36 protein-coding genes and 1 pseudogene are annotated in these 57671 nt (G+C 43.1%); 19 read left to right on the top strand and 18 right to left on the bottom strand.

Annotated features, from left to right (window positions below):
* Nucleotides 1–57 precede the first annotated feature (57 nt).
* Complete coding sequence (locus DRB05_RS22815; RefSeq protein WP_205125715.1) at nt 58–198, bottom strand: hypothetical protein; 141 nt, start codon at nt 196–198, stop codon at nt 58–60.
* Nucleotides 199–465: 267 nt separating this feature from the next.
* Here DRB05_RS22815 and DRB05_RS03920 point away from each other — a divergent pair, with 267 nt between their 5' ends.
* The 5 genes from DRB05_RS03920 (at nt 466) to DRB05_RS03900 (ending at nt 7934) form a co-directional block, all read left to right on the top strand.
* On the top strand, nt 466–939 hold the full coding sequence (locus tag DRB05_RS03920; protein ID WP_128725775.1) for a DUF411 domain-containing protein: 474 nt from the start codon (nt 466–468) through the stop codon (nt 937–939).
* A complete protein-coding gene (locus DRB05_RS03915) occupies nt 939–2261 on the top strand; it encodes a TolC family protein (protein ID WP_128725774.1) in 1323 nt (440 codons plus the stop codon). Before DRB05_RS03920 ends, DRB05_RS03915 begins: the two co-directional genes overlap by 1 nt.
* Entirely contained in the window at nt 2254–3966 is a 1713-nt protein-coding gene (locus DRB05_RS03910; protein WP_128725773.1) for an efflux RND transporter periplasmic adaptor subunit, read from the top strand. Before DRB05_RS03915 ends, DRB05_RS03910 begins: the two co-directional genes overlap by 8 nt.
* Before the next feature lie 12 nt (nt 3967–3978).
* Complete coding sequence (locus tag DRB05_RS03905; RefSeq protein ID WP_128725772.1) at nt 3979–7095, top strand: CusA/CzcA family heavy metal efflux RND transporter; 3117 nt, start codon at nt 3979–3981, stop codon at nt 7093–7095.
* 176 nt (nt 7096–7271) lie between these two features.
* Nucleotides 7272–7934, top strand: coding sequence for a hypothetical protein (locus DRB05_RS03900; RefSeq protein ID WP_128725771.1), 663 nt, complete (start codon nt 7272–7274; stop codon nt 7932–7934).
* A gap of 218 nt (nt 7935–8152) precedes the next feature.
* On the opposite strand, the gene DRB05_RS03895 is transcribed toward DRB05_RS03900, so the two are convergent.
* Nucleotides 8153–9061, bottom strand: a complete 909-nt coding sequence (locus DRB05_RS03895; RefSeq protein ID WP_128725770.1) for a phytanoyl-CoA dioxygenase family protein — start codon at nt 9059–9061, stop codon at nt 8153–8155.
* A 280-nt stretch (nt 9062–9341) separates the two neighbouring features.
* On the opposite strand from DRB05_RS03895, the gene DRB05_RS03890 reads away from it, so the two are divergent.
* Nucleotides 9342–11525: an OsmC domain/YcaO domain-containing protein gene (locus DRB05_RS03890; RefSeq protein WP_128725769.1), complete on the top strand. Its 2184-nt coding sequence runs from the start codon at nt 9342–9344 to the stop codon at nt 11523–11525.
* Between the two features lie 357 nt (nt 11526–11882).
* Here the strand turns inward: DRB05_RS03890 and DRB05_RS03885 are convergent, their stop codons facing one another.
* The 4 genes from DRB05_RS03885 to DRB05_RS03870 all read right to left on the bottom strand — a co-directional run bounded on the left by DRB05_RS03885 (nt 11883) and on the right by DRB05_RS03870 (nt 18690).
* A complete protein-coding gene (locus tag DRB05_RS03885) occupies nt 11883–13472 on the bottom strand; it encodes a hypothetical protein (RefSeq protein WP_128725768.1) in 1590 nt (529 codons plus the stop codon).
* 2 nt (nt 13473–13474) lie between these two features.
* On the bottom strand, nt 13475–14413 hold the full coding sequence (locus DRB05_RS03880; protein ID WP_128725767.1) for a hypothetical protein: 939 nt from the start codon (nt 14411–14413) through the stop codon (nt 13475–13477).
* A gap of 181 nt (nt 14414–14594) precedes the next feature.
* The gene (locus DRB05_RS03875) at nt 14595–14843 is read right to left on the bottom strand and encodes a hypothetical protein (protein ID WP_128725766.1); all 249 of its coding nucleotides are present in this window, start codon (nt 14841–14843) and stop codon (nt 14595–14597) included.
* 10 nt (nt 14844–14853) lie between these two features.
* Complete coding sequence (locus DRB05_RS03870; protein WP_128725765.1) at nt 14854–18690, bottom strand: TOMM system kinase/cyclase fusion protein; 3837 nt, start codon at nt 18688–18690, stop codon at nt 14854–14856.
* A 399-nt stretch (nt 18691–19089) separates the two neighbouring features.
* On the opposite strand from DRB05_RS03870, the gene DRB05_RS03865 reads away from it, so the two are divergent.
* From DRB05_RS03865 to DRB05_RS03840, 6 genes are all read left to right on the top strand, one after another.
* A complete protein-coding gene (locus DRB05_RS03865) occupies nt 19090–19317 on the top strand; it encodes a hypothetical protein (RefSeq protein ID WP_128725764.1) in 228 nt (75 codons plus the stop codon).
* A 96-nt stretch (nt 19318–19413) separates the two neighbouring features.
* Nucleotides 19414–20652: a hypothetical protein gene (locus tag DRB05_RS03860; protein ID WP_128725763.1), complete on the top strand. Its 1239-nt coding sequence runs from the start codon at nt 19414–19416 to the stop codon at nt 20650–20652.
* A 10-nt stretch (nt 20653–20662) separates the two neighbouring features.
* Nucleotides 20663–21610 (top strand): formyltransferase family protein, encoded by a 948-nt coding sequence (locus DRB05_RS03855; protein WP_128725762.1) that lies wholly within the window; start codon nt 20663–20665, stop codon nt 21608–21610.
* A 186-nt stretch (nt 21611–21796) separates the two neighbouring features.
* Nucleotides 21797–22276, top strand: a complete 480-nt coding sequence (locus tag DRB05_RS03850; RefSeq protein ID WP_128725761.1) for a hypothetical protein — start codon at nt 21797–21799, stop codon at nt 22274–22276.
* Between the two features lie 168 nt (nt 22277–22444).
* Nucleotides 22445–23059 (top strand): tail fiber protein, encoded by a 615-nt coding sequence (locus DRB05_RS03845; protein ID WP_128725760.1) that lies wholly within the window; start codon nt 22445–22447, stop codon nt 23057–23059.
* A 131-nt stretch (nt 23060–23190) separates the two neighbouring features.
* Nucleotides 23191–35742 carry an Ig-like domain-containing protein gene (locus DRB05_RS03840; RefSeq protein ID WP_240036198.1) on the top strand — a complete coding sequence of 4184 codons (12552 nt, stop codon included), beginning with the start codon at nt 23191–23193 and terminating at the stop codon, nt 35740–35742.
* Between the two features lie 414 nt (nt 35743–36156).
* On the opposite strand, the gene DRB05_RS03835 is transcribed toward DRB05_RS03840, so the two are convergent.
* The 8 genes from DRB05_RS03835 to DRB05_RS03800 form a co-directional block, all read right to left on the bottom strand.
* Nucleotides 36157–36912, bottom strand: coding sequence for a hypothetical protein (locus DRB05_RS03835; protein ID WP_128725759.1), 756 nt, complete (start codon nt 36910–36912; stop codon nt 36157–36159).
* A gap of 207 nt (nt 36913–37119) precedes the next feature.
* On the bottom strand, nt 37120–38199 hold the full coding sequence (locus tag DRB05_RS03830; RefSeq protein WP_128725758.1) for an alkaline phosphatase D family protein: 1080 nt from the start codon (nt 38197–38199) through the stop codon (nt 37120–37122).
* Complete coding sequence (locus DRB05_RS03825; protein WP_128725757.1) at nt 38196–39323, bottom strand: alkaline phosphatase family protein; 1128 nt, start codon at nt 39321–39323, stop codon at nt 38196–38198. Before DRB05_RS03825 ends, DRB05_RS03830 begins: the two co-directional genes overlap by 4 nt.
* Before the next feature lie 76 nt (nt 39324–39399).
* Nucleotides 39400–41736, bottom strand: a complete 2337-nt coding sequence (locus tag DRB05_RS03820; RefSeq protein ID WP_128725756.1) for a TonB-dependent receptor — start codon at nt 41734–41736, stop codon at nt 39400–39402.
* Between the two features lie 244 nt (nt 41737–41980).
* Nucleotides 41981–42331, bottom strand: coding sequence for a gamma-glutamylcyclotransferase family protein (locus DRB05_RS03815; protein ID WP_193554555.1), 351 nt, complete (start codon nt 42329–42331; stop codon nt 41981–41983).
* 62 nt (nt 42332–42393) lie between these two features.
* Nucleotides 42394–44541: a DUF6351 family protein gene (locus tag DRB05_RS03810; RefSeq protein ID WP_128725754.1), complete on the bottom strand. Its 2148-nt coding sequence runs from the start codon at nt 44539–44541 to the stop codon at nt 42394–42396.
* Nucleotides 44542–44641: 100 nt separating this feature from the next.
* The gene (locus tag DRB05_RS03805; protein ID WP_128725753.1) at nt 44642–45406 is read right to left on the bottom strand and encodes a transporter substrate-binding domain-containing protein; all 765 of its coding nucleotides are present in this window, start codon (nt 45404–45406) and stop codon (nt 44642–44644) included.
* A gap of 309 nt (nt 45407–45715) precedes the next feature.
* Nucleotides 45716–47764 (bottom strand): TonB-dependent receptor, encoded by a 2049-nt coding sequence (locus DRB05_RS03800; RefSeq protein ID WP_128725752.1) that lies wholly within the window; start codon nt 47762–47764, stop codon nt 45716–45718.
* 437 nt (nt 47765–48201) lie between these two features.
* Between DRB05_RS03800 and DRB05_RS03790 the strand changes: the two genes are divergently transcribed.
* The 3 genes from DRB05_RS03790 to DRB05_RS03780 all read left to right on the top strand — a co-directional run bounded on the left by DRB05_RS03790 (nt 48202) and on the right by DRB05_RS03780 (nt 50856).
* Nucleotides 48202–48522 carry a hypothetical protein gene (locus DRB05_RS03790; RefSeq protein ID WP_128725750.1) on the top strand — a complete coding sequence of 107 codons (321 nt, stop codon included), beginning with the start codon at nt 48202–48204 and terminating at the stop codon, nt 48520–48522.
* Nucleotides 48519–50132 (top strand): PepSY-associated TM helix domain-containing protein, encoded by a 1614-nt coding sequence (locus DRB05_RS03785; RefSeq protein ID WP_128725749.1) that lies wholly within the window; start codon nt 48519–48521, stop codon nt 50130–50132. The genes DRB05_RS03790 and DRB05_RS03785 overlap by 4 nt, the downstream gene beginning before the upstream one ends.
* 103 nt (nt 50133–50235) lie before the next feature.
* Nucleotides 50236–50856: a LysE family translocator gene (locus DRB05_RS03780; protein ID WP_128725748.1), complete on the top strand. Its 621-nt coding sequence runs from the start codon at nt 50236–50238 to the stop codon at nt 50854–50856.
* Here the strand turns inward: DRB05_RS03780 and DRB05_RS03775 are convergent.
* Nucleotides 50818–51744, bottom strand: a complete 927-nt coding sequence (locus tag DRB05_RS03775; RefSeq protein WP_128725747.1) for a LysR substrate-binding domain-containing protein — start codon at nt 51742–51744, stop codon at nt 50818–50820. The genes DRB05_RS03780 and DRB05_RS03775 overlap by 39 nt on opposite strands.
* 107 nt (nt 51745–51851) lie before the next feature.
* On the opposite strand from DRB05_RS03775, the gene DRB05_RS03770 reads away from it, so the two are divergent.
* On the top strand, nt 51852–52658 hold the full coding sequence (locus tag DRB05_RS03770; RefSeq protein ID WP_128725746.1) for an aminotransferase class IV: 807 nt from the start codon (nt 51852–51854) through the stop codon (nt 52656–52658).
* Here DRB05_RS03770 and DRB05_RS03765 read toward each other — a convergent pair whose 3' ends face one another.
* Nucleotides 52659–53267, bottom strand: coding sequence for a hypothetical protein (locus DRB05_RS03765; protein ID WP_128725745.1), 609 nt, complete (start codon nt 53265–53267; stop codon nt 52659–52661).
* 329 nt (nt 53268–53596) lie between these two features.
* Between DRB05_RS03765 and DRB05_RS03760 the strand changes: the two genes are divergently transcribed.
* Nucleotides 53597–54295 carry a hypothetical protein gene (locus DRB05_RS03760; RefSeq protein WP_128725744.1) on the top strand — a complete coding sequence of 233 codons (699 nt, stop codon included), beginning with the start codon at nt 53597–53599 and terminating at the stop codon, nt 54293–54295.
* 203 nt (nt 54296–54498) lie between these two features.
* Here the strand turns inward: DRB05_RS03760 and DRB05_RS03755 are convergent, their stop codons facing one another.
* Nucleotides 54499–55470 (bottom strand): integron integrase, encoded by a 972-nt coding sequence (locus DRB05_RS03755; RefSeq protein ID WP_128725743.1) that lies wholly within the window; start codon nt 55468–55470, stop codon nt 54499–54501.
* Nucleotides 55471–55715: 245 nt separating this feature from the next.
* Here DRB05_RS03755 and DRB05_RS03750 point away from each other — a divergent pair, with 245 nt between their 5' ends.
* The gene (locus DRB05_RS03750; RefSeq protein WP_128725742.1) at nt 55716–56096 is read left to right on the top strand and encodes a hypothetical protein; all 381 of its coding nucleotides are present in this window, start codon (nt 55716–55718) and stop codon (nt 56094–56096) included.
* Between the two features lie 210 nt (nt 56097–56306).
* A complete protein-coding gene (locus DRB05_RS03745; protein ID WP_128725741.1) occupies nt 56307–56687 on the top strand; it encodes a hypothetical protein in 381 nt (126 codons plus the stop codon).
* A 411-nt stretch (nt 56688–57098) separates the two neighbouring features.
* Here DRB05_RS03745 and DRB05_RS03740 read toward each other — a convergent pair.
* Nucleotides 57099–57671 (bottom strand): annotated as a pseudogene (locus DRB05_RS03740) (transposase); the annotation flags it as partial.

The following is a 57671-nucleotide window of genomic DNA, read 5'->3' as shown; positions in this document are numbered from 1 at the left end:
CTACACTTAGTGGTCAAAACGAGGCTGCCTCTATGGTTGGATGTGAAATGCATGGTGCTACCAGTCATGAAACAAGTCATCAAATGCTTCAAAGTAGCGTGCAATCGGCAGAGCCTCATCATCATGAAATGGTGATGGAGATGGATTGTTGTGACCCTCAGAGCGCAGCACAATGCAGCGATTGTACTTGCCCCACACATATGTGCTCCACAAATCTTGCAGCGTTTTCTCCAAGAGAATGGATAGCGCCTATTGTACTGAATAATGATAAATTGAGTTTCATAAGCGGTCAGCTTAGTGACTACCCTCGTTCTCTTTATAAACCCCCAATACTTGCTTAACCTCAGGGCAGATCTGCCTTAATTTTAAGATTTTGTACGATTAATCGTCTATTTTGACGTGATTTTCAACGAATTGATTGATACCAGCTGCAGTAATTCAATTGGTATTACATGCGAGGTTAGCATGAGAAAGTTTTATTTAGTGGTGACGCTATGGCTAATGAGCGCCATGGCATACGGTAAATCCGGTATAAAATTGGAAGTCTTTAAATCCCCAACCTGTGGCTGTTGTGAGCTGTGGTTAAACCATTTAACCGCACAAGGTATTGCGCACAAAGCCACCGACTTAAATTATCTTGGCTCACTTAAGAGTAAGTTTGGTATTAAGCAAAATTATCAATCTTGTCACACTGGGGTTTCTAAAAATGGTTTTATTTTTGAAGGGCATGTTCCTGCCAAGTTTATTAAACAGTTTTTGCAAAACGAGACGTTAACTCAAGATAAGCAAAATATCGGCTTGAGTGTGCCGGCAATGCCACTTGGATCGCCGGGTATGGAGGTTGGCGAGCGTTTTATGCCTTATCAAGTATTGCTACTCAAAAAAGATGGGAGCTATGAGGTTTTTGCTGAAATCGACAATTATGAGGAGCAATTCTAATGACAATCAAAGTTTCCCTGTTTATCGCAACTCTGATACTGCCACAGATAGCACAGGCCAATATTGCAACGTTAGAGCAAGCTATAGATGTCGCCATCAGCAACGATCCTTGGCTTAAATCTAGCCAATACAAGCGTTCTGCGATGCAATCTATGAGCCGCGAAGCGCTAAGCTATCCTGATCCTCAGGTGTCCATCGGTATGATGAATCTGCCTGTTGATAGTTGGGAGTTTAATCAAGAGGGGATGACTCAGCTTAAAGTTGGCGTGATGCAGATGTTGCCGCGAGGAGATAGCCTCGAAATTAAGAGCCAGCAATTGGCACTTGACGCTAAAAAGCAACCGATTTTACAAGCGGATAGAAAAGCGCAAGTGCGCCGTGACGTTTCTCAGGTTTGGCTTGATATTGTACAAGCCAAAAAGACGTTAGAGCTGATTGAACGCGATAGTGTGTTGTTTGACCAAATGGTAGAAATAGCCAATGCTAGCTACTCCAATGCGCTGGGTGCAACACGCCAGCAAGATGTGATCCGTGCTCAGCTTGAGGTGATGCAATTAGACGATAAGCGTTCCGCGGCTTATCAGCAGCTTAACACCGCTAAGGCAAAGCTTTCGCAATGGCTATTAAATGATGCATTCACTAATTCAAATGCACTGAGTGTCCTTGACCAAAATGAAGTGACACTGCCGTTGATCCGCTCAATTGCGCCAAAGTTGATGCAGCAACGCCCAGTTGATAGCCAAGCTGTAGTACAACATTTGACTCATCACCCGTTGGTTGTTGCAGCCGACGTTGATATATACCGTGCCAATCAAGGGGTTAAGTTAGCTGAGCAGGCATATAAACCACAGTTTTCCGTCAACGCAAGTTATGCATATCGGGATGATGCTCCGGATCAGATGTCTCGCACTGACTTTTTTAGCGTTGGTGTATCATTCGACGTTCCGTTATTCACAGATGGAAAACAAGATCAGCAAAAAGCGGCAGCGACTGCACAAGTTGAGGCGAGTAAAACCGACCGATTACTTGTGTTAAAGCGGCTGTTTTCAAACTTAAATGGTGAAATTCAAACTATCCAAAGATTGCAAGAGAGGCAATCGCTATACGCAAAATCAATTGTGGCACAAAGCGCTGAACAGGCCGAAGCTGCATTGACCGCTTATACCAATGATGATGGCGACTTTTCCGAGGTAGTGAGGGCACGCATTGCGAAACTGAATGCCCAGTTATCAGCGCTTTCTATTGATATTGCATTGTTAAAAGCGGTAGTACGCAGTAACTATTATTTGGCTCAAATTGAAGAGGATGCAAGCTATGAATAATAACTTAAAAATGACGCTTGTTGCCGTCACGACATTAACGGTCGGCGTGCTAGTTGGGATAAATTTCTCTTCAAGTAACGAGCCTGCGGTAGCGCCAAGCACTGAGAAAGCACCACTTTATTGGGTTGCGCCTATGGATCCGAACTATCGTCGTGATAAGCCAGGTAAGTCTCCTATGGGAATGGACCTTGTACCTGTGTACGAAGAAGAGTCTGCGAATGCAAAATTTGGTGAGGGGGTTGTGGAGATAGCGCCTCACGTTGAAAACAACTTGGGCGTTCGTACCGCGGTGGCTATGCGTCAAGCGATGTCTCACCAAATCCGCACTGTTGGGTATGTTCAGTACAACGAAGATAGCTTAGTTCACATTCACCCTCGCGTTGAGGGTTGGATTGAAAAGCTCTACGTGAAAGCAGCAGGTGAACCGGTCAAGCAAGGCGAACCTCTGTATACCTTGTATTCGCCGCAACTGGTCAATGCGCAAGAAGAATACCTTATTGCTAGAAAGCGTAATAATCAGGCGCTCATCAACGCAGCGCACGAACGGCTCAAGGCATTACACCTGAGCGATGACTTTATCAATACGCTGAAAAAAACGGCTGAAGTGCACCAAAGCATTACCTTTTATGCACGTCAATCTGGGGTGTTGGATGGACTCCAGATCCGAGAAGGGTTTTACGTAAAGCCAGGCACAACCCTCATGAGTATCGCCAAACTTGACGAGATTTGGGTCGAAGCTGACGTATTTGAACGTGATGCTATGTTGGTCGCTCAGGGACAAGCCGTTTCCATGAGATTAGACTTTTTACCCGGCAGAACGTGGCGTGGGCAAGTCGATTACGTCTATCCCTCACTCAATGAAAAAACACGCACACTCAGAGTAAGGCTTAGATTTGACAACAGTGATGCGCTATTAAAGCCAAATATGTTTGCGCAAGTGAACATTCAAGCCGACTCTCGTGACGATGTACTTCAAGTGCCGAGTGAGTCAGTGATCCGCACTGCCAAACAAAATCGTGTTGTCGTTGAAGTTGCACCCGGTAGCTTTAAATCGGTTGCCGTTGAACTGGGTCAAATTGGGGATGAAAACATTGAAATCCTCAATGGCCTTAACGAAGGAGACAAGATAGTTACGTCAGCCCATTTCCTTATTGATTCTCAATCGAGTATTACCTCTGACTTTATGCGTATGGCGCCAGTTGCAGAAGCTAAGTCCGTTTGGATTGAAGGAGAAATTCAAAGCGTGAACGACCAAAGCCGAGTGGTGAATATTGATCATCAACCCGTACCCGAGTGGGAATGGCCTGAAATGGTGATGGATTTTACAGTGGCTGAAAGTGTTGATATTGACGCACTAAATGCGGGACAGGTTTTGCACTTTGAAGCGACAAAACAAGATGATGGCAGCGTATTACTGACAGGTATTCACATTATGCGTGAAAATATACTGCCTACAGCAACAGTGGGCGGTGTGATAAACGCCATCAACCCTGACACCCGAGTGCTTAATATTTCTCGCGACGCCATTGAAAAATGGGACCGCCCTGCAACAACAATGGACTTTGTTGCAGCTGAGCACATTGATTTAAGCCAGCTTATGACAGGAATGAAGGTGACTTTCACCTTTGAAGTGGGTGACGAATTTGTGGTGACTGATATCAAACCTGCAGGTGAGATGTCGATGAATATGCACTCTGGCCACTAAGGAGCGTTTACAATGATCCAAGCAATAATTCGCTGGTCAGTATACAACCGTTTTTTTGTGGTACTGCTGACACTGATGCTGGTGGGGGCTGGGCTATTTACCCTTAAAAACACACCTGTCGACGCCATTCCGGATTTGTCTGATGTACAAGTTATTGTCAAAACACCTTATCCAGGACAGGCACCACAAGTGGTTCAAGATCAGGTGACATTTCCGCTGACCACTGCAATGCTTTCCGTCCCAGGCGCAAAAACCGTACGTGGTTATTCCTTCTTTGGGGATTCCTATGTTTACGTTATTTTTGACGATAAAACGGATCTTTACTGGGCGCGCAGTCGGGTGCTCGAGTATCTAAGTCAAGTTGCACCACAATTACCTGATGCAGCAAAACCGCAGCTGGGGCCTGATGCCACAGGGGTGGGTTGGGTGTATCTTTATGCATTAGTTGATAAAACCGGTAAACACGATATTAGCCAACTACGCAGCCTACAAGATTGGTTTTTAAAGTTTGAGTTGCAATCGGTTGCCGGTGTGTCAGAAGTCGCGCCGATTGGCGGTATGGTGAAACAGTATCAAGTACAGGTTGATCCCAATAAACTGCGCGCTTACGGTATTCCGCTTACGCATGTGCAGCAGGCGTTGCAACTCGGTAACCAAGAATCGGGCGCTTCTGTGATTGAGATGGCTGAAGCTGAATATATGGTGACAAGTACGGGATATATTCAAAGCGTTAAAGATATTGAGGCTATACCACTTGGGCAAGCTGTCAAAGGCACACCATTAACGATAGCAGATGTTGCGTCTGTCAATATTGGACCGCAAATGCGTCGTGGCATTGCCGAGCTTAACGGCGAAGGAGAAGTTGTTGGCGGTATTGTAGTCATGCGCTTTGGAGAAAACGCGCAAAAAACCATCGACGGCGTAAAGCAAAAACTTGCTGAGCTACAACAAGGCTTACCTGAAGGGGTGGAAGTGGTGACGGTTTACGATCGCTCCGAGCTTATCACCAAAGCCATTGATAATCTTTGGTCTAAACTGCTCGAAGAGCTGGTGGTGGTGGCCTTAGTGTGTGTGGTGTTCTTATTTCATATTCGCTCTTCCGTGGTTGCCGTGATCACTTTGCCACTTGGCATTTTGGTTGCTTTTATCGTGATGTATTTTCAAGGGGTGAATGCAAATATCATGTCCCTTGGTGGCATAGCCATAGCTATTGGGGCGATGACCGACGGTGCAATCGTGATGATTGAAAACATGCACAAACACATGGAAAGAACGCCACTCAATGATGAAAACCGCTGGGAAATCGTCGCTAAGTCGGCTTCTGAGGTTGGTCCTGCACTGTTCTTTAGTTTGTTGATTATTACCGTAAGCTTCTTACCTGTGTTTATTCTTGAGGCGCAGGAAGGGCGCATGTTTGCACCACTGGCATACACTAAAACGTATGCGATGGCCGCATCTGCGGGACTTGCTATTACACTTATTCCGGTGCTGATGGGGTACTTTATTCGCGGTAAAGTTGTGCCCGAGCATAAAAACCCAATCAATCGAATGTTGGTTGGCGCGTATACGCCCTTGTTGAAACAAGTATTACACTTTCCCAAGCTGACGTTGTTAGCCGCTGCAGTTATTACAGTCGTTGGCTTTTATCCAATGGATAAAATCGGCAGTGAGTTTATTCCGCCTTTGGATGAAGGGGATTTGATGTATATGCCGACTACATATCCAAGTATTTCGATTGGTAAAGCCAGAGAAATCTTACAGCAAACCGACAAGTTGATAGCGACGGTGCCTGAGGTAAAAAATGTCTTTGGTAAAATCGGTCGCGCGGAAACGGCAACCGATCCTGCCCCGTTGACGATGATTGAGACCTTTATTCAATTAAAACCTAAAGATCAGTGGCGTGAGGGAATGACCACTGAAAAGCTCAAAGCAGAGCTCGATAAGCTAGTGCAGTTTCCGGGCTTAACCAACGCTTGGGTGATGCCCATCAAAACGCGTATTGATATGCTCGCGACGGGGATTAAAACGCCTGTTGGAATTAAAGTCGCAGGTCCAGATTTAGATACTATCCAAAAGATTGGTCAAGATCTTGAACGTATTCTGAGTCAGGTAGAGGGTACAGCTTCGGTCTATTCAGAGCGGGTAGCTGGGGGGCGCTATATTAAGGTCGATATTCAACGTGATAAAGCCGCGCGATTTGGGCTCAATATTGCTGATGTCCAGCAAGTGGTCGCAACTGCAATTGGTGGAATGGACGTCACGCAAACCATTGAAGGACAAGAGCGCTATCCGGTTAGTTTGCGCTACCCGCAAGACTTACGCGATTCTCCCGAAGCGCTGCGGAAGCTTCCTATAGTCACCGCCGAGGGATTAAATATTGCCCTAGGTGATGTGGCAACTATCTATATTGAAAACGGGCCACCGGGCATTAAAAGCGAGAACGCTCGCATTAATGGTTGGACGTTTATCGATTTAGACGGAGTTGATGTTGGCAGTTATGTGGCTACCGCTAAACAAGTGCTGAGTGAGCAGCTGGAGTTACCTGCAGGTTATTCCATCAGTTGGGCTGGTCAATACGAGTATATGGAGCGTGCTAAAGCTAAATTGACTTATGTGGTGCCGCTTACGCTTGGGATCATTATTGTTTTACTCTATTTGAACTTTAGAAGCTTTAGCGAAGTGGCAATTATCATGGCGACGTTACCTATGGCGATGATTGGTGGACTGTGGTTACTATACCTTGAGGGGTTTAACTTTTCGGTCGCGGTAGGCGTTGGTTTTATAGCGCTTGCAGGTGTTGCTGTTGAAATAGGTGTGATCATGCTCGTGTATCTCAACCAAGCCATTAGTGAGCTTAAAGGTAAACCGCAAACATTGACTGTTGAGGCCATTAACAATGCCATTTTAGAAGGCGCGGGCAAGCGTATTCGTCCAGTCATGATGACGGTGGCAACGATTGTTATTGGGTTGTTGCCAATCCTTTATGGCTCGGGCACAGGTTCTGAGGTGATGAGCCGCATAGCCGCGCCTATGGTGGGCGGTATGGCAAGCGCGCTATTACTTACCTTAGTGGTGTTACCCGTAGTATATATGTTGATGATCCGTTGGCGTGAAAACGTTAATAATTAATCGATAGCGGAAAAAGTTTGCCTCAAGCGCAGTAATATTAAGCGCTTGAACGGCAAACTTTGGTTTGAAAAAACGCAATTACAACCAAAAAGCGTTTAAGACCCCGTCGTTCTCAATCAGACTTGCTTGGCGCACTTATTGCTGTATCAGAGCAGCTAATGCAACAAGGAGCGGGTATGTTCATTCAAAATTCTTCTTATAAACAAATGTACGGTTCGAGCGATCTCTACGGTGGCACGAACAATAATGCTGTGAGTGACCAAGACATTTCTAATTCGGCGACAAAAAATTCAGGAACTCAGTCATTTATGGAAGCCGCAAAAGCCATTCAAGAGAAAGCGCCGAATAACACTCAATCGACTTACCTTGCCAAACATTTTGACAAGGCTGAAGAAATAGCCCATGAATCATTGGTGAGTTCGAGTCACAAGAGAGGCAGTCGTGAATATAACATCGAGATGTATCGTGAAATGATGACAAACATTGTTGAGATGCCAATTGAAGTGGAAATTGCACCTGAGGAAATGAACCAAGCGTTGTTATTTAATCATTTGGGATTAGACTTTAATGAGTATAAAACCGTTTCTGTGCGTTCAGAGTTGTTAACTATGCTTGAGCAAAAAGTCGAGCAGGACAGTATGTTGATCAGATCAGACAAAGCCAAATTAACAGCAATCATAGCTGATACACAAGATAGGCTAAAAGCCGCTCAAGCGGCGTTGCTTGAAGGTGAAGATATTACTGAGCGACTACAAGATAGTAAAAGGGCGATTTATGATTCGTATGAACAGCTTAAGCTTGGCAAGGTTAGTCAGCGAGATCTGCTTTCGGTTTTATAGTTGACTTGTATGTCGAACAATAAGGGCCCGTGATTTTGCGGTAAATTTAAAATAAGCTCAATGGACAACAATGAACCGCTTAATGTTCTAAGAAGTGTTTTATGACATGAAGTAAATCGTGGCTTTTGGGTTTATAGCGTGTTTCAAGGACTAGAGGTCAAGGTTGTTATAATTACCCAGTCATTCGCTGCAGTAGCTAGCGAATGACTGGTGTGAGATCAGCGAAGATCAGCTGGTGTAGGATAATCTGGGTGCTCAACATTTTGGTTGGACCAAACCGCAGGGATAGGTGGTTCCCATTTTTGCTCGATTTGTGAAACAAGAGTTTTTAAATCACAGTTGGGCTCACCGTAAAACTCAGCCCATTTCTGTGGCACATCTTCTGGGTTTGCTGCTTGAATGATGTGAGCCATCCATTGTTTCCTTAACTCAGCCCACTCAGGGCTTTGTTTTTGGCTCTCTTCAATACCGGCAAGTGGTCTAAGTTCTACGTAGATTGTTCTTCTCGGACCATCACTGCGTTTAGGTTCAGAGCTATGCAAAATCATCATATCCTGAACGAGAATATCTCCAGCTTTAGCAGGTTGCTGCAAGACGCCCGGAATATTCCAGCCATATTCGCTAGAAAGTGAATAAATGTCTACAAGCTCGTGTTGTGAATCAGGTAGATAGCGTAAGCAACCATCGTCGATATCGGCATCATCTAGATAAATTCCTACGTTTAAATAAGCATAATTACGTGGATGAGGTGCTCCTTGATGCCAAGCTATGTGTGGGTGAGGATGTGGATATTTGTAGACTAAATCGCACTGCATTGGCACACAGCCGAGACCGCAAATACCTTCGCTGATCTCAATCATTGCAGGCGTGGCGAGCAATTCGACAATTAACTCGGGCGCTTCAAAAAGCAAATCATTATAACGAAATAGCTTCGGCTCACCAGATTCGTTTGATAGATGATATTGAGTCGCGATTTTTCCTTCTTGCTGCGCTTGTATTGCTTTATTCTCTAGAGTATTAGATAGACGTTTAAGCTTTTCTAGTAGAACGTTGGGTAAAGTTTGTTCAAATAACACAAAGCCGTTATTAGCGTAAAAATCGAGTTTACTTTTGTTTACTATCTTCATGAGCGCACGTCCTAGTCAATGCATTGCTTGCCTTAATTCAGAATTTTGGTTTGCAGTGTGTATTTTTCAATCCGATCAAGTACTAGTCAAAAATGGAGTCGATGCAAAGTAATTCATCATGTCGCAAAATAAAGTGTAGAGCAATTACAGGAAGTTACATCACATTGAACCCAGTTTATTTATTCTATGTCAAAAAGTTGAAAGAGAAACTTCCATTGGCGTGGTCACCCATCCTCAAGTACAATTAGCGTTTTCGTTTGCAACACACCGGAACCTTCCAATGGAAATCAAAGTAAATTACCTCGACAATCTCAGAATTGATGCCAGATTTGACGACTTTTCTGTCATTGCGGATCAGCCAATTCGCTACAAAGGCGATGGTTCAGCACCAAGCCCATTCGACTATTTTTTAGCGTCTTCAGCGCTTTGTGCAGCTTACTTTGTGAAGGTGTATTGTAATGCGCGTGATATTCCAACTGATGGAATTCGCGTAGCGCAAAACAACATTGTTGATCCAGAAAACCGCTATAACCAAATTTTTAAAATTCAGGTTGAGTTACCAGAAAGCATTTCTGAAAAAGACCGCCAAGGTATCCTGCGCTCAATTGACCGCTGTACCGTTAAAAAAGTGATCCAAACAGGACCTGAATTTCAAGTAGAGGCGGTTGAGAGCCTTGAAGATGACGCTCAGGCGATGCTGATGGTTGATACCAGTGAAAGCGACAGCACTTTTATTCTGGGTAAAGATTTGCCGCTGGAACAGACTATCGCAAATATGACCAAGATCCTGTCGGATTTAGGCATGAAGATTGAAGTCGCGTCATGGCGTAATATTGTGCCACACGTCTGGTCACTACATATTCGAGATGCTGCTTCGCCAATGTGTTTCACTAATGGTAAAGGGGCGACCAAAGAGAGTGCACTTTGCTCAGCACTCGGCGAGTTTATTGAGCGTTTAAACTGTAACTTCTTTTATAACGACCAATTCTTTGGTGAAGAAATTGCCAATGCTGAATTTGTTCATTATCCGAACGAGAAATGGTTTAAACCGGGTGCTGATGATGCGCTGCCTAACGAAATCTTAGACGATTACACCCGTGAAATTTACGATCCAGAAAGTGAATTACGTGGTTCACACCTTGTTGATACAAACTCAGGTAATATAGCGCGCGGCATTTGCTCTATTCCTTACACTCGTCATTCTGATGGTGAAACTGTGTATTTCCCATCAAATCTAATAGAAAACTTATTCCTAAGTAATGGGATGAGTGCTGGTAATAACCTGTTTGAAGCCAAAGTGCAGTGTTTATCTGAGATCTTCGAACGTGCGGTGAAAAAGCAAATTATCGAACAAGAAATCGTGTTGCCTGACGTGCCAGAGTCTGTACTTGCTAAATATCCAGGTATTGTTGAAGGGATCAAAGGACTTGAGGAGCAAGGGTTCCCAGTCGTGGTTAAAGATGCGTCTCTTGGCGGTCAATTTCCTGTAATGTGTGTGACCCTGATGAATCCTAAAACAGGCGGTGTGTTTGCCTCTTTTGGAGCGCATCCAAGTTTTGAAGTGGCGCTTGAGCGAAGCTTAACCGAGCTGTTACAAGGACGTAGCTTTGAAGGCTTAAACGATGTACCAAAACCTACGTTTAACAGCATGGCAGTATCTGAGCCGGAGAACTTTGTTGAGCACTTTATCGATTCAACGGGCGTGATCTCATGGCGCTTCTTTAGTGCGAAGCATGACTACGACTTTGTTGAGTGGGATTTTGCAGGCACTAATGAAGAGGAGTGCGATAAGTTATTTGGCATTCTAGAGACGTTAGGTAAAGAAGCCTACATTGCGGAGTTCACAGATTTAGGGATCGCTTGCCGAATTTTAGTCCCAGGATTTTCTGAAGTATATTCAGCCGAAGATCTCATCTGGGATAATACCAATAAAGCACTGCAGTACCGCGAAGATATTCTTAACATTCATTCACTAGATGACGAAGCATTAGCTAACTTGGTTGAGCGCTTAGAAGACAGCCAGCTTGATAATTATATCGACATTATCACCCTTATCGGCGTTGAATTTGACGAAAATACGGTGTGGGGTCAGCTCACTATTCTAGAGCTTAAAATTTTAATTTATCTAGCGCTTGGCGATATCGAAGCAGCCATTGAGCTAGTAGAAACCTTCTTGCAGTTTAACGACAACACCGTTGAGCGTGGCTTATTCTACCAAGCAATGCATGCCACACTCGAAATTGCATTGGATGACGAGTTAGAAATGGAAGATTACATTCATAACTTTACTCGCATGTTTGGTAAAGAGGTGATGGATGCGGTTATCGGTTCAATTAATGGCGATGTGAAATTCTATGGTTTAACGCCTACGAACATGAAGTTAGAAGGTTTAGACAAGCACCTGCGTCTTATTGAGAGTTACAAGAAGCTTCATACAGCAAGAGGAAAGTTAGCACAGCGCTAATCTTTACTTTTTGAAGTAAAAGCAAGATAGCATGACTGCTATCTTGCTTTATAGTTTGACGGGCTGGTGAGCATTATACCAATTGAATTAATTCTCTAATCAATTTGAAGGGTGAAATAGCATATTAGCTTCGTTAAAAATTTCTCATTTAGAACAACTAAATAGCAAAATTTTTGCCTTGCCTATATGGATATAGGTACCTTAGCGGTAGCAGGACGCGAGAGCGGTGCTACTAAAGCTATTTCCCCGCTTCAAGATAGATCATTTACTTAATGCAACTGGTATTATGCGGTTGAGGCTGCAAGTGTTCATTGCAGCTCACAGAAATACATATCAGCTTAGGCAGCTAACCTCAGGTTAATTAGACTGCTCCTCTTTGATACAGTTTTGCGCCTTAAACTGTGCCTTAGCATCATGATATATAAAAGAGAAGTCTGCTGTACGTGGTGTAAATATTGGTTTGCCAGTACTCTTATCACAGTCGGTTGCGATCCCGCCTGCTGCATGACAATTCATACAAGAGGAGCTTTTATAATAAAGCGCTTCTTGTTTACCTAATGGCTGATTTCCTAGTTGTAAAAATGTCTCAATCACCTCATTAGTTAGATAAACAGGGTGGGGCAATCCACCTGAATAATTGGTGAGCTTGGTTTCAATTGTATCACTTGGTTGGCCATTAATATCAGTCATTGGCTTACTGCTGTTATTAGTTGAATATTGCGTACCAATTAGTTTGTAATATTGCAGAACAGCGTTTTCTTGTTTGAATAGCTTAGAAATATGCTGATTCACTTTTTCAACAACCGGTGATATTTGTTCCAATCGAACCACTTGAGTAGGCTTAGTACCTCCTACTGGGTGATTGATTGCGCATGTTGGACATTGCTTATCGAAAAAGGTTGGAGAGTTGCCCCAAACATTATCCTGATGTGAAAAGGTTGCGTAAATCCAATTACTAGATGTGCCGGTTTTCTGCATTATGTGAAATCCAACTACGCCAACTTCTTGTTCTTCGACTTTAAATGAGCCTGTTTCACCACTTTGTATTTGGTGGTAGCGTTTTACGGGCAGTGTTGCGCGAATGTACTTACTCGGATCATCAGACTCATTGAGTATTTTCCACGCTACTTTTATCTCGATAGCAAGGCCTGGTGGCTTAGGGTCAAAATTGGTCAGGTCTTGTGACAAGTTACAAGTGGGTAATGAGGAACCACTGGAACACGCTAAAAAGCCAATCGTATTCATGTTGATGCACATGCTACTCGCGCTCTGGCTTTTGCATGCCCAACTATAAGTTGGGTTATTCGCGAATTCAATTTGGCCATCTATGCTATATAGTTTATTTTTGGTAATAAAATTGAATACATAGGGACTAACAAACTTCTGATAATATACAGGGTTGTTTTTTTGGTCAGTTAAAATTGCCTGTTTTTTCGGTGTATTTTTGGGCGCAACTTGCTCCACTGCAGATAAAGGCTGCATCATGGCGAAGTTTTTGGATATTTCCCAGTTTTTTGGAGGCGCTGCATCTGCTGTGAAAATAGTCTCGGTTTCACGCCAGTTTATCCAAAGTGGAAGCGGGCAGTTGGCGCCTGAATCGGCTTCACACACTTTTATATTATTTTGCGTGAGCTTATAGTTTTCGTCCAATTGCCTGTTTAGTGCGGTAAAGCTCAGCCATGAAAATAGTGCGTATCGGTGATCCAAATAATCAAGCTTCTGCGATTCATTAGGCTTTACGGGCTTTAACTCTTCACACGACTTCACTAATTTATTGTATGCGTCAAGTGGGTAGGGTTTTAGCTGAGTCAAGTCGTTTGGAAAAGGAAATGGCTCTGTTAATGTGCATTCATCTTTGACTAGCCAATCTGGAAAAATGCTGTATTCAGTAGCAAAAGTACCAGTACTTACGAATAGTAAAGAGAGCTTCGCTATTACACTTTTCATGATTATTTCCTTTTTTTATAAGGTGAAGAATATAAATATGACTTGATATTAAATTCAGATGCTGATGTAAGGGTTATTTTTATATAGTAACCAGTTTGTACTTTCAGGTTGAGCCAAGGAGTTAAATTAGTGCTTAATTCTTTTTCTGTTATTTTTCTTAGCGAGCTCAAAAAGCTATCTTGTAGATAATTTTCGTCAAGGCTTGTTATCCAAGGTAATTCAATTTCAATCTTTTCTGACAACTCCGTTGAATAGGAAAGCCCAACTTGTATTTCATCTGATACTTGAACGATAGTATTTAATAACTGTTCCAGCAGATATAAGTTTCCTTTCCAGTCCAGATCTTTGAGTAGACTGGGAAGTCTTAAGGTTTCTAATTTAAAAACGAATTTAGCTCTAAATGCCTTTCTGCCAAATGTAAAACTGAAGTGGTTTATCCTAGTGCATTCTAAACTAGGAAGTAACTCTTTTGTTTTATTTAAAAACTCAGGAGCTAAAAACTCAGATGTGTTAATTATAAATGAGCTTAATAGGCTAAAGTCAGAAAAATGACAATGTTGTGTACTTACACAAAATGTTGGAACTGTGCTATATCGACCCTCTTCATAGTCAAAACTAAACCATATTAAATTTACTAGTTTATAAGCAGGGGATTGCTTCCTATTATTTATAAAGTCATTTATTCTTAGGGCGTATTTATTTGGGGTTTTTTGATTTATATAGGATGAAACGCTATCTAAATTATGAGAAGAGCAATAATAACATACTAAAAAGTCAACAGGATCTTCAAACTGATCAATTCTGTTTTCAAAGCATATAGCGTGTATATTTTCAGGGATTTCACTGACAATTGTCTGAAGCTTTTCTAATACGGTATTATTGAGATGTTGAACCTCACTATCAAGTGCAATGCTGTAAAGCTCACTTTTACTATATTTCATGATGAATGCGGGTGAAATGCCAATTTAACTTAATTTTGGTTTGTTTTTTGTGCATGATGTCAACAATATTAGAGATTGACTATTTAAAAAATAAATAACTCAACTTTTATTACTGACAGGGACTCACTACAAAAAATACACGCTTGATTAAGATAAAAAAATCACCCGCTGCTCCTATGTATTACCAAATTGTTTTGATAGTGTGTTGAATTTCAGGTCTTAGTTCTGCTGATAGTTGATCCCACAGATCATCTGTTAATCCAGTTTCTAAAGAAATTTCAGTAATAATGCGTTTTTGAACTTCTGTTAAATCAAACTCTGCCATCACTTCGGCCAAGTTATCGGTCGCTCGTTGCTTCAAAGCTTCATCGTTAGTTACATTATAGATGTAAGAGATTAAACCAGTTGGTAGTGTTGTATTATCACTCATTTTTCATTTCCTAATTTTCATAGTTTTGGAGATATAAGGTTTTAGTACTAGCCTTATCATTTAAGTATTCGTTATAAGCGTCATCTTTCATTGTGTTTTTATTAAATAGTAATACTTTATATAAAAAGTAATAATAAAAAGCACGATGTGAACGATATCCAGCAAAGCTTGATATTTTTTCTTCGAATTCTTGTAAGCTATCTATATTACCTAAATTAGCCAAGTAGTTGAGCATATTATTATAACCCAACCAGCCAACATTATTAGAATTTTTTGCAAGGCTTACCCCTGTTGATGAGTAATTTTTTGCTTCATCTTGATATTTTTTAAAATTAGCTGAATCTTTTTGTATTGAAGCATGTATTAGTTTAAACCACGCCCATATCCCATTTGTTGCTGAGCTAATGTCATTTATATTAATATTTTTGGAAAGCTCAGCTAAATCGTTCATGGCGCTTTGTGCCAAATCAACCTTACCAGTGAGCAACTGTGATAGCGCTTTAAAAGCAATACAAGTGAGTTCAGAGCAAAAGCCGTAATTATCAGTTATGGCTTGAGAGCTATTATCGAAGAAGCCCTCTTTTGGTAACGTATCGACAAGCGTAATTACTTTGTCAAACTCTCCTAGCGAAAAGTAGGATTGCGATAAGAGCTCGAAGATCACTGGGTGTTGGTGAGGTGGATATTCGTTTTTGTTTTCGTGCAGCTGTAATCCAATATTATGAGCTTTTAATATATCACCAGTAGCGTAGGCGTGTAGCCATTCACCTCTCATCGTAATGAAGCGCTCTTTAGGGTCTAAAATTGTGGCGAGTTCACTGATATTTTGAAGCACGTGCTTTTTAGCCAACGTGTCTAGCCAACCATTGTATGCAACCCGTGATGAAGCAAGTGCATTTTTAATTTTATGGAGTAAGGGCTGGTTATCAATTAACCCATTTTGAAAGAAGTTCAATGCTTCTGCATAGTAAATACTGGCCTCTGCGACAGAGTAAATGGCAGCTGCACTTTTTGCTGATGTTAGTAATAATTCAACAGCTGCATTATGATCTCCCACTTTTGCTAAATGATGGGTTGTAAGTAGGGGCTGCTTTTGACTCATTCCTGTGTTGTTGAGTACTTCAATTATGCTCATGTGATGTGTATATGATTCATGCTTACCCATACTTTCATAGGCAGCATCCCTTACCAAAGCATGTTTAAAAATGTAGCTATCGTTATCAACACGACGTTGATGCACGATAAGATCGTTAGCCATTAACTCATTTAAGTCGTTTTGAATTTGGCTTTCACTTAAGGATGATGTAGCAATAAGTAAATTGTATTCAAACTCTCGGCCGATGGTTGCCGCCAGTTGCGCTGTCTCTTTGGCATGATGAAGGTTGTCTAGCTTTTGTTGCAGTGATTCTCTTAAACTCGTGGGTACTTGGTCAAGTTTGTCTGGTGCGAGGAAGTCAATCTCTCCTCCTTTATCCCCAACTAATGCTTTTTGCTTAAGCATATTGACGAGTTCTTCAATAAATAGCGGGATCCCGTCGGTACGACTGGTTAGCAACTTGAGAACTTGCTCTGACACTCTGCGGCCATCAAACAAGTTAATGATAAAGTCTTCGGTGGCCTTCTCGGTTAGCTTTTTCAGGCAGACATCCACTAAGGTGAGGTCTTTTAACTGAGTTGGCACCGCTTGTCTCGAAGTGCTTAGTAAAACATCACCTGAAGCGAGCGCACCGACAAAGTGATGTAAAAACTCTAAGGTGGTGCTATCTGCCCAGTGAATGTCTTCGATAATGTAGAGCTTGAACTTGCTGAGCCCATGACGATTTGACAGTAATAGCGCGCAAAGCCCTTTAAACAACACTTGCTTCTGCTCATCGGGAGAAAGTGTAGAAGGCGTAATTTCATCACCAAGTGAGATATTGAGCCAAACTAGCAACACAGGGATCGCTTGCTCTAAATCGAGCTCACTGTCCATGTTTGATAACACATAACTAAAAACAGTATTAGCTGAATGAGCGTCAAGCTGTTCGGTGTTAAATAGGTACTTGACCAACGTTAAAATTGGATATAGAGCGTTATTTTGATGCTCTGGTAAGCATTGGGCGACTAAATGTTGATATTGTGGTGCATTGACACGGATTTCTTGCAGTAGCCTAGATTTTCCAATCCCAGCTTCACCATGAATGTAAGCGATGCGGGTTGCGCTTTCAGCTTTATTATTTATGAGTGAAAGTGTCTGTTCCAGCTCAAGGTGACGACCAACAAGTTCATGATGATTTCTTGTACCACGCATAAAGCCAAATGCTTCTATGCGACGCTCACCCTGTAAGTTGTATACCGGAGTTAGTTCGAATAGCGGGCCAATTTGCAACTGTCCGTAGAGGTTAAACTCGGAGAAAGCATCCAAGAGTGAGCGTGACTCTGCACTACATAAGATTTGGCGTTCGCCAGCTTCACGGGATAGTGCTGCTGCAATATTAGCGTGGTGACCTTCAGGAACAGCATTGGCGTAGGTAATAAATACACCAGTGTGAATGCCGATATGAGCGTTGAGAGAGACTCCGTGTGCCTCTTGCATCAGTGCGTTACGTTTGGCAAGTTCGCTTATCATTTCAAGTGCGGTCCTTGCAGATAATCGTGCGTCGTTATCGCTGCTCACTGGATAGCCAAAATAAAACAAGCTGGTATCAGCAAGGTTGCCTACGTGGTATGCACCATAACGAGTCGCGATATCAATAAAGTGATTGCGCTGAGATTTATAAACGGTGTCGATGACATCGTAATCTTTGCCATGATTGTCGAGTGCCTTAACGCTTAGTCTCACAGCAAGAGCTGTGAGCTGCTTGCGCTCAGTAAGCGCGGTATATTCTTGAATGGCACGATGATTAGGGTCGTCATCACGGAGCATCACTGTGGTTTCATCATAACCATGTTGGGCTTTAACATCATTTAGCACACCAACAAGGTTAGATACATTCATTCTTGCAAGTTCAGAAAATGCCTCGGTTGCGGTGATCACCCGCTCCAATGCACTTTTATTGAGCACGCGTCTGAGAAGCCCAGCAAGAGGGTGGCCAAGTAGGGCGCTTGGAATCGGAATATGCACATCGCTTAATTGTTTGTGATAAATCGATGCGACACTGTTGCCTGTTACCGCAGGAACACCAGTCAAACATTCCAAAAATACTAACCCCCAGACATATAGATCAGATTTAGCTGAAGCAGGCTCACCGCGTAATTGTTCTGGGGCGCTGTAAGAGGGGGTGCCCAGTGTTTCTTGCGTAAGCGTGATTGTTTCAAAGTCATGTTGGCGTGTTTCTTGTGCCAGTGTACCAATACCAAAATCAAGTATTTTGGCATAAGTCTTTGCGCCAGACTGGCTTAACATAATATTGGTTGGTTTTATGTCTCTGTGGATAATACCTTGTTGGTGGGCGTGAATTAGCGCATCTAAAACTTGCAACATGATGTCAGTTGCATACACAGAATCAATTGCGCCATTTTGACTTAGATAGTCTCGTAGCGTTTGCCCTTCCACATACTCAAATACCCCGAACATTAAATTTTCATTTAATTGTCCTTTATCTAATAATCGTACGATATTTGGGTGATTTAATTGACTGCAAAGTAAGGTTTCACGATTAAAACGTTCTGCATATCTGTGTTTTTTCGTCGCTTCCAGTTGTGGTTCTAACGCCAAAAACTTTAGTGCAACGATTTGCCCTGTATTTATTTGGCGTGCTTTGAAAACTTTACCGAACCCACCTTCTCCAACCTTTTCAAGTAGTTGGTATTTGTCAGACTGGAAAACATCGACAATATGGCTATCCGAAAACTGTGTCAGAGACATATGATTACTGATTCTTATTTTTTGTTAATGATATAGGGTAATTGGAATGTAAATACTTGTCTAGCATCAAGATTTTGATTGTTCAAAAAATCAAAATTTAGCCGTCGCTATTTTGCACACTTAGCAGGTATGTTAATTGGGTTGTATTGCAAGAGCACGCGCTACAGTGCTACAGGTTAAATCTCTATTACAAGGTGCTGTAATATAATGTAATTTTATATTCTCCATATTTCTGGCATAATCCTGCAGAATAAAATAATAAAAAGGCTAACTTCTTGAAACGTAGAACTTTCCTATCTGTCGGAACAGCGATCACTGCAACTTCTTTTATGCCATTTAGCTGTTTTTCGTCTGAGCAGCCGCTTGATTTGGCAGTCCAAAGTACGCAAGTCACCAACAATGAGTATGGTGAGTCCGACAGGAGAAAAAGTTGCTGCAAGCGGCAATCGCGTTAAGGTCTTCGAGAATAGCGGTGTCTTTGCATACTCGTATGGTGGTAGTCGTGTGATAAAAAGAAAACTTAATAATGTCGATGGTCATCAAGAGATATTACTAATAGATAGGAAGCTTGGAGATAGGTGTTGGGTGTTGGATAAAAAAGTCAATAAATTGATAGCGCTGAACTAAAACTGAACTAAACTCATTCATTAGAAGGTGAGTTAGTGATTTATACCACCTTTTTAAATGAGAACTAACACTAAGGACTTAGGAGCTTATCATTTTATGGAAAAGCAGCTGTTTTCTGATGTGACCAAGCTAGATTTCGCCGATCCACAAATCGATGATTTATTAAAGTACTCAATAAGAACGCAACTTGAGTCAATGTTGAAGACTCAGCTCACAGCGAGTGAGCGACAAGCCGTGTTACAGAAAAGTTTTATTGACGCAATTAGGTTGGTGTTGATAGACACCAAAGTGGAACATCAGCAGTTGATGGCTGCCTTCGAAACTATGTATGACTGTGCAGTTCAGTCCATGGCACAAGCAAAGTTAAGTCAAGAGCTGCTGACCAAACAGTATGTTTCGCCCACAGGCCTAATCATGTCGCCCCATAACTGTAAGCATACAATTAAAGATATTTATCGCATTAAAGGGTACGCGCGAGGGATTGATCAAGCTATTCGTGGAATGCTGAAAAACAAGGCACAGATCACAGTGCTCTATCCTGCTTGTGGGCCTTTTGCACCTTTATTATTACCGCTACTCAGTTACTACAAAGAACACGGCGTTTTTTCCAGTGACCAAATAAAAGTCAGCCTGATCGATGCGCACCCAGGAGCAGTGTTGTCTCTACAACAATTAGTCGAGGATCTTGCTCTAGAAGATTATGTAGAGCACATAGAACAGGTTGATGCTACCGAGTTTATTCCTGAATCTTCAGTTGACTTACTGGTGCTTGAAGCTATGCAGCATGGCTTTACAAAAGAAGGCCAGCTAAGCATTGCGAAGCACCTGGTTAAGTACCTTTCAATTGATGGCTGGATGGTGCCAAAGCGCATTTCCATTAGGGGCATGATGGTTATCGGGGAAACAGAGTTCAATCAGCAGTGGAAAGAGGTGGATTATAGCCACTCAGAATATGTAAATGAGGCTGCATTAAATGACCGTATTGAGCTTGGAGAGTTACTTCGAATCGACAAATCATCCCTCCTAAAAATGCAGGAGGTGGAGTTAGCTAATGGTATTAAAGTAGTGGCAGGTAATTTGATCACCATTCCAAAAGGCGTCGCGGATATGGGTGAAAGAGTATTAGCGATTTATGCAAATGTAGAGACCTTTGCAGCAGAAGGTGTGGGGCAATACGATTCTGGGATCACACACCCTCGGCCTGATATGACATTTTACGTCGATGCTAAACCTAAAGAAGTAGAGCACACACACTTTGTTGCATGTGGCGGTGATAAGGTGCAGTTTTACTACCAACTTAGTGGTTTGCCAGGTTTTGTACCTGTGAAAGTATAGGAATTCATTGATGAAATCTAAATATGCTCTATTCAGCGGTAGCTGCCTATGTTTATTAGCTGTTCAATATCTACTACAGAGAGAAGCGCTGGCCTGCGTTGTTTTAGTCGAGGTGGAGGCAAATCCTGATCTTGAGCAGTTAAAGCAGTTTTTAAATCATCATCAAATACCTATGCTGCAATATCGAGAAGATTCTGATAAACACTTGATTTCAGAATTGGACAGGCTCGGAGCTAATCGTGGCTTGGTTTATCTATTTCGGCACAGAATTCGGTCAGAAGTTATCCGCTATTTTAACAATGACATCGTCAATATCCATCCAAGTGCTTTGCCTGAATTCCGAGGTCCCATGCCACTTTTTTGGCAGCTTAAAGAAGGAGCTGAAACCGTCCGGCTAACTTTGCATAAGGTCATTGAGGAGTTAGATTGCGGAGCAATAGGTGCGTATATCGACTTACCTATTCACCCATTTGATACTTCACAGTGTTTACATCAAAAAGTTGCGCAAATGGTTCCTGCTCTGTTGGATAAGCTTATTCAACAAGAAGCAACGGGTACACTCAATTGGCATGAGCAGCCTCAAGCCGAAGTGTTAAACAAAATACATTACGCTAGGCACGTTAAAATTGAAGATCTGGTTATCGACTTTCAGCGAGATACCTGTACACAAATCGTTAACCTTACTCGAGCCGCAAACACTGAACTGGGAGGGGCGCGATTCAAATTTCGAAATGGCCTAATACAGCTTATGCAGGCAACCAAGATTGATTGTGATTTGATGGGTGTACGACCTGGAACGGTCATTGAACTTGACCGAACTAATGGTTTATTGGTCAAAGTTGTAGATGGGGCGGTGCGGTTAGACATTGTTTTAACAGAGCAGGGCATATTTGATGGATATCGCTTTGCGATGTTATTTGGATTAGAAGCTGGAATGGAGATGTCTAATTTTAGTTAGCAAAAAGTAAACTTGGATTGGAAAGAAAAATTATCTAACTGATTTAAATCAATGGTAATGCAGTAGTTTTAAACTAAATTTAAACGGTAGCTTAGTTGAGAAGGATTGATTGGTAACTGTGCCTATTCACTTTGTATCCTGCATTTCTAACTATGCTCTGAATGTAAACTCAGAAGCGAGGTAGACATGAACATAAAGATTAACCTAACAAATTGCTATGGCTACGACCTTACGTTGTATTCCTACAGCGGTGGTGCAGCGCCCAAGGGAGAGGGACAAAAGATTTGCAAGCTCGAAGGAAAAGGTGAGATGGAAGTTGCACTTGGAGAAAGTGGAATTTTAGATATACCTGGGATGGGAAGCTTGTTGGTTCAATACCTAGGAAAGCAAAAGTTGGAGGATTGTCATGAACGTTTTTGTGACAGTCCGAGTGAGTTTGATCAATATGACCAAATGGCATTGCTACGCTACAAAACTAATGAGCTCTACTGGCGCTTTCCTGCGCCTACAAACGACGCTCCGGCTGAACTGAATATTAGCATTAATGATATTGGTACAATTTGCCTCGACAAAGTACTAAGCGGGGAGGCACGTAGAGTGCAGCTACCTGAACTTTTTATTCCGCCCGTTTTCACTGCACATTTGCCAGCGGGGGATCCGGACTAACTAAGCGCAGTGATAGAGAAACAATTAAGTATGAGTTTTTAGGTTAAGTAGTATTTGAAGTAGTAAGTGCGAACTATTCGCAACAAGTCGATAAACCAAAGAGTGGGGTTGAGTGGTACTGAGCGTTTATCGTTAAAGGGCATGTTTACAAATTAAAGAGGAATTCATATGTCTCCTGATCCGTATATTGGCTCAATGGGTACCTTCGGCGGTGCTTTTACAATTAGAAACTTTGCAATGTGTTTAGGCCAGACGATGGCTATTTCACAAAATCAGGCGTTGTTTGCTTTGATAGGAACTATTTATGGTGGTGATGCGCGCACTACGTACGCGTTACCAGATCTGCGCGGTCGCAGCCCTGTAGGACAAGGTGTGCGCCCAGGTGGTATGGATTACCGTCAAGGTGAAAGGCAAGGTACAGAACTGGTAGGTATTGAGATCATTCATATGCCTGCACATTCTCATACTGCTATTTTCACGCCGCTTGGAGGTACAAATCCAGTAAGTGGCACGCTACAGGTCGCAACCAATACGGCAAATGCCAAAACCCCAGATACTAGCTCTTATATTGCAGCAAACAATAGTGATGCTTTCTTCAAACCAGGTTTTGAGTCAGCGAATCTGACGACTATTGAGGGGCTAACGGTATCTGGTGGTGGCTCTGCGGGCGGAACTGTCACTGTCACTAACACAGGTGGCTCTGCACCTTTGAATATATTAAACCCGGTATTACCGGTTAACTGGCTGATTGCAACGGACGGGGTGTTTCCTCCTCGTAACTAATCGGTACTGGATATGGGCTGACCATGCACAGGGTTGGCCCGCTTTAGCAATGGATTGTCATCAAATTGCGTTGAAGTAAATATTAAAACGATAAAATGTCACTGGACCAGGTAAATTAACGGAGTAGTTATATGAAATTAAGTAAAGTTGCCACCGCCGTAACGTCGGCTGGTATATCAGCAGCGTTGTTTTCCGGCAATATCTGGGCAGGCCAAAAGATATTGGATTATTCCTCCGGCACAGGTACGCCAACGGATGTGAGAGATGGCGCCAGTGGCGTACCGGATATTTCTCTCGATACAGCCGGCGACGTTACTTTTATCCTGGATGGTGGCGAAAGTGGAGACAGTTATACAGCAGAGAGCTTTGCTGTGGCCTTTAGCTCGTTTTATGCTGCAAATTTTATTGGTAATTCCGGAGCCAGCGCGACTGACAAGGCCTATAAACTCCTGGAGAATGCAGGCACACATTTTAGTTTTGATGGCATTACCTTTGTCCGCGCAACTGCCACTGATGCAGAGCACAGGGTTCGATTTACCGGCTTTAAAGACGGTGGTCAAACGGTCACGGTTGACTTAACGCCACCGGTTGGGCCCGGAGTGGGTACGACCTTTAGCTTTACGCGTAGTAGTGATTTTAATAACGCGCTCTGGCAAGACATTGACACCTTAATCATTTCATTCCCGGATACAGATCCCGCCAGTGCTTACGACTCACGCTTCGCAATCCGAAACATCACACTGGACGATGCTCCAGCGTCTGATTCAACGCCACCTGTTTTTGTCAGCGCAAGCTCAACCCCCACTGACGATGCAACCAATGTCTCTGTCAGTAATGATATAGTCATCGCCTTCGATGAAGACATTACACTGGGTAGCGGCAATATCACCATCCGTAATGTCACAGATAATAGTGTTTTTGAAGAGTTTGATGTTGCCAATGAAAGTGATGGCACAACAACATCACCAGGCGCAGGTCGTGTCAGTATTACCAATGATAAAGTCTATTTAAACCCACCCGGTAACCTGGTAGGTAATCGAACTTATGCAATACAAATTGACTCGGGGGCGGTAACAGATACATCCAGCAACCCGTTCACTGGGATCAGTGACGACACGACGTTTAACTTCACGACTGTAAATACAGCTCCAGTCGTAGACCTAAATAGTGGCACCGGTGGCAATGACAATACAGCCAGTTTTTCAGAGGGCAGTGGCGCGGTTAATATTGCTAGTAGCGCGTCAGTAACAGACGCCGATGGTGATACAATAAGCTCGATTGAGATTACGTTAACAAACCCAAAGGGAGATACTGGGGAAGGACTATATGTTTCCGCTTCTGCCGTAGATACGTTAAAAGGTACATCAGGCTCTTCAGCTTTTGAGGGGGTGAGTACGATTGACATTTCTAGCCTTTCAGCTTCTGCTGCACAAGTGCAAACCTTCTTGCAGGCCGTCACATACAACAATACGTCCAGCACACCAAATGAAACTGCGCGCACGGTGACCGTGCAGATCAACGATGGCACTATCGACAGTGACAGTCGCACAGCCTCCATCAGTGTGACAGATGTTACGGCTGCCAGCTCAAGCGCCGCTGGTTTTGACACAACTAATGGCACAAACCTGTCGCCCGCCATTACCTTTGCAGGCGGTGACGAAACCCTGACAATCGCTAATGCCAGCCACACGACAGGCTCTACAGCAAGTGGTGGGACGGGCACCGATGTGCTCTCGGTACCTACTAGCACTAACCTAGCCAGCTTAACGTCGTTGAGTGGCTTTGAGACGCTTACACCAGATAGCGGTGCATCCATTACGCTGACCGAATCTCAGCATGAATCGTTTACCACCATTAATGGCGCGGGGACTAACCAATTTACGCTCAGCAGTGCCGATGGTGATGGTACGATTAGCGGTGATGCGGATATCGAAACCTATGTATTGGGCGCAGGTTTTACCTTTACGCTGGGTGGTGCTTCACAAAATGTAACGGGCAGTAGCTCGGCTGATACTGTTGTAACGGGGTCTGTAACTGCTACAGGTACTTTAGCTGGTAGCGGCGGCACTGATGTGCTGCAACTGAGTAATGGTGCCAGTATTGCCGGTGCCACAGTGAGTGGCTTTGAGACCCTGACACTGGATGCGAATGCTGCGGTCACCATGACAGAGGCACAACACGATGCATTCAGTACCGTTAACGGCAGCGCAACTGAAAGCATTACTATCTCTGCAGCAACCGACGGTTTAACAGCTGCAAGCGCCATTGAAACTTATGTTTTAGGTGCAGCGAACAGCATCACACTGAGTGCTGCGGGCCAGAATGTAACAGGTAGCAGTGGTAATGATACTGTAAACATAGGAACATTAACCGCAACGGGCACGCTTAACGCTGCGGGCGGCACCGATACACTATCAATGAGCTCTGGGGCTAGCATTGCTGGTGCAACAGTATCAAATTTTGAGAACCTGACATTGGCCAGTGGTGCCACCGTGTCGATGACGGCTTCTCAGCCTGCTCTATTTGGCGGCACCATCACAGCTGCAGGCACTGAAACGATTAATATCTCTGGTGACGGTGACTTTACAACGCTTGCTAATGTTGAGAGTTTTTCAGTTGGAGATTCATTGACCAACAGCAGAACGATAACAGTTGGGGCCGCTGGCACATCGGTAACGGCTTCGTCATCTACGGATGCGGTCACATTCAATGTGGGGACGCTAAGTTACACAGGTACACTTACCGGGGATGCTACGACAGCAGATACTTTATCTATGTCTTCAGGGGCGAACATCTCTGGCGGTACGCTCGCCAATATTGTTAATCTGACTTTGGCCAGTGGTGCATCCGTTACCATGACTCCGGAACAAAATGCCACATTCACAGGCACAGTCACAGCAGCAGGCTCCGAGACCATTACAATCAGCGGAGATGGTGACTTTACTACACTTACGGGTATAGAGACATACTCAGTAAACGACGATAGCACCAACACCCGGACTATCACAGTCACCAATGCATCTGCCACGATAGACGCAACCGTATCTAACGACGCTATCACGTTTGATATTGCTGGCAGTGCATTTAATGGTTCGTTAGTCGGTGACCCAACTACCGGTGATACAGTGAGTGCATCAGATGGCGCTGATGTCAGTAGTGGGGGTTTTACCAACATTGGCACTCTATCACTGTCCAGTGGCGCAACGGTGGCGATTGACGCGGCGAATGTAGCAAATAACTTCACTACGGCGATTACCGGTGCTGCGGGTTCTGAAACGCTCAAACTGATGGACGGGGGCACGTTTAACTTTACCAATACCAGCGTATCCGAAATCGAAAACCTGGCAATTGGTACCAATAACATCTTTACCATTACGCTGACAGATAACTTTGACTCCAATGGTAATTCGGTCACTATCTCTAATGCCGCGGGCTTTGCGCTTGCTGGTGGAATTACGCTGAATGCCAGCGCACTGAGTGGCGATACCATTAACATGACTGCCACTGACTTTGATGGTAATGACACCATCACCGGTGGTAGCGGGAGCGACACCATTCGCCCAGGGGGTGGTACAGATTCGATGACAGGTAACGCAGGCAATGATAGTTTTGTTGGCGACGCATCGGATCTCAATGGCGACACCATTACCGATTTGAGTGTGGGTGACATTATTACTATCAATAGTGTCACTGGCCTGACAACCAGCAACGTGCGTTTCAATGGTACTAGCACACTTCAGGTTGATACCAATGCGACTGACTTTAGCTCCATTGAAGTGGCAATTAGCTTGTCAAATGCGCCAGCCAATTCACTAGATTTCACAGTGGCAGATAATGGCGCCAACACCGATATCACCTTTATTACGCCGAATGATGTGCCTGTATTTAGTAACCTCAATGGTGGCGGTACATTCATAGAAAATGGCTCGTCTGTGGTGATTGACTCAGATGTTTTGATTGCCGATACTGAACTGGACGCGCTCGACAGCGGCGCAGGTAACTATAATAACGCGACGTTGACCATTGCCCGCAACGGTGGTGCCAATGCTCAGGATGTGTTTGGTAACAATGGTCTACTGGGCACTCTGACCGAGAGCAGCACTTTTACTTTTAATTCGACGACGGTCGGTACAGTTACCACCAATTCATCCGGCACGTTAGTGTTGACATTCAATACCAATGCAACATCTGCATTCGTTGATTCGGTGTTGCAAAATATCACTTATCAGAATAGTTCAGATGCTCCTCCGTCTTCGGTGACGCTCGATTATACTTTTAATGATGGTATTGCAAATAGTACAGGTACTAATCAGGCCGTGGTCAATATCACCGGCCAAAACGATGCTCCGACAGACATAAGCCTTGACACATCATCAATCAATCAGTCTGCAACTGGTGCAGGTGCTAACATAGGGACTTTGAGTACCACAGATCTTGATACCAGTGATAGCCACACCTATTCTATCGTAAGCAGTGGGGCGAGCGCTAATGGCACCTGTAGTGCAGATACTGATAACGGCAGTTTCCAGATCAATGGTTCTAATTTAGAAGCGCAAGCTGCGATCAATGCCGGCAGTTATATTGTTTGTATACAAACCAGTGATTCTACTACGACATTCCAAGAAGCATTTACGGTCACGGTGAACGATGATGTGGCACCCGACGCGCCATCCACTCCAGATCTTGACGCCGGTTCAGATACCGGTTCTTCAAATTCCGATAACAATACCAATGATACCACTCCAACCTTCAGTGGCACTGCGGAAAGTGGCTCAACAGTAAGGCTTTATAGCGATCAAGAAGGCGGTGGTACAACGGTCATTGGCACAGGTACAGCGACGGGTGGTAACTGGCAAATTACCACCAGTGCACTGACCGCTGGTGTAACCCATGCCATCACAGCAAAAGCAACGGATGCAAATAGCAATGAAAGTAGCGCATCCAGCAGCTTAAGTGTCACGATAGACACAACCGCGCCTTCAGCGCCAGGCACACCTGATCTGGATGCAAGCAGCGATACTGGTACATCTAATACGGACAATATCACCAACGATACTACGGCAACATTTACCGGTTCTGGCCCTAATGGCGGTGCTATTACGTTAATTTCAAGCATTGATGGAACTGTGGGTACCGGCACAGCAACTTTAGGTACTTGGACTATCACAACGTCTGCTTTGACAGCAGGCACACATACGATGACAGCTCGTTCGACCGACACAGCAGGTAATACTGCTGACGGCTCAGGTCTATCTGTCACAGTAGATACGAGTGTGAGTGCGGTCAGTATTACTACGCCTATTGAAGTCGATGGACTAGTCAATGCGGCTGAAGATAATGATGTCTTAATTGCAGGCTCCAGCGCGGAGGCGGGCAACAGTGTGACGGTGACCATCACGGACAATAACAGCTCGGTGAGTCGTACCGTGACTGCCGATAACTCCGGTAACTGGACGCTAAGCGGGAGTGAGCTGGATGTCAGCGGTTTAAATAATGGTACGCTCACAGTCTCGGCAACTCAGGCGGATAGCGCAGGTAACACCTCTACCGCTGCGACGCAAACGATTACCCTAGACAATGCGGCGCCATCTGCGGTGACCATCACCACGCCAATTGAAACCGATGGACTCGTGAATGCCGCCGAAGATAATGATGTCTTAATTGTAGGCTCTGGCGCAGAGGCGGGCAACAGTGTGACGGTGACCATCACGGACAACAACAGCTCGGTGAGCCGTACCGTGACTGCCGATAATTCCGGTAATTGGACGCTAAGTGGTAGTGAGCTGGATGTCAGCGGTTTAAATAATGGCACACTTACAGTATCAGCGACGCAAGCGGATAGCGCAGGTAACACCTCTACCGCTGCGACGCAAACGATTACGCTAGACAATGCGGCGCCATCTGCGGTGACCATCACCACGCCAATTGAAACTGATGGGCTCGTGAATGCGGCTGAAGATAATGATGTCTTAATTGCAGGCTCCGGCGCGGAGGCGGGCAACAGTGTGACGGTGACCATCACGGATAACAATAGCTCGGTGAGCCGTACCGTGACCGCCGATAACTCCGGTAACTGGACGCTAAGCGGGAGTGAGCTGGATGTCAGTGGTTTAAATAATGGCACGCTGACTGTCTCGGCAACTCAGGCAGATAGCGCAGGTAACACTTCCACCGCTGCGACGCAAACGATTACGCTAGACAATGCGGCGCCTTCTGCGATAACCATCACCACGCCAATTGAAACCGATGGACTCGTGAATGCGGCTGAAGATAATGATGTGCTGATTGTCGGCTCCGGCGCGGAGGCGGGCAACAGCGTGACGGTGACCATCACGGATAACAACAGCTCGGTGAGCCGTACCGTGACCGCCGATAACTCCGGTAACTGGACGCTAAGCGGGAGTGAGTTAGATGTCAGCGGTTTAAATAATGGCACACTTACAGTATCTGCGACGCAAGCGGATAGCGCAGGTAACACCTCTACCGCTGCGACGCAAACGATTACGCTAGACAATGCAGCGCCTTCTGCGGTGACCATCACCACGCCAATTGAAACCGATGGACTCGTGAATGCCGAAGAAGATAATGATGTCTTAATTGCAGGCTCCGGCGCGGAGGCGGGCAACAGCGTGACCGTGACCATCACGGACAACAACAGCTCGGTGAGTCGTACCGTGACTGCCGATAACTCCGGTAATTGGACGCTAAGCGGGAGTGAGTTAGATGTCAGCGGTTTAAATAATGGCACGCTGACTGTCTCGGCAACTCAGGTGGATAGCGCAGGTAACACCTCTACTGCAGCCACCCAAACCATAACGCTGGATAATTCGGCACCAAGCGGTATTTCAGCTACGATTGACCAAGACTTGATCAATGCAGGAAATGAGACTGCGTTTAGCTTCACCTTAACAGGTTTGGAATCTACGGGTAGCTTTACTTATGAAATCTCAGACGGCAGCAGCTCTGTATCTAGCGCAAGTGCAACCGCTATTACGGGAACCACTCAGCAAGAGACCGGCATTAATGTCACCTCATTAAATGAAGGGACGTTGACGTTATCTGTTACCGTGGCTGACGACGCAGGGAATGAAGCAAATGTAGTAACAGATACGGTGATTAAAAAGTATAATGTTGCACCTGTTTTGTCAGGGACACCAGCAACAACTGTAGATGAAGACAGTGAATACGATTTTACGCCGACTCTGGCTGACTCAGATACTGGTGATACTCATACCTTTAGCATTACGAATAAGCCAAATTGGGCAACGTTTGATACGCAAACAGGTAAGCTTTCCGGTACGCCAGATGACTCTCATGTTGGCACGACCACGGATATTGAAATCTCGGTAAGTGATGGTACAGACAGCGATACGCTCAGCGCATTTAATATTGAAGTCGTTAATACCAATGATGCACCAACTGGGCAAAATACTAGCTTTACCATAGATGAAGGTGCGACATTATCACGCGACTTAAATAACGGTTTACTTTCGCTTGCAAGCGACGATGATCTTGATTCCAGCGATAGTCTAACGGTAGTGAAAGACACCGATCCACAATACGGTACGTTGACCCTTAATACTGACGGTAGCTTTAGCTATGTTCATGGGGGGAGTGAGAACCACACCGATAGCTTCACCTATCATATTGAAGACAGCGTTAATGCCAGCTCGCCTGTGTACACTGTAACAATCAATATGAATGCGGTTGAAGACGCTCCAACGGCTGTGAATGACACCCTTACTACACTTGAAGACGCGTCTAATTCGGTGAATGTGCTTACCAATGATAGTGACCCTGAAAACAACATGGTTGCTTCGTCAGTCTCCATTAAAACTCAGCCGACGAAAGGGCAATTAAGCGTTAGTAATGGGGTCGTCACCTTTACACCTACCGCTAATGCAAATGGTTCGGATTCATTTACTTATACGGTTAAAGACTCGACTCAGGCTGAATCAAATGAGGCAACGGTTAGTATTACCATAACACCTGTAAATGACTTACCAGTCGCGGCTAACTTTACACCAAACATAGACGAAGACACGCCAACCTCAGCTTTGACCGTTAGAACAAGTGCAACAGATGTTGAAGATACCAACCCAACTGGGGTTATTGCGCTTGAGTCGCAGCCAAGCAAGGGGCAAGCGGCAATAGACCTGAGTAATGGCACCATTACTTATACGCCAAATGCCAATGAGACAGGAAATGATAGCTTTACTTACTCGATCCTTGACAGCGAAGGTGGGAAGTCCAATATTGCGACTATTTCCGTCAATATTGGTGCAGTAAATGACCGGCCTGTGGCTGGTAATGACACTGTAACAACAGATGAGGATACTGTTACAACATTGACGATCCTCGCAAACGATTCTGACGTTGAAGATCAAGGTTTTGATGGTTCGGATATTGCACTTGAAGATAAAGGCGACGGTGTCGGCAACTACGACCTTGCTACCGTCACGGTTGGCTCTGATGGTGTGCTCACTATCACACCAAAACAAGATCAAAATGGTACATTGACCTTCACTTACACCATTGAAGATAGTGAAGGGCTGCGCTCTGAACCAGCAACAGTTACAGTCAATATCACCGCAGTTAATGATGCACCAGTTGCAGTTAACAATACGGCTCAATTACTTGAAGATGGCAACATTGAGATAAACGTGTTGGGTAATGATACGGACGTAGATAGCCAGCTCAATGCCGCAAGCGTTGCAATTGTTAATCAGCCTCAAGGCGGTTCACTGCAAATACTAACGACAGGTAATATTGTTTATACGCCGAATGCGAATTTCTTTGGGAATGATAGCTTTACTTATACGGTACAAGATGCAGAAGGACTAGTATCTAACGCGGCGACAGTGAATATCACGGTGACACCGATAAATGATGCGCCAGTTATTTCAGGAGCACCTTCGACTTCTGTCAATGAAGATGTTGCATACAGTTTTACACCGACGGCGACGGATACCGACGGCGATAGCTTAACATTCAGTGTGGCGAATCTTCCAGTATGGGCAAGTTTCAGTGATACAACAGGCGCTATTACTGGTACGCCAAGTGAAGGACAAGACGGTACCTACAGCGGCATTGTAATTACGGTATCGGATGGTCAAGCTGATGCATCGTTACCTGCGTTTAACATCGTGGTGAATGCCGTCAATGATGCACCGATCATCTCCGGTACTCCATCAACAAGTGTTAAACAAGACGAAGCATACAGTTTTACACCGACAGCATCTGATGTGGACTCTCAAGCATTGACATTCTCTGTGACCAACCTACCAGCTTGGGCAAGCTTTGATACGTCGTCTGGTAATTTGGCAGGTACGCCGACTAGAGAAGATGTAGGCACTTATAGCAATATCATCATCAGTGTCAGTGATGGAGTATTACAAGCAAGCTTGCCTGCATTTGAAATCAATGTTGAGCCGGTTAATGCTGCGCCGATTGCAAACAATATGCAAAGAAGCGTGCTTGAAGATGGGACTACGAGCTTCTCAGCTGAGGCTAGTGACCCCGACGGTGATGCATTGACGATGGAGTTGGTGTCACAGCCACAAAATGGTGTAGTTCAAATTCAAGGTACTGTGTTTAGCTACACACCATTGCCGAACTTTAATGGCTCTGATGTATTTACTTACACCGTGTCAGACGGTGAATTTAAGTCAAATACGGCTTCAGTTTCGATGACGGTCACTTCTGTAAATGATGCGCCTATTGCTGTGGATGACAGCTTCACCTTCGATGCTGTGGCTTCCAATCAGTATGTGCTTCCTGTCTTGAATAATGATAGTGATCCAGATGGTAGTGCGCTCAGAATTATCGGCGCTAAAGCTTCAATTGGTTCTGCATTCATAGCCAATAACACCTTAACTTATCAAGCTATACAAAACTCACAAGCACCAATTGTTGTAACTTATTTGATTGAGGATGATAGTAAAGCGAGAGCAAAGGCAAATGCGAGTATCACAATCAATGGCACGGGTTCGGGTAATGCGCCATCAATTACTGCTCCGAGCGATTTAACGGTGAACGCAACAGGCTTATTCACAAAAGTGAACCTTGGTACTGCAGTCGCATCAGATAGCGCAGGGAACCCATTACCGGTGTCGTTAGTAAGAGGAATACCTATTTTTGCACCTGGTAAACACATTGTTTATTGGCAAGCAACGGATAGTCAAGGGCAACAAGCCGTTGCGAGCCAGAATCTTAACGTCAATCCTCTGGTGTCACTGCAAAAAGATAGTAGAGTTGCAGAAGATCGCAGTCACTCGGTTAAGGTGTATCTAAATGGTCCAGCACCCAGTTACCCCGTAACCGTACCTTATACTGTTTCGGGTTCAGCGGATAGCAGTGATCATGACTTACAGTCGGGTGAAGTAGTAATAAACTCAGGCACCAGTGCGAGTATCAGCTTTAATATACTTGCTGATGGTATAAGCGAAGACAACGAAACTATTGTGATCTCCCTGAGTGACTCATTAAACAGAGGGGCTAAATCTACTTCGACAGTAACAATTGTTGAGCAGAATGTGGCGCCAAGTTTATCGGCAGTTGTGCAGCAAAATGGTGAAGAGCGAAGTTTAATTACCGCCTCTAATGAAGAAGTTACCATAGAAGCTGTGGTCACGGATCCTAATCCAAATGACATAGTAAATGTGAGTTGGCAGCCAGATACAGCGTTAGTTAATACATCGAATGATCCATTTATCTTTGCATTTAACCCTGCCAATATCCCTTCGGGTATTTATAAAGTAAGGGTTACGGCTGAAGATAATGCGACGCCAAGCCTGTCAACATCTCGCAATGTATTCATAGAGGTAGTTGAGTCTTTAGCGCCGTTGAGTGGAGAGGATAGTGACGGTGACTTAATTCCTGACGATCAAGAAGGCTATGCAGATGAGGATGAAGATGGTATTCCAGATTTCATGGATGCGATCACTGACTGTAATGTGGTGCAGGAACAAGCGTTAGAATCTAGCCAATTCTTGGTTGAAGGCGACCCAGGGGTATGTTTACGTAAAGGCGCTACTGTGCCACAAAATAATACGGGTGGTCTACAGCTGTTGGAGTCAGAGCTGCCTTCAGATCCAAATGCCAATAATGCGGGTGGATTGTTCGACTTTATTGCGACAGGCTTACCACAACCCGGTGATGTATATAGTATTGTTTTACCACAGCGTAAGCCTATTCCACTAAATGCGGTTTATCGCAAATTAATTGGTGGTGAATGGCGAGACTTTGTGGTTGGAGAAGGTAACGAGTTACTCTCGACTCAAGGTGAGCCAGGTTTCTGTCCACCTCCTGGAAGTAACGAATGGAGCGCAGGTCTTAGTGATGGTGATTGGTGTGTTCAACTACGTATAGTCGATGGTGGTCCAAATGATGACGATGGTATTGCCAATGGCAGTATTGTCGACCCAGGTGGCATCGCGGTACCAATTTCGAATAACGCACAGCCAGTGGCGAATGCTGACAGCGTGACAATTGTTTCTGGTCAAACAATTATAATTGACGTACTCGAAAACGATACAGACAGCGACAATGATACACTCACCATAACAGGGGCAAGTGTTGATTTCGGTGTTGTTAGTATCGAAAATAATCAATTGAACTACACGCCACCAGCTGCATTTATTGGTAACGCAACTATTCAATATAGCGTAACTGATGGGCAGGGAGGATCGAGTAATAGTACAGCGACAGTGTCTATTATCGCCAATCAACCACCGCAGGTTGCAAATGACACCGCGGTCTCAAATGGTGCGAAAATCATTATCGATGTACTTGCAAATGATAGCGATCCAGAAGGTGGGATTTTAAGCCTTGTTTCTGCAACGGCAAGCCAAGGTACTGTAGCGATTAATATTGACGGTACGCTGAGTTATACACCGAAAGCTGGATTTGAAGGTGTTGATACAATTAACTATGTTGTTAAAGATAAATTTGGAGCAACGGCTGAGGGGCAAGTGAGCGTCACAGTGTCAGTTAAACAAGTTACTTCTGTAACTAACAAGTCCTCAGGGACTATGGGAGGCATGTTGTTACTATTAATTAGTGCGGTGATATTGCGCCGTAAGAAATCAATAATACCAGCTTTTGCATTGGTGAGTACGAGCTGTTTATTAAGCACACAAGCACAGGCGAGTAATTGGCAATTGGAGGCGACACTTGGACAATCTACAGCAGACAGTGAAATTAGCGCTTCGGACTTAAACATTGTCAACTTAGATGAAGATAGTAGTAGTTGGTCAATAGGGGCATTTTATGAATTAATCCCGAATTGGCAAGTAGGACTTCGGTACATTGACCTTGGTCAAGGTAGTGTGGAGTTTACGGGGTTAAGTGCAGATCCTGAGCAAAGCCAAATGGCGTTGGCGCGCGTAGCTCCGGTTTTGCCTGAAGGTCCTGCTTTACAATTCAATTACTCAAAACCATTTGCAGATAAATTTGTTGGTAAAATGTTCTTGGGTGCGTTTAATTGGGATTATAAAATTAACAGCGTTCGGGATGGTCAATTCTCTACTCGTTACGAAGATAGTGGCACTAGCGGCTATATAGGCGGTGGTGTTCACTATCAACTCAGTGATGCATTGACACTAGGGGTAGATTTTAGCCACTACTTTATTTCTACCAATGATATAAACGACTTAGCACTTAATTTGAGCTATCGCTTTTAACCTCATAGTTTAGCGTTTATAAAATATAAAAGGGCCTCAATGTGCAATTGAAGCCCTTTTATATAAACCCTATTATCTTAAGATTTGGATAGTGAGCCTGGTTAAAGCACCATGTATATTATCCAACCGCCCAGCTGCCTTTTATGTGTAACAATGCTTTTGTGTCCGGTTGCCCTAAGATATCTGTATACCTTCAGGTAGGTCTGGGTTTCAAATGATAAATGCCTTTATAGCAGCCTATCTTAGCGCTTGCGTAAGCTCGCCTTGCCCGTATATAGGCAAGGCGAAAATTTTGCTATTTAGTTGTTCTAAATAAGAAGCTTTTAACACAGTTAGCGTCAGACTTGCGTCTTCAAATTGTGTAAGCATTCAGACTAGTAGGTATAATGTACAGCTTGTTGTTTTAAGTGTAGATTAGTTGAGTAAGATGGTTAACTCTTCAGATTCCTTTTCTTGAATGGCATGTATTGAGCTACCAGATTTAAATTGACTATCGACAGTGCCTTTCTTTGAGCGTGATAGGGTAATATGTGACTTACAAGACTTTTTCTTATTCAAATTATCTTTATGGAGCCCTTCGATACTTCCAAGTAAAATAGTGTAGCTGCCGTCACTATCATCTAACTCTACATAGCGACTGATTGATGAAGGATCACCTGTATTTGTAGTACAACTCGCATTAAAAAATAGGGTAAGGGTGGTATTTGGCTCATTTACGGGCTTCCACTCAACGACAATTCGGCTATCTTTGCGATATGTAGACGCGACTGGCGAATATAACAACACCTCTTCTGGTAAGAGTACTTTTGATGTTAGTGTCTTGTTTTCTTTGCTTCTTATTAATTCAAGTTTAAATTCAGTATTTTTAGTCGTTTGGCTAAAGTATCCTTGATAGTCAATATCTAAAATATCCTCATCCATCTCTAATACTTTTACTTCATTACCAACGGTGGCTTGCACTTTGTCACTGGGGCTAAGAATGATATTTGCGCCTATACTACTGCTTTTATTAAACTCAGTAACGACTCTAGCGCGCTTACCATTTGCAGTAAGTCGAATGTCTGCCCAAATTTTTTCGGTAGCGACAATATCTGAAGTGGTTGACTCACTAGAGCAGCCACTGGCTCCTAAAATAAACAGTAAACTTGTTAACCCATAAATGTATTTCATATCCTTTCCTTTGACAAAATATACTTTCACGTAGTGTAGACTTATAATTACGTTTCTAAAATAGGGTATAACAATTTATGACAATTTATAACAATCTGTGGTGCTCTAAAGTGAAAAGGGAACTTCCATGTTCCTAAATAAAAACGTTGTTATATTATTGCGTAACTATGAATAGATAATGGAGCTATCTGTTTGTACTCGTGGTGTTTATTGAATATCAGATAGCTTAAGTATATTTGACATCACTTCTTTACCGTCCACATCTTTTAAGCCGATTGTGATTGTGGGGTCTGAATGAGACCAATCAATGTCGATGAACCCATAGTTCACATCATGAGTAAACCCAGATACTCGGTGTTGATTTGGGCTGACTTGTTTCCACTCTTCTGTAAGCCCCGAGCTGGTGACTTCCCAAAAAGGGTAGCCTTGATGTACTACCTTCGAAATTTCACCCCAGTGTGTATCACCGCTAATCATGATAACACCACCAAGTTTTTCGCGCGTGATGAAGTTCAGAAGGCGTGCTCTATCAGCTGGGTAGTTGGCCCAAGCTTCCCAGCCCGTAAACTCGGGTAATAATTGTAGACTAGAAGCGATAATTCGAATGGCGGCAGGTTTTTTTAACTCAGACTGAAGCCATTGCCACTGCTGCTCACCGAGCATACTCGCGTTTAGAACTGGGCTATATGGTCCTCTATTTTCTGGCTTACGTTTGTTGTCGTACTCTGATTTTGATACTGACGTTAACGCCGGACGGTTCCATCTCAAGTCGGGCATAATGACACGAATGAGCTGATTTCCTTGGCCATATTCATACGAAGTATAAATTCCTGAGTCTCTAGTGCGTCGCAAAGAGTTTGCAGGCTCATGCCAAAAGTCTAACATGATCTTTCGTGAGGCTTCTTTTTGAGAATATTCCAAACCTGCGTCATTTTCACCGTAGTCATGGTCATCCCAAATGGCGATAACTTGAGATTGTTGCCGTAATTCCTGTATACCTGCGTTTGCGTCAAGCTTTTCATATTTCTTCTTAAGCACATCCATATCCGTGGTGTTACCATAGATGTTGTCTCCGAGAAAGATAAATAGCTCAGGGTTCTCTTTATTAATTGCCGCTAATATAGGCATAGGTTTATCTTGATGAGAACATGAACCAAAGCGAATAGTTGACAAAGAAGATTGCTCATTGGCATACACGTTCATTGCAACAAACGCCATTAAAGGAAATAGTATTAGGCGAGTGAAATGCTTGCGCTCAGCGAGTTTAGGTCGTTTTAGTTTGATCATTGCGCTATGCCTTCAAGCGGTGGTGCTATCTTGGGATTAAAGGTAGAAGGGTTTTGTCCAAGTAATTGAAGCGCAGTCGCGGTAACTTGCGACAAGGTTTGCTCTTGCTTTGGGATCACTAATCCTTTGGCTTTTATCTTGGGTCCGATGGCTGCAAACCAAACTTGCTCAGAACCTACGATCCCCTCAGGCTGCTTCTCAAGCATGCGTGGATAGTTCTTTTCAATCGCTGCTTTTGATGAGTGGTGTCTCCAATCCTTACGACCCATGCCGCGGCCGTGATCGGTAGTAATGAGTAAATAGGTGTTGTTTTTGTATTGCGGAATTGCTTGTAAGGTTTGCCATAAGTCGGCCAATATTTTATCAGCACGGTGAATACCTTTGATGTACTCGTCGTAGTTTCCACCGTGCGCATAATCGTCTGGCTCGCCAAGTGCTAGCATCATCACTCTTGGTTTTTGGGTTTGAAGATAGGCTTTTGCATATTGATAAGTAAAGGCATCTAAGCGCACTGAGGACCAAGGACTTGGAACTTGCGCCTGTAATTCATTTAAAAATTGTAGTTTGGGGTTAGTGGTGTGCTTAGCAATTTCAAATCCAGCGTTTATATGCAATTTGCTCCTTTCACGATTGAAAATAGCAGGGAAAACATCCCAACTACCGAAAACAGCAAGATTTGGCTCGAAACCAGGCTGAGATTGTAGCCATTCTAAAAACGATATATTTGGGTTCGGTTTTTTGTCATTAGAGTCAATATTGGGATCGGCAATGCCAGTAATTACTTCGTTGTAACCCGGGTATGAAAAATACCATGGATTGGAAACTCGCATTGTTGAGTTTTGTTTTCTATCGCCGAGAATGACACCGTTTTCGACCACGTATTGCCATAAGAATGGCATTAACTTTTCACGGCTTTGCTGAGAGTTGTGTCCCTGAAAAAGAGCTTTTAGCACTTTTGGAGCGCTTGTTGATTCTTTATCGTTGACTAACTGATTATCCAATCCGTAAAACACTTCTTGCCATCTAACACCATCTATTGTGACCAGAATAAGGTTCGGATCATTTTGTTTTGCTTGAGTAAATACACTAAAAGTGAGTATGAATAACCACATTGCACGCTTCATTTTATCTCCCAATCCACATTAGGGTATATCTGTGTAAAAAGGGCACCGAAGTGCCCTTATTTACTTGGCTTTATTATTAAAAAGTGAGCTTAAAGTTCACAGCAGCGGTGCGTGGAGCTCCTATCCATGCAGATTGACCAGCAATACCACCCAAGTAACTTTCATCGGTTAGGTTATTGATAGTTAACCTTAGCTCCATATTTTCAACACCAGATAGCGGTGAATCAATCGCAACACCGGCATAAAAATCTGAAGTCATATAGCTATCGACTCTTTGAGTATTCTTCGCATCCATGTAACGGTCACCCACCCATTTCGTTGAAAGACCCGCGAAATATGGCCCCTCAGCCCAATCAATAGAAATAACGGCTAAATCTTCTGCAGACCCAAATACTGTGTTACCCGCCGGGAAGTCATGCAAACCACCCGTGTAGATGGAGTCGTTATATGTATATGATGCATAGATACCCCAGCTGTTGGTTACATACCAAGTTGCAGAAGCTTCAAAACCGTTCGACTCGATACCGCCAACATTCACATATGAACCATTAGTGCCAATCAGATAATCAATGCCATCTGGTGAATCTGGAGCAATAAAACTAATGCGGTTATCAAACGTTACATCATAATAGGTCAGGCTGGCATTAAATTCGGTAGATGAATACCTAAAACCTAAATCAATGTTTTCAGCCGTTTCTGGCTCGATTTGCTCTAGTGCAGAGGCTTCGCGTTCTAATACGTTGTCTTTTATAGCTGCAAAGTTTTCGGCATAGCCTGCAAATAACTCTAGGCCTTCGATTGGCATGGGGGCGACGAACCCTGCGCTTAGTAATGCGTCAGAGTCTGAGTCTAGCGCCACTTTTTGACCGCTAAACTTGTCGAGACCTTCTAACTCGACTAAAAATTTCTTGGCGCCAACGCGCAGTCGAGCCAGGCCAAAATCTAATTCATCCTCAATGTAGAGCATGGTTGTATCGACATTAAACTCACGGCTATATTGGATCCAATATGGCGTATGATCAAAATTAGCAGAAACTCGAGCATCAATACGCTTGTGCCAATCTCGCCATTCTTCACGTTGGTAGTCTTCATACCAAAACCCTGCGCGAATGGTGTTATCCATATCGGCAATTTTGCCGTAGAAAGTAAAATCAGCATTGATCCCGAGACGGTCTTTACCGTAGTGCGTATGTCGATAAGAGCCTACCGGAATTGCGCCTGCACCATAACATGCCGGATCATACTCTTCGTCAGCACCACCGTATGGGAAAGTCAGGCTTGAGGTACATTTTGCATTTGGTTTTAGTGCTTTACCTTCTCTATCAACGAAGTAAATGCGTCCGATAGGACTACCGCCAGTATAAGGCGCAGTACCTGTTACTTCTGAATGAGGCTGATTTAATCCGTCGTTGTTGATATCAACTAAATAGGGAGGAACCCAATCACCACGACCTTCATTGGTGTGATAATAGACATTACTCGTTAGTGCCCAATTAGTTTGTTCATAGGTCGCTTCTATGTAGCCGAAAATGTTTTCGCGGTGCGTACGCCAACCATTGCGGTATACTTGGTCTATATGTGGAATGCCGGTGATGGTATCTGTCAGTCTATCCCATGCTGGATCTGCTTCAAATTGTTCTTGGCTTACACGTTGGTAGTTTGCTTCAACCACATCGTCATAAGATGCATAAGCTTTTACCGTTAGCGGGCCTTTTTGGTGTTTTATTTTAGCGGCTAAATGGTCGCGTTCATTATTCGTGACTTGTTGGATCCAGTCTGAGTTACTTGAGCTAGAAACGCTGATCCAAGCATAGGTATTCTCAATTATTTCACCAGTTTCATAACGAGCGAAGTACTTTTTCGCTTCAAAGTCACCACTGGTGATAGAGAGCGTTAAACCTTGTTTTTCAGTGGGGTCGATGGTTGTGAAGTTAAGTGTACCACCCAATGCCTCATTGGAGCGCGAGGCAATATCAGCGGTACCTTGAGATACTTGCACTGCACCCAAGTTTTCAGTATCAATGTAGCGATTTGCTTTCGCACCACCACCATAGTTTGAATTACCATTAGCAATGCCATCAACCGTAATACCGATTTGTTGCTCGTCTAAACTCAGCTGAAAACCACGAATAGAAACGGTGGTCGACCAGTCGTCAGAACCAAAAGTATCTCCTTCGTTGATGAGAACACCAGGTAAATTATCAATAACAGCCAAAGCCGATGTCATAGCAGACTGTTGCTTGCTCATTTCGTCACTTGTTGCGTTATTTGCAAAGGAAACGCTTTGTCCAACAACCGTAACTTCTTCAATGACTTTATCGTCTTTACTCTCGTCATCGTTAGCATATGCGTTAACTGCTAGGGTGGATAGTAGTGCGGTAGTGATCAGGTTTAGCTTACGTTGCGTTTTCATAATTGTTCCAACTTCTAGGTTAATTGTGATCGCTGAAAGAGTCGGCGCAAGTATGGGGAGGTTTTATGACAATTCAGGCGACTTTTATTGAACGTTCAATTAATAAAAGTTTAAAGAATTAAGACATAGGCATATTTGTATTTTATTCGTGGGACGTAAGATCTACATTTGAGAGTGGCTCTGAATAGCAATCAAAGGAAAAGCAGAGCTATTCACAACGAATAACTCGAGGATTAGTTGGGAACTAAATTAATTGGGCATTAGGAGCTGCCGAGTAAATCCAGCAGGTTTTACCCGAGCTTAGTGTTGCGGAAATGCGCTGATAGTCATCCACTTCGTATTCATCTGCATAAGCTAATTCAGCTTTAGTGATTAAAAAGACTGTGCCCTCGACTTCATCCTCTACATTACCCGTTGCGATCAAAATGGGATGAATATCTTTTTGGCTGCTGGCAATAACAACGGGATCAGTTATTTTAACTTGGCCAACTTTAAATCCACAAAGTACCGTTTTCTCGCCTTCTAATCGTCTGCCGAATGTATCTAGTTGCACTTGCTCCTGTTGCAATATGCCGTACGAAAATAATGCTTGCATCACTTAATTCTAATCCATTGTTTTTCCGCTGGGTCTCAGTCTAAGCTGAGTTATTTTTTCTATCAATCAAGATCTTGCGGTCTACCCATATCGGGCTGACTATAATCGCATACGCCCTGAGGATAAATTTGTTTAAGTGTGGCGAGTTGTGTTGAGATATCTACATCCCCATAGATCCCTTTAGCAAGCGCCTCTTCAATCGATATTTTATGACACTTAAATATATCACCAGCCCAGTTTGCACCAGCTTGAATTCTGCTGGTAGAAAACATCGGATATCTAGCGGTACAGGTCCCTTGCGGCTGGTTATTCCAGATACCATTAAACACTGCGTTGCCGCTGGCGATGACTTTACCTTGTTCGTCGAAACACGTATCAGCAAGTGTCTTCGGTTTTGCGTCTGCAACGGATAAATTTGGCTGCGCTTTTAGGTTGAGTAACCACTCATCCATTTTTTCAAATGCGAGTTGAGTTGGATTAAACGCTTGATGTGCGACCCAAATTACTTGGTTCTCTGGGTTTGAATCTGCGGCGGACATTCTCAATCGAGTATAAAATGAAGCAGACATATGATGCATATCTAGCTCATTCTCAAGGTAATGTCTGGCATCAATAATAGGGATATCAACCTTGCCGATAAATACCTGTCCAGAGCGATATGCTTTTTCCATCGCCGCAAGGCTGCCACTGTGCCTAGGTGCTATACCATTGTCATCTGGCGTGGTGATATTATGATTACCCCAAAGCGTTAGCCAAATAGGTACTTTATGGCCAAATGGCAATACAATTTCTTCTTGTTGCATCTTGTTTTGGGGCTTCCATCCACCTATTTTTTTGTTGATATCAATAAATTCAGCCATCGTGATCTGCTGAGCCTTTAATGCTTCAAGTCCGTATTGAACACCTTCGTTATCCCAAGTGCTTAGTCCTAAGCCTGATTGGTCTGTGCCAAATACGTTAGCCATGTCCTGCCAGTAACTCCAGTTTGTTTTCTCTACTACCTCATCCTCAAAAAAGGCCCTTAAAAACCCTTGCCTCGGATTATTAATAAAAGTAGATAATCCAAAGTAGCCATTGATACACTCGCTATTGCCATCAGGAAAGGAGGGTACAAACCCTGACATTAATTGGTTGAGTGGCTGCAAAAAACCAGCTCTTTGCGGAAAGTCGTTGATTGCATTCATGCCTTCAATATGACGGCGGCGGGTCCAATCATGCCATGCTTTTCTGTCATCGGCTCTAAAAGTAAAGTAGTTATTTAGTAAATCACAATCTAACGCGTAAGTGGTTTGGGTGATCATATCAGGGTAACTATAAAGTGGGATAAGGCCATCTAAGATCCCTTGGCTATTTTGTGCAATCAAATATTGTGCGAGTCCACCGCCAGAGCCACCAATTCCGACCGTATAGAGCGGCTCTCCGTACAAACTAGTGAATTGCTTTTTCACCCGCCTTGCGGTGTCTTCAGCCAGTAACATATTGTAGGTGTAGCTGGTTTTATTGCCACTAGAGCTTATGACCGCATAGCCAAGTCTTAACTGCTCAAGCTGTCTATCTATCACACGCTCTGGTTTTTGCCTGCCTTGTCTAAAGCCAATTCCAGAGCCACCATTAAATTGGTAGATAAGCCGGTTATTCCATTGAGACTTTGCGTATCTATCACCCACTTCGTCAACTGTAATTGGCATAACGATAGTGTAAATGAAGCGATTTATGGTGCCTTGCTCAACCCGTAAAAGTAAGCTTGTGTCTATCGCTTTATTTCTTTTGTCTAGCGGCTTGATTTGGTTGTCAGAAGTTATCGCAAAGTAGCGTAACCGCGTTTTTGCCATGCAATCTTTACTAAAACCAAGTACTTGGTTTGATTGGTCCATCACCGGCACACCGAGCCCCGTGTGGTTATCTATTTCTGGTTGACCAAGGCCAGAGTCCAGAGTCATACAGTAAAAAGGATATTGGTTAGGGCCAGAGTATAGATTGGTACTAGGACCAATATCTCCTATCGCAATTGGAAATACGAAGGTATCGACGGGTCTTGTAACTTTCGAAATATGCGGATAAAACTCAAGAATAGGATTGCTTGCACCGATTGCTACGCTTTTTACACTGTATATTTTTTCTTGCTCACTCGTCAGCCAAAACCAATAACCACAAGCGCCAAGAGCAATCAAAGATAAGAATGCGGTGAGCCAAGAAAATAAGGATTTCATACGAGCTCCTTCGGGTTTTGGACAAATGGATAAACCGATAATATAAGTGTAGGACTAGATCATCGAAGTGTGGTTATTTGTTTGTTATTTGAACATGAAATTATTGCGTTAGAGATTGAAAACTATCGCCTAAGTATTTAATCTCAATGGATTTAATTGTTTTTTTTGGAACCTTTTCTAAGAGTGACTCTATACGCTTCGCCATCGCTTGGTTAGCGATGTTGTACCCCATAAATTGCTGCTCAGCATGAAAGGGGCGAGGCAAAAAGTCGACTTCAAGCTGATGGCGGCGGATCATCTCTAATGCCCACACTTTATCGACTAAAACGGCGTCAACTCTATTGTTATTGAGTACGCTAAAAAACTTTTTGCCGTCGTCATGATTTTGCTCATAAAATGAACGTTGAACAATAGCCGCTTTGATTTCTTTTAACCCTTGCACTGCTGCTTCCGGATAGCTGTAATCCTCTGAGATCATGACTCTAGGGGCGGTAAGCTGATAAAAGTCATCAGGGCTACTAAAGCGACCTTTTTTAACCGCAAGAGAAAGCTGCCAAGTGGTGAATGACACGTCAATAATTGGAAAGCCATCAGCCTCATCAACGTGTAAAGTAAAGTCAAACGTGCCATCGGCGACGCCTGCTAAACAACGACGGTAAGGAAGTTCATGAAATGTGACTCGGTAAGGACTGCTAACGAGTGCTGATTTAATAACATCAACCTCAATCCCGCGAACTTGCTTTTGCTCATTTATAAAGCTATAAGGCCACCACCGTTCAAAACAAATGTGTACTGTTCGGCTATCCGTTCTTGCCTTGGCACAAGTACTGAAGAGAGTTAGTAGCAAAATGAAAAAAATGCGCATCGACAAATTTACCCTAAATTGACTACTCTAAGGGTAATAATAGAATTGAAAAAGCGCAACAGAGTGGATGTTGCGCCTTTTCGTTAAAAGCGCGAAGCAGTAAACAAACGGCTTCGTGCTTGAGGTTCACTGCTCTTTGCTGAACAGTAACACCAATTAGTCTTAATACTTGCCCGACTTAAAGGAGTAAATCGGATACTAACTGTGCCAAAACTTTCTCATTTAGAACAGCTAAATAGTAAGATTTTATTACCTTAAAATAGGCACTTAATTAAGCTAATTGGTATAAACATGAAAAGTCAGTGAACCCTAAAATTGGTAGGTAGCAGAGATACCCATATTGCGAGGGTCTACAATGCCAACATAGCCATATTCGTAGCGACGACTGCTTGGTGAAACCAGAGTGTATGCTTCTTTATCAAAAACATTATTCACAAAGGCTGCAATCAGCCAATTATCGATTTCATAATCGATATTAAAGCGAGACAGCGTGTAATCGCCAGCGATCCGCTCTTTAGTATTGCCAATTTCACCGTAGTACTCATCTACTTTAACTGTGCTAAGGCCAATATGCAGGTCATCAGTGAGCCAATATTTGATTGCTAAATTTGCTGTGAAGCCCGGCGCTGAGCTTAGCTCATTGCCATCAAACGCAGAGAATTTTACGCTGGTATCTTGTATTTCGGTTCTCAATACACCTGCTCCACCTCGAAGCTGAAGATCAGGTGTTAACATCGCAGAAAACTCGAATTCAGCACCGTAGGTGATCACAGTATCCATATTGGAGATGCGATATTGTGGATCATTTGCTTGGTAACCGTCGTAATTGTTATAAAACAAATTCGCACTGATATTCAAATCGTTACTTAATGCAGATCTCAGGCCCAGTTCATACGTGTTAACGGTTTCTGAGTCGTAATAATAATACTCTCCAGTTTCCCATTGTAACGCGCCACCTGCACCATTGTATCCGCGTCTAGCGCTAAGAGATGCAGTGGTTTTATCATTTACATTATATTGTAAAACCAGTTTAGGTAAGCGAATCGTTTTGTCTTGATCGAGTAGGGAATTTAGTACCCCCTGAGCAGTAGTAAAGTGAATATCACGCCATTGTGATTCCTGCTCAATACGTGCTCCGGTGATGATAGTAAAGTCAGGGTTTAGCTTATAGCTTAGTTCACCATATATGGCTTTTGATTTACTATCATCACTGCCAAAATAGTTAGCAAAGCCATCACTATGATAGGTTTGTTCTCTGTCATAATATGCTAAACCAATGAAGCCTGATAAAAGTTCGGCGCTGTAGTTGAGCTTGAACTCGACATTTACATTGTCTTCATTCATTCTCATTACTTGTTCAAATTTTGGGTTAGCTTCATAAGAATCAAAACCGAAATTATAATCCATAGCAGCCATCAAAATTTCGTAATCAACGCTTTGATTTAGTTTGTGATTGATTTTTAAGCTAGTTGTTTTTGAATTGGTGTCCATATAACGCTCCCATGCTGGAATGAAAGCGCGAGGATCCTTTGCGATATAGTTTGTACGGCCTGTATTACCTTTTTCAAAAGCAATTGAATGACTAAGAAGTGCCGTTACTCCCTCAAACTGACTAGGTTGCCACAGTAATTTAAATCTGGCTTTTTCTGTGTTGAGCTCATTTAGGTCAAATTTTGGCGGATTATCTTTGTACTCAATACTATTGTCATAGTCTTCACCGTCAACGCGTTGACCGGTGATACGAAATGCTAGCTCATTATCAATAAGTGGCCCAGATAGCATGATCGACTTATCTATATAACTCTCTTTATTTCTATAAGCAACCCTACCTGCGCCTTCCCAATCAAAAGAAGGATCTTTGGTCTTTATAAACATTGCGCCGCCGATACTGTTTCGGCCGTGGCTAGTAGATTGTGGCCCTCGGAATACCTCTATTTGTTCTACATCCCACATTCCCGTATCGCCGGTTAGATCAGCCATAAATGGTTCGGCCACACCGTCGGTAATGGTTGAAACTCTTGCTTTAGCGCCACCAGAAACACCATTGAATCCGGTCGCCGAGCCATTACCTGAAACACCACGTATGTCAGGCTTTGCGCCTGAAAGTACAACTACATTGGCTATTTCAGAAACTGCACTACTTAAACTTAAGTGCGTTAAATCTTTGAGTTGAGACTCATCAATTACAGATACGGAAGAAGCTGTATCTTTTAGACTTCGTGCCGTTTTTTCGCCTAATACAATGATTTTTTCAATAGATTCAATTTCTTTTTCATCATCGGCATAACTAAGAGGAGAGAGTAGTGCGGTTGAGACACAAAGCGCTATAAGAGACTTTTTTGTAGAATATGTATTCACCGAGGTGATCCTTTTTACCAATTATAAGTTATTTTTTTGGGAGACTGTTGTCAGTCTTTTAATATTTTAAATAAAAATGATTATCATATCAATTGTATTTGATGTTGCTGAAAGCTAAACATTCGCTATAATCTTAACCTCGCCTTAATCTTCAATCTTACTGTAAAACGGAGTTTTACCTTGTTAAGCGTGTTTTTTGTCGCTCTTTTGAGCCTTGCAATTACGTTAATTTACTGCACAAACAAGCATCAGCGCTTGTTAAAGCGCTCTTTGTCTACCTCTGTCAGATTTGCCGGCTATATTCTTCTGGCAATTGCATTCATTTTTGCAATACAAATTTTCACTGGTGCAGCGGTTGTGTTTAGTTGGCTCATTGGCGTTATGGTATTGACTGCGCTAATCCCATTCACCATTCTGATTTTATTTAGGAAGTCCCAATGAGCAGATTTTCAAATGCTGACAAAATCCAACCAGACTGGTGGGGGAAGACACTTGCAGGTGTCATACTTGGCTTGGCACTGAGCTTTGGTATCGTTGGTCTTTTCGCTTGGGTAGGGAGCGACGGCTTGATGGAAACGTTAACTCCTGCAAGACAAAGTTGGCGGACTCAGTTCAGTATGTGGATGATTTCTCCTATCTGGTTACTCATTTTGAGTTTTGTTTTTATGTTCAAAAGCTCAAAACAAGCAGTGCTTTGGCTTGGTGGCGCTAACTTGGTTGTTTACGTTATTTTATTTGTTGTAAGAGGGATAGCATGAAGATCCGCGCCGATATATTAAGGATTTATCAGAATGTACATACTTGGACAGGAGTAACGACCGGTCTACTGTTGTTTATTGGCTTCTTTGCTGGTGCTATCACCATGTTTGCGGGTAGTATCGACAAATGGGCTACACCACCTTCCCACCATTTGCCTCAAGTCGACGCCGACAAATACGATGCGTTGATCCATCGTGTGTTTGAGCAACATCCTGAAGCACTAAATGGTATTAATATTAATTTTGAAGCAGGTCATTCTCCAGTAAATTGGTATGAGCAAGGTGGCGCTCGGGGCTTGAGCCTTGATAAAACGCTCTGGCACGGCACATTAAATGAGGCTGGAGAGCTTGAAGCACATACCAGCTATATTAATGAATTGTCATCGTTAGTGGATTATCTTCACCGTAGCGCAGGTATCGTAGGTGAAATTGGACATGATCAGGCTGGGGTCTATGTACTCGGTATTGCCGCAATTTTGTATTTTATTGCGCTTGTTTCGGGTGTTATTTTCTTACTCCCGACGCTTATCAAAAGTTTTTTTGCTTTAAGAGATAAAAAAGGCGCGAGTCGCTTTTGGCTTGATACTCATAATCTAATTGGGATAACTAGCTTACCGTTTCATATTGTTATTGCCATCACAGTCATTGTGTTTGCATTCCACGACATCTTGTATGGTGGGTTAGGTAAGTTGTATGGCGACAAACCACTTTTTCCGAGTCAAGCACCTTCAGCTATTGAGTACAAGGTTGAAAATTTGCCGAGGCTTGAAGTGATTTTGCAAAAAGCGAGAGACTACGCGCCCGGCCACCAAGTCAAAGAAATCACTTTGAGTCGATTAAATGGCACTAGGCCCTCAGCGTCAATTCAATTGTTTAGTGATGAACACTTGATGCGAGGCCCTGAAGCTGATTATTTATTTATGAACCCGTATACATTTGAAGTATCTGCAAGCAGTGTCGCAGATGATGCTCGGGGGATTTGGGGGGCCGTCGTGACTACGTTATTCGGTCTTCACTTTGGGAGCTACGGCGGAGAGCTTGGTCGCTGGGCTTATTTTATAATGGGCATTTTAGGCGCAGTGTTATTTTATACTGGTAATTTATTATGGCTTGAGAAGCGCCGTAAGCAAAAACAGCTAGAGCAGTCAAAATCAACCCGAGTGATGGGCAAATTGACTATTGGCGTGGCAATGGGTTCATTATTAGGTGTAGCCACGGCGTTTGCCGTAACAAAATGGGCTGCCTTGACCACATTGAATATTAATGTTGTGTATATGTGGGTCTATTATCTATGTTTTGGTTTTACCTTAATTGCGGCGTTCGTTATCGGCATGAGTAAAACGGCAATTTGGTCACAAAGAGCGATTGCCATTTTGTGCTTCTCGTTGCCGCTAACTTCGGTCATCGCTTTTATAATCCCAAGTCTTGGTATTTGGCCTTCAACTGCTTGGTCTTCCATTGCTTTAGAGCTAACCGCTATGATTCTGGGTGCTACTTTCTGGCGAATGGCTAATAAGACAAAACATAGAGCTTACTATGGCGAAACCAATAGCATTTGGTTTATTGGTCAGCAGCAAACTGAACATGAGTTACAAACACAGTCTGTATAAAAACATATAAAAAGGGGCGAGTAGCCCCTTTTTACTTGCAAAGAGTTATCTAATTTTTCAAATCTGTTATCCTACGCCCTTTGCAACTCTCTACGGAAAAATTATGGAACTTACAGCCTGGTTAAGCCTTGCTGCAATTTGTGTTTTTGGTGCGATGTCACCGGGCCCAAGCTTAGCTGTTGTCTTGCGTTATAGCCTATTTCATAGTGCCAAGCATGGTATCGTCGCAAGCCTTGCGCATGGTTTGGGAGTTGGCATTTATGCCAGCCTAGCAATCTTGGGGCTGTCAGGGCTTATTCATCAATTTCCGATTGTATACCAATTTTTGGTTTACGGTGGTGCCGCCTACTTGGCATGGATGGGGATAAAAATCCTAATGAGTAAAAGCCAAGGGTTGGCGGTATCACAGTCTCAAGTGGCAACCTCATATGCCAAAGCTGCGCAGGATGGTTTTGCAATTGCATTTTTGAATCCTAAATTGGCTATTTTCTTCGTTGCGCTCTTTTCGCAGTTTATCGACCCAGAAAAGATGACATTAACAGTAGGTTTTATCATGTGTATTACCGTGCTAACGATAGATGCGCTGTGGTATTTTATTGTCTCAATTTTGAGTGCTTCAGCAAGAGACAAATTCGATTTAACGGCCAAGCGTGCTGTAATTGATAAAATACTGGGCTGTGCCTTTTTACTGCTCGCCATGCGAGTGATTTACCAATCCTTGTAGCCATTGTAAGCACTTCTTGGTCGGCGCTCTATCTTTGCGCCCATCAGGAATGATCGCATAATATGCATAGGGAGCGGGGATCGCCAGTTCGCGCTTATCAAGCTGAACTAATCGACCACTAGAAATTTCTCTCGTAGCCAGTTTAGGCTCTACTAAACCAATTGCATTCTCGTCTTGTATAAACTGGATCACTTGTGTCATTTCATCGAATGAGATGTGCTCAGCAGTGTTCCATTCAATGTCGGTAAAGCTTTCAAACCAATTTGACCAACTTGGCCACTCTAAAGAACCGACGCGACACTTAACTGAACACAACAAAAATTGAGGAAATGTTTTAGGACTTTCCAACAAGGCTTGATGCTGTTGCCAAAAAGCTTCGCTACAAACAGCGACAAGACTGGTATTCATCAATTTTTTTATTTCAACAGCTCCTTCCAACACACCATCACAAAAGCGTATCGCAATATCAAAGTCGCTCTGTACCAATGGTCTTATTTTATCCGAAATATCGATTTCAATGTCGATATCAGGGTTTGATGATTTAAAACGAGCTAAATTAGGTAACAATAGTTGAGTGGCAAAGCGCGTACTGGCGGTAATGCGTAATGTTTTATTATCTTGGTTGAGCTGCTTGGCTTGCGCTATTGCCGAGTGCATTTGTGTAAGCGACTTAGAAGCTTGTTGGCAAATGAGTCGCCCTTCTTTGGTCACTTCAAGACCTCCACTTTGTCGTGTAAATAACAAAAAACCAAGTCGACTTTCAAGTTGTCTAACTTGGTAGCTCACCGCTGCAGGTGTAAGTCCAAGTTCTTCTGCTACTTTTGAAAAGCTGTTAAGCCGCAAGCTTGCATCCAAGATTTGTAAGAGAGAACCACTCAAGTACTTCATTTAACACCCTGCAAATTAAATTTGTAAGGTTTGCAAAAACTATTCGTTTTTCAAAACCCACTATTTTGGAGAGAATAATACCACACAGAGGTATTTGGACTAGTGAAATGAAAGGTAAGTACTCTACTTTTATCAATGGGAATGTAGCGAAAATAGAGGAGTTGGAAAATCTGGCATTTGCAGGGCATGCACATTTTACTGCAATGCAAATGCGAGAATATGGAGTAAAAGGATTTGAGTTTCATATTGCAAGATTACGACAAGCTTCACAAAAAATATTTTCAATGGGGTTGAAAGAGACGGATGTGGTAGAGCAGCTACAAGCTGCGGTAAAGGAAGCCCCAAAGGATGGCTCAATCTTAATCACGGTATTTAGTTCAGATGGTGAATTTACGCAAAAATCAAAAGATGCGGATCTCAATATTATGATTAAAACAAGTGCTGCACATGATGGTCCAACGGGGTCTATGCGTCTGAAATCTTTTGAATATCAGCGCCCACTAGCCGACACTAAACATGTGGGTGAAATCGCAAAGACTCACTTTATGCGTGAAGCAAACAAAGCCGGGTTTGACGACGCACTTTTCGTTCATGACAATAGAGTATTGGAAGGCAGTATTTGGAATCTTGTTGGCTGGGATGGCGAAGGGTTAGTATGGCCAAAAGGGGCCAAATTGCACGGCACTATGATGCAAATTATAGAAGCAATGGCACATCAAATTGGTATAAAGCAAAGAAGTGCTGATATTTTATTAGGTGAGATAGCTCAGTTAGAGGGAGTTGCACTACTAAACTCTTGGACGCCTTGTGTTCCGATTGCTGCGCTTGATGGTATACAGCTAAATCTAAACCAAGACTTTTACACATTACTACGAAGGTTACACGATAAGGCGCCAGTGACCAGTTTGGTTTAACTAATCTAACCCCTTGCGCTGTATGTAGTTATGAAGAATAAATGCTTTGAGTTTTTCGTTATCGGTTTTATTCATTGCAAAGGATACGGCGAGCTCCAATGGGCTTGTCACCTTTATCGAGTGGACGTTTGCAAACAGTGGAATAGGGTCGGCAAGATATAATTTAGCTATCCGACTGATCACATTAATTTGGATAGCACTTGCTTGATAGGGAAAAGTATTAAGCAGTCCACCTGATTGGGATATGGAGACCATATTAAACGGCATCATTTGAGGAGATAATCTAAACCTGACCGGCGTTGATGGGCAAGTACGCCAGCTACGTGGCGCACTAGAGTTAGCGGCTTCTACGATATTAGGTGCTTCTAAGTTGTTGTCTAAAATCTCCATCAATGCCGATAGGTCGCTAAGTGGAAACTCGACCTGCTCGTTGGCATTTTTGGCAACGAGACAAAACTGAGAACTATTTGAAATACTCGCAAGTAACTTTTTAATCTCACTGTGCGTTTGCTGTTTTTGATCCCTAGCTTCCGGCAATAGCGAGCCTGCAACGCGATTACCGGCTAGGGTTCGGTTAATGAATTGTAATTCTTCCTTCGTCAATTTCATGATTAAGCACATCCATTGGGTGGTTGATATTTATACAGCAAGGTTTATACCAAATTCCGCTTTCGTTGCTATTGCGGCGTTTCTTTTTTAAGTACGGCTCTGCAATCTGTTCGGCAGTAAACTCGTTGCCGTTTAGATTCTAAATAGGGCAACCTAACGTACCTAAGCGGCAATGAATTGCCCATGAAGCTGTACGAGTTATTTAAGAAAATGAAATATTTCCGTGTTCAGTGGCTATTGATATCAATTCATCGGCTGATTATTGAAAATATTTATTTGGAATAATGCTTGCAAAGGTCTAGCACCGAGATTGTTTTTAGACTTGCCCAATGCCAACGTTTTTAACTGGACATCAAGTATCACTGATTGAGCCTACTTCACTGAACTTTTCACCTGTAGAGCGAGAGAAACTAGTGATCCCAAGCGCTCATAATCAGCTTACAGCAAATGACAATCACTTTGCTGCTGGTGGGGGACGTGCTCACACCTTTAAACAAAACTTTATGAATGCCATGAGCAGTGGCTCGTCTAGCGAAACGTCGCAACATGATAAAAGTGAAGCGTTACTGCAGTTCCAATTTGCGGATCACGAAGTTCTATTCGACCTTACAAGCATTGCGTCTCAAGATGAGGCTGCTTACGAAAAGCTCCGAGCGTTGTTGGCTGATATGATGACAAGGCCTGTAAAGGTTGATATCAGCAGTAAAGATCAAGCGCAGCAATTACTGTTTAAAAATTTAGAGCTAGATTTCTTAGCGTACAAGGAGCTCTCTGAGCGGCTGGAAATGTTAGCAAAGCTTGACCATGAAACTGAAAGTCAAAAAGCATTGGCGCAGCAAGATAGAGATCGCATTCGTGCGGTAATTGCAAGTTTACATGCACGCCTAGAGAAGGGCCAAGAGGCGTTACTTGGCGGAACAACATTAAAAGCGTTGGATGTAAATCGCAAAGATTCTGAGCTTGAATTAGATAGCCTATTTACCAGTGTTGGCTTTGATTCGGATATGCCTGTAACTGGCACGACTTGATTACCGTGATCATTATTGTTTGCTGGGATTTGCACTTTTTACCAGGTATAAAATGTAGTAGCCCATACCCGAATCTAACCGTTTAAAAAGAACGGGGCTAGACTTTACCTGACATGCGCTTTGTGGAACAAAAGACGGTCGTCAACGTTACTTTTGTTCTACAAAGCGCACGTTCCACTAACTCATGTATGTCCCAAAATAAGCTAGAAAATTTTGCTCAAAGGGCTTACAACACCGTTTGCGCCTAGCTGTAAAAGATGGGTATAAATCTGAGTGGTTTTAACGTCTGAATGACCTAACTGAGCTTGTACTGTTCTAATATCTGCCCCACTTTGTAACAGGTGTGTAGCAAAAGAGTGGCGAAAAGTGTGGGGCGTTATCGGTTTTGTTATTTGTGCTTTTTTGGCTGCCTCTTTAACCGCTTTACGTACTCCTGTTTGATGAAAATGATGTCGGCGGATCTCCCCAGTTTCAGGATCTGCACTTAACTTATATGAGGGAAATAGATACTGCCAAGCAATTGATTTATTGGCGCTAGGATATTTTCTTGCTAGTGCGTTTGGCATCCAAACACCTGCATATCGTTCATTCTGGGAATCTAATTTTAAGTATTCATCAGCCTGAGCAATTTGATTTCTTAGCAAAGGTATAAGTTCTGTGGCGAGAGTAACCACCCGATGTTTATTCCCTTTTCCATTCCAGATCCGAATGCACTTGTAGTCAAAGTCAATGTCCTGAACTCGTAGTTGAACAGCTTCCATTACACGTAAGCCGCTACCATACATTAAGCCTGAAATTAAATAATATCGTTTACTTAAAAACGACATGAGACGTTTAACCTCCTCGGGGGTCATAACAATTGGCAACTTAGATTGGCGCTTGCTTCTGATAAACGTTAGATTGGGGCACAAATCCTGTTTAATTATTTGCTTATACAGAAAAGATAATGCATTTAACGCTGTCGCTTGTGTTTTAGGCGACACATTACGTTTAAGCACAAGGTAGTCGAGATATTCGACAACCTCGTTATCGCCCATTGAAGCTGGGTGACGCTTATCATGAAAATGAATATAGGAAGAAGTCCACTTAAGATATGTATCAACGGTTCTGAGCGAATAGTGCTTAGTCAGCATAAACTCTGCGATGTGGTTTAAAAATGGTGAACGAGTTCTCATTGAGCTAGCCCCAACCCATTGCTGTGTTTATATACAGTGTTGTTGTGTTTCTCCTATAGTCAAGAAAACGACTCACTGGGTCGTTTTTATCCTTTTCATAGTTTCTATGAATGATTAAAAATATATCTGTAGCAACAAGTTAGTTATTGTGATAAAGCTGGTACAATGAGAATAATGACCCATGACTTGGTAGATAAACGACCCATTGGGTCGATATTAAATTGTTATGTTTTCAGGAAGATTCAGTGGAATTGGGGCATTGGGATAAAGCAATAATTAGATCTGTTTTTACAACATTTATTCCAATCGCTGGCTATTTCCTTGTTATGGGATGGTTAGCTGAGAATAACAATACCGACTTTGTTGGTTACTTTTTCTTAATACTAATTATCTTATCTGTTTATCTTTTATTTTCAGTTGTTGGATGGTGCTTAATTGGTTTTCCCGTTCATTGGTTAGCATCAAAGTACTTTAATCAAAGCATCTGGTGTTATTTTATTGCACTCGTTTTGTTTATAGTATTTGTTACAGGTTTCGTTGGGGTATTTGGTGCTGCTTTTTATGGTTTAGCAGCTATTGTTCAAGCTGGCTTGTTTTTATTCTGGCTGCGTAAATTGAAAACATAGAAAAATCAGTGACACCCACTACTATTGCGCCTCGGTTGTCTTCAATATAGGCAACTTCAATGAACTCTTTATGAGTATCTAAGCCAATGAAAAGTATGTTATGTTTAGTCATGCTAGCCTCTGCTATTTAGTTATTTGACAAACTAATTATGGCTCTGGCTTTAAGCTAACCCACGAAAATGCGGAGGCTAGCACCGTGTGGGAGTCATTATGTCTATGTGCTCCGGTAGAAATATGGATAACCTGAAAAATTCGATTATGGCACTTGCTGCATCAGCAAAAGTCCAAGAGGCACTTTATCCAAGTTTCGCGGCTGTTGGTGATGAGTTGGTTCTTGATTTTGGTGAATGCTTAGACAACTTGAAAGTTAGCGATTTAACACTTGAACAAGTAGCATCTATTGAAGCGTTAGATGCTTTCATTATTCAGCATTCAGGTACGCAATTCTCAGCCATGTACCGTGAAAATAGTGCTCTATATGAAGATCCTAATTGGGATGAAATTAGGTCACTTGCCAAGCTAGTTGCTAAAGAAATGGGTTGGTCACTAACCGAACCAGTCAAACAAAAACATAGAATTGTAACTGGTTAGCTGAGAGCACATAACAAACGCATTAATGAATGGACGTCTTAAGCTTGGCTGACGCTCGTTCCTCGCTAATTTTAGCCAAGCTTAATCCGCCCATTATGCGGGCGTTATACAACACTCGGGAATCGGAGAAATGAGTAAAACCTTACTAATAATTGGTATAGCTCTAGTAGTTTCAGGTGCACTGATGTTTATGATGACAAAATCAGTGACACCCATCACTATTGATATTCAAGCTGGGGAAGTGAAGTAAAAAAGCATATAAACACTCCAATAATTTTGGTCAAAAATGTTTAGTTATAGGCCAATTTTTAGCGTCCAAGCGTATCTCTACACTAAAACTGAGTTATCGCGCACTACAACGCGCTGTAAATACAGCAGTAAGAAATTCTAGCGTTGAGAATGTGAATTTTGCTAAGCCAGCAAGCGCTCGCAGTTTGTTAGGTTTGTACGTCGTCGTTTTTGCAGTGTTTCACAGTAGGCGGTTATTGTTCGCTCTCTTCCAACTGCACCGTGGAATACCCGAGAAAACTGCGTAGTAAGTTTTATCCAGTTTTCCGGTTCGATATTTAATCGAGTGAGTATGGGTTGAGACTCAAAGATATAGCCTCGCTTGTCGGCGCGAATACATTGGCCTGTTAGCTCAACCAATTCAATATAGGATTTGAGCTCAAAAGGCAGGCCTTTTGGCATGTGTTTTCGTGGGCTGCCAGCGAAGCGTAATAGGCTTTTTGGTTGTTTGCCCAGCTTTGCGTGGTCAACGCGCTTTTTGATGCTGGTGTAGTCTGAGGTTTCAGGCGTTGCGGCAATGTTGGCTCTAATTGGGTTTAGGTCTACGTAAGCGAGACAAGCAGTCAATGCAGCCTCGTCTAGTAATGCTTGGGATTTGAATCGTCCTTCCCAAAACCGGCCTGTACAATTATCTTCTTTATTTGCTCGGCGGGCGATGTCTTCGTTAAGCACTCGCATAAACCAGCTAATATCTGC

This window comes from Pseudoalteromonas sp. A757, from assembly GCF_004103285.1.
GTDB classification, from domain to species: Bacteria; Pseudomonadota; Gammaproteobacteria; order Enterobacterales; family Alteromonadaceae; genus Pseudoalteromonas; species Pseudoalteromonas galatheae.
This window is presented reverse-complemented; position numbering and strand designations above follow the sequence as displayed.

Excerpts from the sequence above, each read along its gene's own strand:
- DRB05_RS03920 (WP_128725775.1), top strand. The coding sequence starts at position 466 with ATGAGAAAGTTTTATTTAGTGGTGACGCTATGGCTAATGAGCGCCATG.
- DRB05_RS03915 (WP_128725774.1), top strand. The coding sequence starts at position 939 with ATGACAATCAAAGTTTCCCTGTTTATCGCAACTCTGATACTGCCACAG.
- DRB05_RS03910 (WP_128725773.1), top strand. The coding sequence starts at position 2,254 with ATGAATAATAACTTAAAAATGACGCTTGTTGCCGTCACGACATTAACG.
- DRB05_RS03905 (WP_128725772.1), top strand. The coding sequence starts at position 3,979 with ATGATCCAAGCAATAATTCGCTGGTCAGTATACAACCGTTTTTTTGTG.
- DRB05_RS03900 (WP_128725771.1), top strand. The coding sequence starts at position 7,272 with ATGTTCATTCAAAATTCTTCTTATAAACAAATGTACGGTTCGAGCGAT.
- DRB05_RS03895 (WP_128725770.1), bottom strand. The coding sequence starts at position 9,061 with ATGAAGATAGTAAACAAAAGTAAACTCGATTTTTACGCTAATAACGGC.
- DRB05_RS03890 (WP_128725769.1), top strand. The coding sequence starts at position 9,342 with ATGGAAATCAAAGTAAATTACCTCGACAATCTCAGAATTGATGCCAGA.
- DRB05_RS03885 (WP_128725768.1), bottom strand. The coding sequence starts at position 13,472 with ATGAAAAGTGTAATAGCGAAGCTCTCTTTACTATTCGTAAGTACTGGT.
- DRB05_RS03880 (WP_128725767.1), bottom strand. The coding sequence starts at position 14,413 with ATGAAATATAGTAAAAGTGAGCTTTACAGCATTGCACTTGATAGTGAG.
- DRB05_RS03875 (WP_128725766.1), bottom strand. The coding sequence starts at position 14,843 with ATGAGTGATAATACAACACTACCAACTGGTTTAATCTCTTACATCTAT.
- DRB05_RS03870 (WP_128725765.1), bottom strand. The coding sequence starts at position 18,690 with ATGTCTCTGACACAGTTTTCGGATAGCCATATTGTCGATGTTTTCCAG.
- DRB05_RS03865 (WP_128725764.1), top strand. The coding sequence starts at position 19,090 with ATGAGTATGGTGAGTCCGACAGGAGAAAAAGTTGCTGCAAGCGGCAAT.
- DRB05_RS03860 (WP_128725763.1), top strand. The coding sequence starts at position 19,414 with ATGGAAAAGCAGCTGTTTTCTGATGTGACCAAGCTAGATTTCGCCGAT.
- DRB05_RS03855 (WP_128725762.1), top strand. The coding sequence starts at position 20,663 with ATGAAATCTAAATATGCTCTATTCAGCGGTAGCTGCCTATGTTTATTA.
- DRB05_RS03850 (WP_128725761.1), top strand. The coding sequence starts at position 21,797 with ATGAACATAAAGATTAACCTAACAAATTGCTATGGCTACGACCTTACG.
- DRB05_RS03845 (WP_128725760.1), top strand. The coding sequence starts at position 22,445 with ATGTCTCCTGATCCGTATATTGGCTCAATGGGTACCTTCGGCGGTGCT.
- DRB05_RS03840 (WP_240036198.1), top strand. The coding sequence starts at position 23,191 with ATGAAATTAAGTAAAGTTGCCACCGCCGTAACGTCGGCTGGTATATCA.
- DRB05_RS03835 (WP_128725759.1), bottom strand. The coding sequence starts at position 36,912 with ATGAAATACATTTATGGGTTAACAAGTTTACTGTTTATTTTAGGAGCC.
- DRB05_RS03830 (WP_128725758.1), bottom strand. The coding sequence starts at position 38,199 with ATGATCAAACTAAAACGACCTAAACTCGCTGAGCGCAAGCATTTCACT.
- DRB05_RS03825 (WP_128725757.1), bottom strand. The coding sequence starts at position 39,323 with ATGAAGCGTGCAATGTGGTTATTCATACTCACTTTTAGTGTATTTACT.
- DRB05_RS03820 (WP_128725756.1), bottom strand. The coding sequence starts at position 41,736 with ATGAAAACGCAACGTAAGCTAAACCTGATCACTACCGCACTACTATCC.
- DRB05_RS03815 (WP_193554555.1), bottom strand. The coding sequence starts at position 42,331 with ATGCAAGCATTATTTTCGTACGGCATATTGCAACAGGAGCAAGTGCAA.
- DRB05_RS03810 (WP_128725754.1), bottom strand. The coding sequence starts at position 44,541 with ATGAAATCCTTATTTTCTTGGCTCACCGCATTCTTATCTTTGATTGCT.
- DRB05_RS03805 (WP_128725753.1), bottom strand. The coding sequence starts at position 45,406 with ATGCGCATTTTTTTCATTTTGCTACTAACTCTCTTCAGTACTTGTGCC.
- DRB05_RS03790 (WP_128725750.1), top strand. The coding sequence starts at position 48,202 with ATGAGCAGATTTTCAAATGCTGACAAAATCCAACCAGACTGGTGGGGG.
- DRB05_RS03785 (WP_128725749.1), top strand. The coding sequence starts at position 48,519 with ATGAAGATCCGCGCCGATATATTAAGGATTTATCAGAATGTACATACT.
- DRB05_RS03780 (WP_128725748.1), top strand. The coding sequence starts at position 50,236 with ATGGAACTTACAGCCTGGTTAAGCCTTGCTGCAATTTGTGTTTTTGGT.
- DRB05_RS03775 (WP_128725747.1), bottom strand. The coding sequence starts at position 51,744 with ATGAAGTACTTGAGTGGTTCTCTCTTACAAATCTTGGATGCAAGCTTG.
- DRB05_RS03770 (WP_128725746.1), top strand. The coding sequence starts at position 51,852 with ATGAAAGGTAAGTACTCTACTTTTATCAATGGGAATGTAGCGAAAATA.
- DRB05_RS03765 (WP_128725745.1), bottom strand. The coding sequence starts at position 53,267 with ATGAAATTGACGAAGGAAGAATTACAATTCATTAACCGAACCCTAGCC.
- DRB05_RS03760 (WP_128725744.1), top strand. The coding sequence starts at position 53,597 with ATGCCAACGTTTTTAACTGGACATCAAGTATCACTGATTGAGCCTACT.
- DRB05_RS03755 (WP_128725743.1), bottom strand. The coding sequence starts at position 55,470 with ATGAGAACTCGTTCACCATTTTTAAACCACATCGCAGAGTTTATGCTG.
- DRB05_RS03745 (WP_128725741.1), top strand. The coding sequence starts at position 56,307 with ATGTCTATGTGCTCCGGTAGAAATATGGATAACCTGAAAAATTCGATT.